Here is a 56861-nt window from a genome sequence, read left to right as displayed (position 1 = left end):
CCGTCACCCGGCACGACGGAGACACCAAGGCGGCCGAGCAGGACCTCGCCCGGCGCGTCGAACGCCACGGGGATCTGCACACCGAGCCGCTGGATCCCGCCAGGCGCGAACGCTTCCAGACCCGCTGGGCGGCCGCGCAGGAGAGGTTCGTCGACGCGCCGCGTGAGGCCCTGTCCGAGGCGGACCATCTGCTCGGCGAGGCCGCCGAGGCACGGGGCTTCCCGGACACCGGGCACTACGACGACCAGCTCTCCGCCCTGTCCGTGCACCACGCCCGGCATGTGGAGGGCTACCGGCACGTGCACCGGCTCGCGCACGCCCATGACGAGCCCGGATCGTCCGGCAACGGCGCGGCCACCGAGGAGATGCGCACGGCCATGATCGAGGCGCGCGAGCTGTTCCAGGACCTCGTGGGAGCGGGCGCCGGGGAATCGGAGACGAAGGGGAGTCGAGTCATATGACCGAGGTGACAGGACGTACCGGCGGTACCACCACCGCTCCGCTGCTCGCGCACGACGAGTGCGACCGGCTCGAACAGCGGCTGCGGCACGCCGTCGCCGAGTTCGTGGACGAACCCAGGCACGCCGTCGAAGAGGCCGACCGGACCGTGGAGGAGATCGCCACCCGCTTCACCGACGCGGTCGCCCGGCGCCGCCGCAGCCTGCGGATGGCCTGGCAGCCCAGCGAAACCCCCACGGGCTCGGCCGACGACACCGAACTGCTCCGCCTGGCCCTGCGCGACTACCGCGAGCTGGCGCAACTCCTGTTGCACGAAGGCGGCCACGACGGCGCTCACGAAGGCGCTCACGACGGCAACGGAGCCGGCACGTCCACCGGCACCCGCACGCACCCGGCCTCCGCCGGCACGGCACCGGCCGGGCCCACGGGGCGCGGCTCCGAGGAGTGGCCCTCGGACGCCACGGGGCACAGGCACAGCGGCCCCGGCGCTCCCACGGCCGCGGACATCGGCGGCCACGACGACGCTTCCGCTCCGCCTCCCGCCTCCGACGCGCAGCGTGAGGCCCGGGCGAAGCCGCAGGACGACTCGCCGATCATCACGCCGACGCCGCCGTCGGGCTGACGCCGCGGGCCTCCGGGGTCACGCCGCGGGCCTCCGGGACGCCGGGTGGCACGGGCCGGCCGGGCCACCCGGCCTCGTCCGAAGGGTGGGCCCGCGTCGGCCGGTCCGTGTCGGTGAGTTCGGGTGCGAGTTCGGGTGCGGGTTCGTCGTGGCTTGTCGCGCAGTTCCCCGCGCCCCCTTGAAGGGTCCTGGTTGTTTCTCCGGTGCGGGTTTGTTGTGGCTGGTCGCGCAGTTCCCCGCGCCCCTTGAGGGCCCGCGCCCCTTGAGGGCCCGCGCCCCTTGAGGGCCCGCGCCCCTTGAGGGCCCGCGCCGCCTGAGAGCGGTGTGCCCCCGGGTGGTCTGAGGGTCCGCGTCGGTCAGGTGTCGGTCAGTCCGTCTCGTCCGAGGCCGTCTCCCGGGCCGCCCGCCAGTGTCGTACGACCTCCTCCACGTCGTACGGCTTCAGGCCCAGGGGCGGGCCCGGCGGCGGGCGGAACATCATCTCGCGGATCCTGGGATTGACGGCCTCGATGATGCGGCGGACGCTCCGCTCGGAAGGGGCCCGCAGCGCGGCGGCGAGGGCGTCCTCGGCCTCCTTGCGCAGGGCCAGGGTGGGCGGCAGGACCGCGAGACCCTCGCGGGCCATCTTGCGCTTGATCCACCACAGTTCGTCATAGGGCTGCTCGACCTCGCTCGGCAGAGGCTTGCCCACGCCCGGCAGCCGGGCGAACTCGCCCCGCGCCTCGGCGTCACGTATCTGCCTGTCGGTCCAGGACTCGAAGCTGACGCCCGGTGGCTTTCGCTCGGTCATGAACCCATTGTGCCGGACGGGATACCGCCGGGCGTTTTAGTATGCGGCGGCGGCGCCCCAACCGGGCCGCTGTCCAAGGACCTTCCAATGGGGAGCGCACGTGCTCGAACTGACCATGGCCACCGTCTCCGGGGCGGAGGCGGGCGCCACGGCCGGCATGCTCATGGCCGATGCACCCACCGAGCCCGGTGCCGTGCTGCGGGTGGGCCGCGACAAGTCCCTGTGCCGGCTGGTGACGCCGGAGGACTGGCTGTTCGTCTCCCGGGCGCATCTGGAGTTCCTCTGCGGCCCCGACGGGGTGTGGCAGGTGACGTGGCTGCGCGGCTCGCAGGCGGAGCCGTCCTCGGAGGTCCGGCTCGCGGTCGGCGAGTACGCCCAGACCATCCCCTACGGCGGCAGCGTCCGGCTGCCGCGCGGCGCCAGCGGCGAGATCGTCGTCCAGGACCGCACCGCGCCGCGCAGCGTCAACGTCGGCTTCTACCACGAGGCCTGAGACCCGGGGGAAGCCGTGTCACCGGTCTACGCGAGCACGCGGGCCAGTGCGAAGCCGTCCCAGCCCTTCGTGCCCACGGTCTGGATCGCCGTGCCGTCCAGCCGTGGGTGCGAGGCGATGAGGTCGAGGGCGGCCCGGGTGCCCTGGACGTCGGGGGCGCCGCTGTCGGCGTCGAGAACGCGCCCACCGCGTACGACGTTGTCGAGGACGATCACGCTGCCCGCGCGGGTGAGCTTCAGCGCCCACTCCACGTAGTGCGGGTTGTTGGCCTTGTCGGCGTCGATGAAGACCAGGTCGAAGGGCGGCGGGTTCTCGTCGGCGAGCCGGGGCAGGGACTCCAGGGCCGGGCCGACCCGGACCTCGGCGACCTTGTCCAGGCCCACGCGGGCGAGGTTGCGGGTGGCGACCTCCGCGCGCTGGGGGTCGTACTCCAGGGAGACCAGCCTGCCGTCCTCGGGCAGCGCGCGGGCCAGCCAGATGGTGCTGTAGCCACCGAGGGTGCCGATCTCCAGGACCGTGCGGGCGCCCTGGATGCGGGCGAGGAGGTGGAGCAGTTTGCCCTGGGGCGCGGAGACGGCGATCTCCGGGAGACCGGCGGCCTCACTGTCGCGCAGGGCCGCCCGGAGCCCCTCGTCGTCGGGCGCGAGCTGAGCGGCGAAGTAGGCGTCCACGGCTTCCCACTGCTCTGACTGGCTCATGCACCTGTGCCTTTCATATTTTCGTTAGAGTCGCTAACTACTCGTGTCTGCGAATCTAGTCGGAGGACGCTTCCCGCACCGCCGATTTCACGTCGTTGGCGTTTCCGCCGCGCCGGGCGTGCGCGCGGACGCCCGCCGCCTTCCCGGCCTCAGGAGAAGTACGGCGCCCGCGGCCGACAGCACCAGCACCCCGCCGACCGTCAACAGCCACGCCGGGACGCCCGCGACGGTGCGCAGCCGGTCCTCGTGGATCACCTGGCGGAACGTGCCGTCCGTCGCAGCCCGCGAGCCCCCCGCCCCGGCGGCCGTCCGGGCACGCACCCGCGAGCCCCCGCCTCCGGACGCACGCACCCGCGAGCCCCCGCCCGCAGGCGCAGGCACACGCGCGCGTGCCCGCGGCGTCACCCGCACGCACGCGCGTGCCCACTCGAACAGGAAATCGAAGCGGAAATCGGCCATCCCCCAGCCCTCCGTGCAGCCGCCGTCTACCCCCATGTGCGACGGCCCCGCCCAAGATCCGGTTCCCGCTGGGAGGGCACTTCTCGGCGATCGGGACGCTCTCCGCGGAGGCGGTCGAATCCCCGCCCGACTATCGTCATCCGGACAAAACGAGACGGACGTCAGGCGAAGCGGGGGTAGCCTGCGTCTCTCCCGGGGGTGGTGCGCACCCCTTGGGTTCGCGGAGGACACCTCACCCACGAGACACGTGGGGCGTACGGGGCGGGAGGCCGACGAGGCGTGGCGAATGCGGAGCACAGCGGGCGACCGGCGGAAGCCTTCGGAGCGACAGCCGTCGGCCCGGCCGGGGCCCGCCTGCGCGCGGCCCGGCTCGGCCTGTGGATGGTCGCCCTCGTCCTCGCCGTACGGCAGATGGCCGTGGTCGTCGGCTCGCCCCGCGGGGAGCGGCTGACGGACCTGGAGACCTGGGTGGGCCCTGAGGGCGTCCTGCACGTCCAGGGCTCGCTCTACGACTCCACCCGCTTCACCGGCACACCCTTCGGCGGCCTGGTCCTCAAGCCGCTCACCCGTTCGGCGGAAGAGGCCCTCGGCTGGGGCTGGACGTTCGGCACCCTGCTGCTGGTCGTCGCGCTCGGCCTGGTCGCCGCCCGTGCGCTGCCCCAGCCCGCGGGCCGCCGGACCTCGCTGTTCGCCGCGCCCGTGGCGATCTGCCTGCTCATGCTGTCCCTGCCGGTACGCAACACCCTCTGGCTCGGCCAGACCAGCATCATCCCGGTCCTGCTCGTCCTGCTCGGCTGCTTCGCCATACGCGGTGAGCGGGCGGGCGGTGTCCTGATCGGCCTCGCGGCCGCCCTCCAGCCGACCCTGCTGCTGTTCGCGCCGCTGTTGTGGTTCACCGAGCGCCGCCGGGCCGCCGCCACGGCCGGTGTCACCTTCGCCGGGGTCACCGCGCTCGCCTGGGCGGCCATGCCGCACGACTCCTACACCTACTGGGTGCACCACATGGCGGGCGTGGGCCTCGGCGGCAAGGCCGACGCGCTCGCCAACCAGTCCCTGCACGGCGCCCTGCTGCGGCTCGGCCTGTCCGGGCCGCTGGAGATCGCGCTGTTCCTGGCGCTGGGCGCCGCCGTCGCCGTCCTCGGCCTGCGCCGGGCCGTGCGTTACGCCCGCGACGGACAGCTCCTGCTCGCCGTGGCGATCACGGGCTGTACGGCGATCGTGGTCGCGCCGACGGCCTGGCAGCACCAGCTGCTGTGGGTGCTGCTCACCGTGGTCGGACGGGTCGGCAAGCGGGCCTCGGACCGCTATGTCTGGCCGGTGGCCGTCGTGCTGGTGATGACGCTCCCGGCGAGGATGATGCTGCCGAACATGGCCTCTCTGTACCCGCTGCGGGACAACATGGTCCTGTTCGCGGCCCTGGCCGCGGCGGCCCTCCTCCCCTTCCTCTCCCGGACCTCGCCGTACTACCAGGAGCCGGTCCGGACCCGGTACGCCCCCCAGGTCCCGGCCCGCTTCCGCAACGTCCCGCTGCTGCCCTTCCTGCGCCGCGTGCTGACCCGGCCCAACCTCCTGCTGGAGCTGCTGCTCATCCGCGTCACCTACGCCGCCTACCAAAAGGTGCGGCTCGCGGCGACCGGCGGCACCAACGAGGCGGGGCGGGCGCGGGCCGAGCACCACGGCGAGCAGATCCTGTCGCTGGAGCGGTTCCTGCACCTCGACATCGAGCGCGCCGTGAACCACGCGGTGGTCAAGGCCGGCTGGCTGCGGGAGTTCTTCGACTTCTACTACACGTCGTTCCACTTCGTGGTGCCGCTGACCGTGCTCGGTGTCCTGTACTGGCGCCGCCCGGTCGACTACCGCTGGGGCCGCTCCACCCTCGGCCTGATCACACTGCTCGCCCTGGTCGGCTTCTGGCTCTACCCGCTCGCCCCGCCCCGGCTGATGCCGGAGCTCGGCGTCATCGACACCGTGCACGGCGTCCAGGACTTCTCCCAGCCGGACTACGGCACCCTGACCGCCCTCACCAACCAGTACGCGGCGATGCCCTCCCTGCACTTCGGCTGGTCCCTGTGGTGCGGCCTGGTCATCGCGATCGTCGCGCCCCGGGCCTGGATGAAGGCGCTGGGCCTGCTCCATCCGCTGTTCACGGTCTCCGCGATCGTCGCGACCGGCAACCACTGGGTGCTGGACGCGGCAGGCGGCGCGGCCGTCGTGGGCGCGGGCTTCGCACTGGCCTACGTCTTCCAGGGACCGCGGGCGCGGGTGGCCGCGCCGGCGCCCGTCGACGAGCGGGAGCTGGTCAAGGACGGGGCGCCGGGCTGAGCACGGGTTTTACCTCACGCTCCCGACTGTGATCAGCTACGGGCTGTCATGTACAGAGGGCCCTTGGGGAGGGCCTGGGAAGAGGGGGGTACGCGCGTGCGTGCCGTCGATGAGGGAGCGCTTCAGGCGTGTCCCGAGTGCAGAGCCGAGATCGTGGTCGACGGACGGTTCACCGTCTGGTGCGCCGCCTGCGACTGGAACGTCGATCCGGGGCAGAAGGACGAACCCGTCGGCCGCCTTGAGCGGGTCCGGCGGGAGATGGCCGCCCGGCACGGGGAGCGGCTGCTCGACGACGTCAGCGGGCAGGGCGGCGAGAGCCGGGGGCTCGACGTCTTCGGAGTGCTCTCCTACGGCCTCGCCCTCGCCGTCCACGCCGTCACCCTCGCCCTCGCCGCCTACGGCCTGTGGCTGCTCGTCACCGGGCTCGGCGGCTTCGGGATGGTCGGCGGAGCCCTGCTGCTCCTCATCGCCTGGAGCCTGCGGCCCCGGCTCGGGCGGCTGCCCAAGGACGGGATCGTGCTGCGGCGCCCCGACGCCCCCGAGCTGTTCGGGCTGATCGACCAGGTCGGGCAGGTCGTCGGCACACGCGGCGTGGACGCCGTCGTCGTCGACGCCGACATCAACGCCTCCGTCAACGGCCTCGGCCCGCGCCGCCGCATGCTCACCCTCGGACTGCCACTGTGGTCCGCCCTCACCCCGCAGCAGCGCATCGCCCTGCTCGGCCATGAACTCGGCCACTTCGTCGGCGGCGACACCCGGCACGGCCTCGTCGTCGGCTCGGCCTACCGCTCGCTCGCCCTCTGGCACCACTACTTCGCCCCGGTCGAGGCCACCGGCTGGCTCCAGATGCTCACGAACATCGCGGTCATCCCGTTCCGGCTCCTCGTGGGCGGCCTTCTCGCCGTCCTCGACCTGCTCGCCGTACGGGCCACCCAGCGCGGCGAGTACCTCGCCGACTCCGTCGCCGCGAAGGCCGCCTCCAGCGAGGCGGCCGCCGGGCTGATGGACCGGCTCCTCGTCTCCGAGTCGGTCGAGATCAACCTCCGCCGCGAGGTCAACGCCCGGCGCATGGGCGGGCCCGCCCGCCGACGGGCCCAGGACGCCGGGCAGGGCCTGTGGGAGGAACTCGCCGCGCGCGTCGGCGAGATCCCCGAGTCCGAGTACGAGCGTCGCCGCCGGGTCGGTGAACGCCGGGGCCACAGCGTCGACTCCACTCACCCGCCGACCCATCTGCGCCGCCGCCGTCTCCTCCAGGGCACACCCCTGCCCGCGACCGTCACCGCGGACCCGGAGCGCGAGGCCCGCATCGCCGCCGAACTCGCCGACGCCCGCGCCCGCGTGGCCCGTGAGCTGGTACGCGACGGGCTCGACGGCCACTGACCCCCGTCCGGACGGCGAGGGCGCCCGTCACACCGGCGCGCCCTCGTCGTCCGCTTCCGGCCGGACCTCGCACTGGAACCACACCGTCTTGCCCTCGCCCGGCGCCGGACACACGCCCCACTTGTCCGTCACCGCCCCGACGAGGTGCAGACCGCGCCCCGACTCGCTGTCCAGCGGGAACCGCGGCCGCTGTTCGGGCAGTTCGGTGCTCCCGTCCGTCACCTCCACCCGTACGCCATCCGGCCGCCGCAGGATCAGCAGCGTGCAGCGACGGTCCGGGACATGCCGTACGACGTTCGCGACCAGCTCCGTCAGGGCCAGTTCGGTCGCGTCCGTCAGCGCCGCCATGCCCCACTCCATAAGCAGCGAGCGGGCGATACGGCGGATCGGGCCCGCGGAGTGCTCACCCACCATGAGGCTCATGCGGTAGTGGGGGCTGTACGGGGCCAGGAGGGTGGGGGGAATGTATTCGTTCACGGGACGAGGCTGGCCTGCGGTGACTACGCTGGGCTACCGAACGGATACAACGGGGCTCGCGGTGAGCGCTGTTGTACATGAGGGGAGCTGCGCGTGACGCACATCAACGTCCTGGACCCGGGCGCCTCGCCGCTCGACTACTACGGCTTCGAGCTGCGCAGACACCGCGAGGCGGCCGGGCTCACGCAACGGCAGCTCGGCGAGATCGTCAGCTACACGGGGTCGCTCATCGGCCAGATCGAGACCGCCCGGAAGGTGCCTACGCCGGAGTTCAGCGAGCGGGTGGATGTGGCCCTCGGGACGGGTGGTTTGCTGTCACGGCTCGTCGATCTGGTGTTGCGGTCTCAACTACCCGTGTGGTTTCAGCAGGTTGCGGAGCTGGAGCGGCGGGCGGTTGAGATCTGTACGTTCCACACGCATTTGGTGCACGGTCTACTTCAGACGGAGGCCTACGCTCGCGCAGTGCTCGGTGCGCTGGATCAGACGCTCCTCGATGACCGCACCGCCGCGCGGCTGTCGCGCCAGCGAATCTTCGAGAAGGAGGCGCCTCCGGTCTTCTGGGCCGTCATCAATGAGGGGGCACTGCTTCCTAGGCTGGGAGGGTCGAAGGTCATGCGTGATCAACTCGCTGGCCTGTTGAGCTTCGAGGAGAACCCTCTGATCAACGTCCAGATCCTGCCGCACGAGGCCGGTGTTCACGCGGGGTTGCAAGGCTCTTTCGACCTCTTCCGCTTCGTCAGCGACCCAGCCATCGTCTACACAGAGGGCTACGGCAGCGGCCACCCGACCGCAAATCCAGACACCGTCAAGGACTGTTCACTCCGTTACGATCATCTCCGGGCCGCCGCCCTCTCCCTGAAGGATTCGGCGGAGCTGATCCGGCGAGTGATGGAGGAACGCTATGCGGAACCAAGCGATTCAGTGGCGTAAGTCCAGCTACAGCGGTGATCAGGGCGGCAACTGCGTCGAATGCGCTCCGATCGGCGCCCTGGCCTGGCGCAAGTCCTCGTACAGCGGCGACCAGGGCGGCAGTTGCCTCGAAGTCGCCGAATGCCCCTCCGCTGTCGCCGTCCGCGACTCCAAGAACCCCGCGGGCCCGACTCTCACCCTCAGGCCCGCGGTGTTCACGGCGTTCACCAAGTGGGCGGCTACAGCGGCTGGATGATCGTGCCGGTCGCCAGCGCGCCGCCCGCGCACATGGTGATCAGCGCGAACTCCTTGTCCGTGCGCTCCAGTTCGTGCGGGCGGTGGTGATCAGTCGCGCTCCGGTCGCCCCCACCGGGTGACCCAGCGCGATCCCACCGCCGTTCACGTTGACCCGGCGTGAACACCCCCGGAAAACGCGGAAGCGGCGGCCCCGGGGATCGGGGGCCGCCGCCGTCACGTGAGCGGTGGGGAGGGTGCGCAGATCTGGGTGCTGCTGCCGCTCGTGATGCTGGTGGTGCTTGTGCCGCTGACGCAGCCGGCACGGTCGGCTCAGTACCAGCCGTTGGCCTGCCAGAAGTTCCAGGCGCCGACGGGGGAGCCGTAGCGGGAGTTCATGTAGTCCAGACCCCACTCGATCTGGGTGGCGGCGTTGGTCTTCCAGTCGGAGCCGGCCGCGGCCATCTTGGAGCCGGGCAGGGCCTGGACCAGGCCGTAGGCGCCGGAGGAGGGGTTGGTGGCGTCCACGTCCCAGCCGCTCTCGTGCTCGACGATCTTCGCGAACGCGTTGTACTGCGCGGCGTTCGGGATCATCTTCTTCGCGATCGCCTGAGCCTGGTTAGGCGAGACCGTGGTGGCGGCCTGGGCGGGGGCCGCGGTCAGCGCGATGCCCGCGGCGGTGCCGACGGCGGCGGCGGTCGCGAGGGCCTTCTTGGGGGACAGGGCGCGGCGGATGGTGGCGAGAGACAAAACAGGACCTTTTCTTCGGGGGCATGTCCGTCGCGGCACTCCCGTGTATGTCCGGGACATGCGTCGGCGCCGAGGCCCGTGGGCTTGTCGGCGCCGTGCGACGTCATCCAGAGAAACAGGCTCGGCGGACGTCCGCAATGACCCCATTTACTAGTTGTGGTCGCATCCGCGGTGAGGGTCCCCCGTGTGACGTGGCTCTCAATGCGCAGCGCAGGGCAGGTTATGACATGCTCATGATGACCTAGTTTGTCTACTATGGGACCTCGTTGGTGATGTGAGTCATGTGGGCTGCTTCACCAGCTGTGTGACACCCGGTGCGCGGACCTTCACCCAGCGGGGCCGTCGAATGTGACCGGGGCCTCGAAAGCGGCCCTGCGGGTGGCCCGGCGGAGGGCCTTGAGGAGGGTGGGCCCGAGGGCGAGCGTGAGAACGAGGGTGCACAGGGCCCGGCCCAGGTCCCAGCCGAGTGAGGTGGCCAGGCAGTAGGCGAGGAAACGGACGAAGTTCGCGGCGGGGCCCGCGTCGGCGTCCATGGCGATGGTCGTCGTCCGCGGGCTCATGAAGGTCCAGCCCGCCATGTTCATGAGCGTGCCGTAGCCGAAGGCGGCCACGAAGCCGTACGCCGTCAGCATCAGGATCTCGGCCCGGCCGCGCAGCCGGTCCGCGCCCGGCAGGAAGCCCGAGCCCATCGTGAACCAGCCCATCGTGAGCATCTGGTACGGCAGCCAGGGCCCCACCCCGCCCGTCAGCAGGGCCGAGGCGAACATCGTCACGCAGCCCAGGACGAAGCCGAAGCCCGGACCGAGGACCCTGCCGCTGAGGACCAGCAGGAAGAACATCGGCTCGATACCGGCCGTACCCGCGCCGATCGGCCGCAGGGCCGCGCCCGTGGCCGCCAGCATGCCGAGCATCGCGACGGCCTTGGGGCCGAGGCCGGACTCCGCGATCGTCGCCGCGACCACCGGGACCAGCAGTGCGAGGACGCCCGCGAACAGCCAGGGGGCGTCCTGGGCGTGGGCCACCGCCGCGGACTTCGGCGGGGCGAAGAAGGGCCAGGTCAGCGCGGCCACGCCGATGGCGCTCACCAGGGCGAGGGACGCCTTCGAGCGAGGGCCGAGGCGGACGGCGCGGGCCTGGGGGGAGGCACGGGGGGTCGTCCGGGGCCGGATCGTCCGTGCGATGGTCATCCGAGGGCCCTTCTCACCTGGGCCACGGTCAGCCACTTCTGCGGGGCGAGGATCTTCGCCACCTGGGGAGCGTAGGAAGGGGAGGAGGTCACCACCTCCTGGGCCGGGCCGTCCGCGATCACCTCGCCGTCCGCCAGCAGCACCACCCGGTGGGCCAGCTCCGCCGCCAGCTCCACATCGTGGGTGGCCAGCACGATCGCGTGGCCCTCGGCCGCGAGGCCGCGCAGCAGGGTGATCAGTCGGGCCTTGGCCGCGTAGTCCAGGCCCCGGGTCGGCTCGTCCAGCAGGAGCAGGGGCGGGCGTGCCGTGAGGACCACTGCCAGTGCCAGGGAGAGACGCTGGCCCTCCGAGAGGTCGCGCGGGTGGGCGTCGTCCGGGACACCCGGCAGCAGCTCCGACACCAGGGCGCGGCAGGTGCCCGGCCCGGCCCCGGCGTCCCGGTCCGCCTGCGCGCACTCGCCCGCGACGGTGTCGGCGTAGAGCAGGTCCCGCGGCTCCTGGGGGACCAGGCCGACCCGGCGGACCAGTTCGCGCGGGGGTGTGCGGTGCGGGGTGGCCCCGCCGGTGCGGACGGTGCCCGACTCGGGCTCGACCAGACCGACCAGCGCGCAGAGCAGCGTCGACTTCCCGGCTCCGTTGCGGCCCATCAGGGCGACGGTCTCGCCGGGGGTGACGGTGAGGTCGACCTTGCGCAGGGCGCGGACGCGGCCACGGCGTACGGCGAGGGCGCGGGCCTCGGCGACGGGGGAGGCGGGGCCGGGGGCGGTGCCGGTCGTTTTCGCGGCGGTCCGGGCGGCGGCCCCGCGTCCGGCGAAGAGGCGGAGAAGGGTGCGGGGGGCCGGGGCCGGGGCGGCGAGTGCCGGCGCGTCGAGGGCGGCGGGGACTGTCCCGGTTCCGGGGTCGCGGGCCCGCTGTTGCCCGACCGGGTGCTCGCGGGCCGGTCCCGGCTCCTGGCCGCGCAGCCGTTCGCGCAGCTCGGCCGCCCTGCGCCGGGCGTCCCGGACCGTCAGCGGCAACGGCGACCAGCCCGCCGTACGGCCCAGGCCGACGACCGGAGGGAAGACGGGGGACACGGCCATGACCTCCGCCGGGGTGCCGAGGACCGGCGCGGCACCCGGGGACGGGAGCAGCAGGATGCGGTCGGCGTGGTGGACGACCCGTTCCAGGCGGTGCTCGGCCATCAGGATCGTCGTGCCCAGGTCGTGCACCAGGCGCTGGAGGACGGCGAGGACCTCCTCGGCCGCCGCCGGGTCCAGTGCCGAGGTCGGCTCGTCCAGGACGAGGACGCTCGGGTGGGCCGTGAGCACCGAGCCGATGGCGACCCGCTGCTGCTGCCCGCCGGACAGCGTGGCCATGGGACGGTCGCGCAGCGGGGCCAGGCCCAGCAGGTCCAGGGTCTCCTCCACGCGGCGGCGCATCACGTCCGGGGCGAGGCCCAACGACTCCATGCCGTAGGCGAGTTCCTCCTCCACCGTGTCCGTCACGAAGTGGGACAGCGGGTCCTGGCCGACCGTGCCGACCACGTCCGCGAGGTCGCGCGGCTTGTGCGTACGGGTGTCGCGGCCCGCGACCGTGACCCGGCCGCGCAGGGTGCCGCCGGTGAAGTGCGGGACCAGGCCGCCCACCGCGCCGAGGACCGTGGACTTGCCCACGCCCGACGGGCCCACCAGCAGGACGAGTTCGCCCTCCGGAACCTCGAAGTCGACGCCGCGCACCGAGGGTCCGGCCGCGCCCTCGTACGTGATGGAGACATCCTCGAAGCGGATCACGACGGCTCCTCGGGGGACTTCGGCGAGTACGGGGGCGGAGTGACGAACGCGGGCAGCAGGCCCAGCAGACAGGCCGCCGCGGGCCAGACGGGCAGTTCGGGGGCGACCAGCGGGATCACCCCGGGGTGCAGGGTGTCGGGGAGGCGGGTGGCCGCCACGGACAGCAGCGCGGCCACCGCCGCGCCCGAGCCCGCGACCAGCCAGGCCCGTACGTCCCAGCGGTCGGGGCGGTAGCGCGTGCGCGGGGTGCGGCGGCCGCCCAGCCGGAGTCCGGCGACCGCGGCCCCGAGCCCGGCGAGCAGCACGGGTACGCCGTAGCCGCCCGCCGCGGTCAGCAGGCCGTACATCCCCGCGCACACGCCCAGCAGCCCGGCGACCGTCAGCGCCGCCGTCGTACGGCGGACCGCCGCGGGGACGCGGACCGTACGGCCGTAGCCGCGCGAGTCCATCGCGGCGGCGAGGGCGACCGAACGCTCCAACGCGCCCTCCAGCACCGGCAGTCCGACGTGCAGCAGTCCGCGGACGCCCCGGTCCGGGCGGCCGCGCAGCCGGCGGGCGGCGCGCAGCCGCTGGACGTCGGCGATCAGGTTCGGGGCGAAGGTCAGGGCGACGACGACGGCGACACCGGTCTCGTACAGCGCGCCCGGCAGGGACTTCAGCAGCCGGGCCGGGTTGGCCAGGGCGTTCGCGGCGCCGACGCAGATGAGCAGCGCGGCCAGCCGCAGGGCGTCGTACAGGGCGAAGACCAGGCCCTCGGCGGTCACCTTGCCGCCCAGGCGGATGCCCTGCGCCCAGTCGGGCAGGGGCACTTCGGGGAGCCTGATGAGGACCTGAGTGCCCGGGACGGGGGAGCCGAGGAACACCGCGAACAGCAGCCGGACGCCGATCACGGCGAGCGCGAGCTTGGCGAAGGCACCGTAGGAACGCGCCCAGGGGGCGTCGGGGCGGCGGGCCGCCACGACATAGCCGGAGACGGCGACGAGCAGGGCGAGCAGCAGGGGGTTGGTGGTGCGGGTGGCCGCGGTGCCCAGTCCCAGGGCCCACAGCCACCACGCACCGGGGTGCAGCGGGCCGGCCGTCCGGTCAGGCACGGCGGCGGGCCCGCCAGAGCGCGGCCGCGCCGAGCAGCACGACCACGCCGACACCGGCGACGAGACCGAGGGACGGTCCGTCGTCCTCGGCCTTCCCGGCGCCGGTCCGCTTCCCGTCCGTCGTCCCGGCCGCGGGCCGCTCCCGCGCCGACACCTGCTCGCCGCAGCCCTGTCGCGGGTATCCGGCGATGGCGCAGAGCAGGGCGTTGGTGTCGTAGCGCAGGGGCTTGGCCACGGCGGCCAGGGCCTCGGCGGTCGTCGCGTCCGGGTCGACGCTCGCGCACGCCGTGCGGGCGGGCGGCGGCCTCTCGCCGGAAGGGGCGTCGGCCGGTGTGCCGAAGTCGAGGACCAGCGCGACGCGCTTCCTGCCGTCCCGCGCGGGGGTGTCCGCGCAGATCGTCGCGAAGTCGGCCTCGCCGCGCGGCTGGTCGGCGTCCTGGGAGTCCTCGCTGACCGCGAACCGGAAGCCCTGCAGGTCGCCGTCCGAGGGGCGGGCGGTGGCCGGGCCCTGGGTGGCGTAGACCCAGCGGGCGCCGTCGCGGTCCCAGAAGGACCAGTAGCGGTATCCGGTGGCGTGCGCGGACTGGGCCGCGACGGTGAGGGTGAGCAGGAGCGCGGCCAGGAAGGCCGGGAGGAACCAGGCCTTCCTGGACGGCTGAACGGCCCCGAGGGTCACGGCTGGGGCTTCCGGCGGGCGCTGATCAGGAAGCCGATGCCGATGCCGCCGACGAGGCCCACGCCGACGATCCACCAGACGCTGACGCCGTCGTCCGTGTCGTCCTTGTCCTTCCGCGTCTCGGAGGGCGTCGCGCTCGGGCTCTCGGCCGCCTCCGCGGGAGCGGGGCCGGTGGCGTTCAGCAGGGAGACCAGGTCCTTGCCGCCGAAAGCGCGAGGGTCGATGCCGCCGGCCTGGGCGGCCAGGACGAGCTGCGCGTAGGCGGCGGGGCCGCTCTGCTCGGCCCACGGCAGGGCGTTGGACTCCAGCCAGTGGGCGGAGGCGGCGGCCTGCTCGCCGAAGCCGGCGGCGGCCAGGGCGACGACCGCGTCGGCGGTGTTGCCGAAGTCGGGCTGGTCCTCGGCGCCGGGCATCGAGGACATCAGGTGCTTGTCCTTGGCCAGGGCACCGGCGAGGTAGGAGGCGCCGTTGCGGGCGGCCTGCTCGCGGTCGCCGGGCTTCGCGCAGGACGGCGAGGCCTTGTCGTCACCGGCGTTCGTCCCGGCCAGGGCCTCGCCCAGGGAGCCCATGACGGCCGCGGCGGTCGCGTCGGCGTTGGCGAACAGCTTGCCGCTCTTGTCGGGCTGGTAGGCGAAGGCGCCGGCGTCCTTGCCCGCGCAGGGCAGGGCGAGCGTGAGCAGGGCGTCGTAGGGGGACTTGCCGCCCTTGACCACCTTGTCGGGCTGCTCGCCCGCGGCGACCAGGGCACCGACGACGACGGAGGTGGAGTTGGCGTCGCTGGCGCCGCCGGGGTTGTAGCCCCAGCCGCCGTCCTTGTTCTGGACCGACTTCAGCCAGGTGACGGCCTTGCCCGCGGCCTCCTCGTGGCCGCCGGTGGCGCCGAGGGCCTGGACGGCGACGGCCGTGGCGTTGGTGTCGAGCACGGTCTTGGCGTCGCACGCCTTCGCCGGGTCGGGGCGGTAGGAGGCGAACGCGCCGTTCGCGCACTGCTGCCCGGTCAGCCAGTCGACGGCCTTGTCGGCGGGGACCACGTTCTGCTCGGTCTGCGCGAGCAGGGTCAGCGACTGCCGCCAGACACCGTCGTAGGTCGGGTCGCCGGTGCCGTACAGGCCGTCGGGGAGCTGCGCCGACGGCGACGGCGAGGGGGCGGCTGCGGCGGGCACGGCGGCACCGAGTACGGCGACGGCGGCGGCCAGGGCCGCTGTGCTGCGGCGGACGATCATGATCGGAGGGTGCCTCTCCCCTAGGGGAGCCGGGCAGCACGGGACGACCCCGGGCGGCTCGGCTCCGTATACCTCGACGGTGCCGTGCGGCGACGGGCTGCCGACGCACGCGAGCCGGTCACGAATCCGTCGCGGGGCAGTCCGGCTCGCGGGCTTCGCTGCTCACGGTGGGGGTACCTCCCAGGCCCTTGAGGCACTGGGGGAGGGTCAGTGCCGGATGTGCACCGGCTTCCCCCCGTACGGGTGTGATGACGACGCCGCTACCTTACCGGCCCGTACGGAAGCGGCCATGGGGCGCCTGTCACACGTGCGCGTCACACGGCGAGGTAGGCCACCGGTTCGCTCCCCGCGACCGGCTCCGCGCGCCCCTGCTTCACCAGGTGGCGCACATGGGCCTCGGCCTCCGAGACGGCGATGGTGCGCGAGCCGTGGGGGATCCGCGGCAGCGTGTGGACGGCGGACACCGAGCGGGGCATCGAGGTCGCTCGCCGCGTCCGCACCGGCACCTACTCCGTCAACACCTTCAGTCTCGACATGCTCGGGCCCTTCGGCGGCTACAAGAACAGCGGCCTGGGACGCGAGTTCGACGCGGACGAGGGGGTGCCGGCGGCCGTGGAGAACTGTCCTGTGGAGGCGATCGCGCTCACGCTGGCGGGGAACGGGGAGGTGGTGTTCCCGCCGGAGGAGTAGTGGTGTCCCGCCGGAGGAGCGACGGAGGAGTAGTAGAGGAGTGCCGGAGCGGTAGTGGAGGAGTGCCGGAGCAGTAGTGGGGGAGCGGCCGCCGCCCGTGCGGCCGGAAAAAATCTTCACTTCGGGAGGGTCTGTCCGGCCCTGGGCGTTCTATCCTGTTATTGGCCTACGAGGCGAGTGAGGGAGCCCGAACCGGAGTAGCCGACTCGGCGGAAAGCAGCGTCACACGCTTACGCCGCTGCCGACGTCGACGGTCCGGGCTGAGAGGCCGGAAGGCAGCAGTCGGGCCGGACGGCGACCCCCAGCACCTGATCCGGACCATACCGGCGAAGGGAACCCGTCTCGTAGGTTCTTCCGTGCGCCGGTCCGGCTGTGCGCTCGGTCCCTGCCGGCCCGCTCGTGCGCTCGGTCCTCGTGGGTTCCGCCGTGCGCTCAGTCCTCGTTCTCCGGCGCCGTCACGTCGATCAGGCGGCACGCCGTCTCGATGTCGATCCTCACCTGGGCGATGGAGGCGCGGCCGGAGAGCCAGGTGATGAGGGCCGAGTGCCAGGTGTGCTCGATGACGCGGACGGCGGAGAGCTGGGCGGGGGTCGGGGAGTCCAGGCCCATGGCGTCGAGGATGATCGCCGTCGTCTGGCGGGAGACCTGGTCGACCTCGGCGGAGACGCTGCGGTCGGCGAAGGTGAGGGCACGGACCATCGCGTCGGCGAGGTGGGGCTCGCGCTGGAGGGCACGGAAGGCCCGCATCAGCGTCTCCGCCACCCGCTCGGCGGCGGTCGCACCCGTCGGCGGCTTCTTCTTCAGCGTGCCGTGCATGTGCTCCAGCTGGTCCTGCATCGTGGCGACCAGCAGATGCACCTTGGAGGGGAAATAGCGGTAGAGGGTGCCCAGGGCGACCTGGGAGGACTCCGCCACCTCGCGCATCTGCACCGCGTCGAAACCGCCCCGGCCGGCCAGCTGCGCACTCGCGTGCAGGATGCGCCGCCGCCGCGCCCGCTGCCGCTCGGTCAACGGCGCGGACGGCTGGCGCGCGTCACCGGCTTCCACCTTGGCCGGCTTGGTTTCCGCAGGCATGGATCCCGTTCCGTGACAGTCGGTGAGGAGGGGTGGGAGAAGGAGTGATCGGAGGCAGCATGCCAGGCTTCGGCCGTGGCGTGAATCACCTGATCCACTTCTCACAGCAGGGCTACCTGCCGGTAGATTCGGATCCTCTTGAACGATCAAGTCTGTAACTTGTTCTAGATTAGCGTCCCGCGTAATCTCGCGGGACAGTGCAGGCAGAAGGGGACCCAGAGTGACCGCTGAGGCCAGTCAGGCGGGCCCCTCGGCGGGGCTTGCCGCCGGTGGGGGTCCCTCCCGTTCGAGCGAAGCCGGGAACGGGGAAGAGCGACCGCTCCGGATCGCACTCCTCACGTACAAGGGAAACCCGTTCTGCGGCGGCCAGGGCGTCTACACCCGCCACCTCTCGCGTGAACTCGCCCGTCTCGGTCACAGCGTCGAGGTCATCGGCGCCCAGCCCTACCCCGTCCTCGACGAGGGCGTGCCGCTCACCGAGCTGCCCAGCCTCGACCTGTACCGCCAGCCCGACCCCTTTCGCACCCCGGGGCGCGACGAGTACCGCGACTGGATCGACGCCCTGGAAGTCGGGACCATGTGGACCGGCGGCTTCCCGGAGCCGCTGACGTTCTCCCTGCGCGCCCGCCGCCATCTGCGCGCCCGCCGCGGGGAGTTCGACGTCGTGCACGACAACCAGACCCTGGGCTACGGCCTGCTGGGCGACGTCGGCGCGCCGCTCGTCACCACGATCCACCACCCCATCACCGTCGACCGGCAGTTGGAGCTGGACGCGGCTGACGGCTGGAAGCGGCGCTACTCGGTGCGGCGTTGGTACGCCTTCACCCGTATGCAGAAGCGCGTCGCCCGGCGGCTGCCCTCCGTGCTCACCGTCTCCGGCACCTCGCGCCAGGAGATCGTCGACCACCTCGGCGTCCGTCAGGACCGCATCCATGTCGTCCACATCGGCGCCGACACCGACCTGTTCTCGCCCGATCCCTCCGTGCCGCGCGTGCCCGGCCGGATCGTCACCACCTCCAGCGCGGACGTCCCGCTCAAGGGCCTGGTGTACCTCGTCGAGGCCCTCGCGAAGGTCCGTACGGAACACCCGGGCGCCCATCTCGTCGTCGTCGGCAAGCGGCCCACGGGAGGGCCCGTCGCGACGGCGATCGAGCGCTACGGCCTCGAAGGCGCCGTCGAGTTCGTCAAGGGCATCTCCGACGCGGAACTCGTCGACCTCGTCCGCTCCGCGGAGGCGGCCTGCGTGCCGTCGCTCTACGAGGGCTTCTCCCTTCCCGCCGCCGAGGCCATGGCCACGGCGACGCCGCTGGTGGCGACGACCGGCGGGGCCATCCCGGAGGTCGCGGGCAAGGACGGCGAGACATGCCTCGCCGTACCGCCCGGCGACGCGGGGGCCCTGGCCGCCGCCCTCGTACGGCTGCTGAACGAACCGGAGTTGAGGACCCGGCTGGGCGCGGCCGGCCGCGAGCGCGTGCTGTCGAAGTTCACCTGGGCCCGCGCCGCGGAAGGCACGGCCGCCCGGTACCGCGAGGCCATCGCCCTCTCCCGCGCCGGGGTCCGCTCCGCGGCCCCACAAGCAGAAGCAGTCTCGACCCCCGAAAGCAGGGCCACGTGCTGACCGTCGACTTCTCCCGGTTCCCGCTCGCCCCGGGCGACCGCGTTCTGGACCTCGGCTGCGGTGCCGGCCGGCACGCGTTCGAGTGCTACCGGCGCGGCGCCCAGGTCGTGGCGCTGGACCAGAACGGTGAGGAGATCCGCGAGGTCGCCAAGTGGTTCGCGGCGATGAAGGAGGCCGGGGAGGCGCCCGAGGGGGCCACCGCCACCGCGATGGAGGGCGACGCCCTCGCCCTGCCCTTCCCCGACGAGTCCTTCGACGTCGTGATCATCTCCGAGGTCATGGAGCACATCCCCGACGACAAGGGCGTCCTCGCGGAGATGGTCCGTGTGCTCAGGCCGGGCGGCCGTATCGCCGTCACCGTGCCGCGCTACGGCCCCGAGAAGATCTGCTGGACCCTCTCCGACGCGTACCACGAGGTCGAGGGCGGTCACATCCGCATCTACAAGGCGGACGAACTGCTCACGAAGATCCGCGAGGCCGGCCTCAAGCCGTACGGCACCCACCATGCGCACGCGCTGCACTCGCCGTACTGGTGGCTGAAGTGCGCGTTCGGCGTGGACAACGACAAGGCGCTGCCGGTGCGGGCGTACCACAAGCTGCTGGTCTGGGACATCATGAAGAAGCCGCTGGCCACGCGGGTCGCCGAGCAGGCGCTGAACCCGCTGATCGGCAAGAGCTTCGTGGCGTACGCGACCAAGCCGCACCTGCCGCGCGTCACCGAGGGCACCGACGGCACCGAGGCGGCCGGCGAGTGACCACTCCCCGGACGGAACACCTCGTCCTGCCCGGGGTCCTCACCGCCGAGCAGGCCGCCGCGACCGTCGCCGGCATCCTCGCCGTGCAGCGCGAGGACGGGGCGATCCCGTGGTTCCGCGGCCACCACCTCGACCCGTGGGACCACACCGAGGCCGCGATGGCCCTGGACGCGGCCGGCGAGCACGAGGCGGCGGAACGGGCCTACGACTGGCTCGCCCGGCACCAGAACGAGGACGGGTCCTGGTACGCGGCCTACGCGGACGGGGCGTTCGACGACGTCACCGACCGCGGGCGCGAGACCAACTTCGTCGCCTACATAGCCGTCGGTGTGTGGCACCACTATCTGTCCACCGGGGACGATGTCTTCCTGGACCGCATGTGGCCGACCGTCTACGCGGCGGTCGAGTTCGTGCTGCGCCTTCAGCAGCCGGGCGGACAGATCGGCTGGCGTCGCGACGACGACGGAACGCCGACGGCCGACGCGCTGCTCACCGGGTCCTCCTCCGTCCACCAGGCCCTGCGGTGTGCGCTCGCCATCGCCGATCAGCGCGAAGAGGCCCAACCGGACTGGGAGTTGGCTGTCGGCGCGCTGCGGCATGCCATCCGGCGGCATCCGGAGCGGTTCCTGGACAAGGACCGCTACTCGATGGACTGGTACTACCCCGTGCTGGGTGGTGCGTTGACCGGGGCGGAAGCCAAGGCGCGGGTGGAGGAGGGTTGGGACCGGTTCGTGGTGCCCGGACTGGGCGTGCGGTGTGTGGTCCCCAACCCCTGGGTCACCGGGGGCGAGTCCTGTGAGCTGGCGCTGACGCTGTGGGCGACGGGGGAGTCTGACCGGGCGCTTGAGGTGCTGAAGTCCATTCAGCATCTCCGGGATGCGGAGAGCGGGCTGTACTGGACCGGGTACGTCTTCGAGGACGACGCGATCTGGCCTCGTGAGCTGACGAGTTGGACCGCGGGGTCGTTGTTGCTGGCCGTCGCGGCGCTCGGGGGGCACGAGGCGACGTGTGCGGTGTTCTCCGGGGAGCGGTTGCCCGCGGGGCTCGACCCCGACTGTTGTGGCTGACGGCCGGGTCGCTGCCGGGGTCTCGTGGGCGCGGGTTGTGGGGGGCTTTTCGCGCAGTTCCCTGCGCCCCTGAGAGCTCGGTCGTTCCTGTGGGTTGGTGGGTGCGGGGTGTTGGGGTTCTTCGCGCGGTTCCCCGCGCCCCTGAGAGCTCGGTCGTTCCTGTGGGTTCGTGGGTGCGGGGTGGTTGGGGCTTTTCGCGCGGTTCCCCGCGACCCTGGGGAGGCGGTTGTCTCCGTGGGTTGGTGGGTGCGGGGTGGTTGGGGTTCTTCGCGCGGTTCCCCGCGCGCCCGAGAGGCGGCGTTTCAGTGGCGGTGGACCCTGTTCGCGATGGCGTGGCCCACGAAGAGGTAGACGACTGCCGCCAGGCCGTAGCCTGCGACGACTCGGGCCCAGGCCTCGTCGAAGGTGAACAGGTCATGGGACCAGCCGGCCAGCCAGTGCGCGGTGTCGTGGATGAACTGGACGAAACTGTTGGACGGGTTGGCGTCCAGCAGGTACATCAGGATCCACAGGCCGAGGATGAAGGCCATGACGTCGGCCACGATCGCGATGACCCGGCCGGCTTGATTGGCGCTGCCATATCGAGGGGACATACCCTCCGGGTTGCCTCACCCGGCCGTTCGAAACCCGTTGGCCCTTCGCCGTGCGTTCCCCTGGAGTTGGCCCTTCCGCCCTTGCGTTCGGGGCGGTCGCTGATGATCCTCACCCCTTGAGTGGCAGGAGGGCCGTTGTCCGAGGCCGGAGCAAGTCCCTTTGAGGAGCCCAGACTTACCACGCGTCAGATACGCAGGCGCCGGGTGCCCCGGCATGTCCGCCTCGCGCTGCCGCTGGCGCTGGGCGGGCTGATCTCCCTGTTCGTCTCGGGCAACATGGCACGGCCCTTCGAACGGATCACGACCGTCGAGGCGAGGATGGCGTCGAAGTCGGACTTCTTCCGTGATCCGCAGGTGCAGCGGCTGTTACTCAGGCACGGCATCCGCGTGGACATCCACCGGCTCGGCTCCCGAGGGATCGCCACCCAGTCCCTGGACGGGATGGACGTCGTCTTTCCGTCCGGACAGCCCGCCGCCAAGCTGATCCTGGAGCGGCAGAACCGCTCGGTGCGCTCCGTCCGGCCCTTCGTCACCCCGCTGGTGCTCGGCACCTTCCGCGCCTACGCCGACACGCTCGTGAAGGCCGGCGTCGCCACAGGGCTGCGACTGTACGACAGCGGCCCCCCGCCCGGAAGGGCGAGGGGCCGAGACCGTGGGACGCGCGTCAGCCGCGCTGGATGCCGCTGGTGTCCTGAAGGACACCGCGACGGCCGTCCTGCGTCTGCGCGACCAGGGTCCCGCCGCGCTGCTCGACGGCCAGGTACCAGGTACCCGGGGCGAGTTCGGCGATCGGCGTCTGCGAGCCGTCCTCGGCGAACAGCGGACGCGGCACCGGAACCGCGAACCAGAACGGGGAGAAGTCCCCGCCCGCGGGCTGCGGAGCCGCCTGCGGCTGGCCGCCGAAGGGCTGCTGGGGCTGCTGCGGCTGACCGCCGTACGGCGCCTGCTGCGGCTGACCGGCACCGGGGTAGCCGTAGCCACCGGAGGGCTGGCCGCCGCCGTAGGGCTGGGGGGCGGCGGGGCGGGGGGCTCCGACGAGGGCGGCCTTCAGGGCCGGGACCTGCGGGGCGGCCACGGCCGCGGCGGCCATCAGCAAGGTGGCGATCAGGGCGATGATCAGGCCCGTGCCCGCGCTCGTGCCGTCGCCGCCGCCACCGAAGTTGTCGGCGCCGCCGGCCGGGTCGAAGACGTTGCCCAGCGCGCTCCACGCGGCGAACACCGTCAGCGCGACACCGAACTGGCCGAGGTCGAGGCCGGCGACCTTCGGGACCTGCGGAAGCCCCCGGGAGACGACGACGAGCGCCGCGCCGGCGAGGCCGGCGAGGATCACACTCATCAGGACCGGCCCGCTGCTCCACAGGCTGGGGATGTCCAGGCTGTCGGGAGCGCCATCGATCGAGTACAGGTCGAGGAACGACGCGATGAACAGCAACACCGCTGCTCCGATCACCACGCCGTCGCCCCGAGTGAGGGAGCGGATATTCACTACTTGTCCTTCGTCAGTCGTCGTCTCGTCATCGGCAGCGATGACACTATCGTCCGAACGATCAGGGCGTCCGCCCGGATCACGGCCGCTGTCATCACCCCCGCAGGAAACTCACGATTCCCTCGGAGATCCCCCGCGCGGCCTTCTGCCGCCACGCGCCGCTGGTGAGCAGCGCCGCGTCCTTGCTATCGCGCATGTTGCCGCACTCGATGAACACCTTGGGAACTGTTGAGAGATTGAGACCGCCCAGGTCCTCACGTGTGACGAGACCGGTGCCGTCGCCCACGTAGTTGGAGGGCGCGCTGCCGGTCGCGCGGACGAAGTTGCCCGCGACGCGCTCGCCGAGATCGCGCGAGGAGTCGACGATCGGGCGGGTGTCGGCGGCGCCCGCGTGGACGGCCTTCGGCAGGATCACATGGAAGCCACGGTTGCCGGTCCCCGAGCCGTCCGCGTGGATCGACACCACGGCATCCGCCTTCGCCTGGTTGCCGATCCGGGCGCGCTCGTCGATGCAGGGGCCGTACGGCCGGTCCCCGTCGTGCGTGAGCTTCACGGTCGCGCCCTGCTGCTGCAGGAGCGTGCGCAGCCGGTGGGCCACGTCGAGGGTGAACGTGGCCTCCGTGTAACCGGAGTCGGTGGAGGTGCCGGTGGTGTCGCACTCCTTGCGCGCCGTGCCGATGTCGACCTTGCGGCTGATCTCGGTGGTGTGCCGGAAGTTGCCCGCGTTGTGGCCGGGGTCGATCACCACGACCTTGCCCGCCAGGGGGCCCGAGGGATTCGCCGCGGTCGCCGAGGGGCTCGGTGTCGCGTCGTCGGGGCCGGACGCTTCGTCGCCGGGGGCCGGGGACGCGGCGCGTGTTTTGGCGCCCGGGGTCGCGGCGGGGCTGGACGAGGCCGCCGCGCGCTGCGGGTCGCCGCCGTCCGAGGCCGTCGTCTCGTACACCAGCCAGCCCAGCAGCGCGCCCGGCACCAGCGCCGCGAGGGCGACGGTCAAGGGGCGGTGCCGACGGCGCGGCGGGGTCGGTTCGAATCCGGGACCTGTGTACGACACGCCTGCCACCCTAACCGCCGCTCAATCCAGGTGCCGGTAGCGGCCGACCGGCGGTGACCCGCAGCGTCGGCGGAGTAAATGGGAGGCGGGGCCCGGCCGCGGCGTACTACGGTGGCGGCGTCCAGGTGCGAAGGCCGCGGCTACTTCCTCTTCCTATGGCAAAGTTCGCCGCCGCCATCCCTGAACTCTGGACGCCTCAGATCCCCGCGCCCGTGCGGCGCAGCACCCTCAGCGAGCCCGTCGCCGAGACCTCCGTGAACGCGCCGGAGGCGAGCGCGCGCAGGTGGACGCGGTAGGGGGCCTGGCCGGTGAACTCGTCCACCGGGTCCGGGAACACGTCGTGGATGACCAGCAGACCGCCCTCGGCGACATGCGGGGCCCAGCCCTCGTAGTCGCCGCTCGCGTGCTCGTCGGTGTGACCGCCGTCGACGAAGACGAAGCCGAGCGGGGAGTTCCAGAAGGCAGCGATCTGCGGCGAACGCCCGACCAGCGCCACCACGTGCTCCTCCAGGCCCGCGCGATGCAGCGTGCGCCGGAACGTCGGCAGCGTGTCCATCAGGCCGATCTCCGGGTCGACCGTCTCCGGGTCGTGATAGTCCCAGCCCGGCTGCTGCTCCTCGCTGCCGCGGTGGTGGTCGACCGTGAGCGCGCTCACCCCGGCCGCGCGTGCCGCGTCGGCGAGCAGGATCGTGGAGCGCCCGCAGTACGTGCCGACCTCCAGCAGCGGCAGACCCAGCGCCCCCGCCTCGACCGCGGCCGCGTACAGCGCGAGCCCCTCGTCGACGGGCATGAACCCCTTCGCGGCCTCGAAGGCGGCGAGGATCTCGGGCTGGGGGGCCGCGGCCATGCCGGTCCCTTTCGGTCGTACGTACAGGTCAGGCGGCTTATGCTGCCGCACCCCCTGCCGTGGGGACGACAGGGGGTGCGTGTGACGCGGCTTACGCGACGGCGGAACCCGTCCGCCCGGTTCTACGCTGTGACCGACTCATCGGCCTTGACGGCCAGGCGCGCCCGCTCCGGGCCCGCGTCCTCCTCGCTGCTCGCGCGCAGCCGGTGGTCCCCCGCGGCGCGCTGCTTCGGCAGGCACAGGGCGAACAGCAGGCCCACGGCGACGGCGGCGGTCGCGATCAGGAACGAGACCCGGAAGCCGTGCATCGTGGGGACCGCCACACCCCCCACCGTGTTCGCGGTGTTGGCCAGCACCATGCCGACGACCGCGCTGGACACGGACGTACCGATGGAACGCATCAGGGTGTTCAGGCCGTTCGCCGCGCCCGTCTCCGAGGCCGGGACCGCGCCGACGATCAGGGCGGGCAGCGAGGAGTAGGCCAGGCCGATGCCCGCGCCGAGGACGACCGCGATCACCAGGGCCTGCCAGGCGGCGCTCATCAGGCCGAGGCCGGCGCTGTAGCCGACCGCGATGATCAGCAGACCGATGATCAGGGTGACCTTGGGGCCGTAGCGCGCGGACAGCCGGGAGTAGACGGGCGCGGTGAACATCATCGTCAGGCCGAGCGGCGCCACCAGCAGACCCGCGACGACCATCGACTGACCCAGGCCGTAGCCGGTGGACTCGGGCAGCTGGAGCAGCTGGGGCAGGACGAGCGAGACGACGTAGAAGGCGACGCCGACCATGATCGAGGCGAGGTTGGTGAACAGCACCGCCGGGCGGGCCGTCGTCCGCAGGTCCACCAGCGGTGCCTTGGCGCGCAGCTCGTACACGCCCCACAGCAGCAGCACCACGACCGACGCGGCGAACAGGCCGAGCGTGGTCGTGGACGACCAGCCCCAGTCGCTGCCCTTGGTGACCGGCAGCAGGAGCAGCACCAGACCGAGCGAGAGGCCGAGCGCGCCGGGCAGGTCGAAGGAGCCCTTCGCCCGCGTCGGGGACTCCGGTACGACGGTCAGGGTGAGGGCGATGGCCAGCGCGCCCAGTCCCGCGGCGCCGTAGAAGAGGACGTGCCAGTCGGTGTGCTGCGCGACCAGGGCCGCGGCGGGCAGGGCGAGGCCGCCGCCGACGCCGATGGAGGAGCTCATCAGGGCCATCGCCGAGCCGAGCCGCTCGCGCGGCAGCATGTCGCGCATCAGGCCGATGCCGAGGGGGATCGCGCCCATGGCGAAGCCCTGGAGCGTACGGCCGGCGATCATCGGGATCAGGGTGCTGGTGGCCGCGCTGACCAGGGCGCCCACGACCATGACGGCGAGGCTGGCGACCAGCATGCGGCGCTTGCCGTAGAGGTCGCCGAGCCGGCCCATGATCGGGGTGGCGACCGCGCCGGAGAGCAGGGTCGAGGTCAGGACCCAGGTGGCGTCGCTGGGCGCGGTGTCCAGCAGTTGCGGCAGATCCTTGATGACCGGGACGAGCAGGGTCTGCATCACCGCGACCACGATGCCCGCGAAGGCGAGCACGGGGACGAGGGCGCGGGGAGTGCCCGGGGTGCCGGGAGCTCTGCCGTCGGGCCGCTCGGTCGTCGTGTGGGACATGGGGTGGGGCCTCCAGGCCGACGGGCGGGTCAGGGGATCGCTTCGGAGTTGCGTGCATGGAGAACCCGGTGCGCTTGGGCAACTATTCCGTTGTTTCGAGTACCTAACGAATCCTTGACCTTCTCTTGGTCGAGTGGGGGTGGGTGAGGGTGGGTGGGGGTGCTGATTTGAGGTGAATGGGGTGATATACGCGGAGTGTTCGGACTGGGAGGTGGGCGACGCGGGCAAGCCGCCGACCGAGAGAATCGAGGCTCCGGGCCGGCCCGGAACGCACGCGTGGGCGCCGACCGCTCGCGGCCGGTGCCGTTCTTCGTGGCCAAGCCGGACGAGAGCCTCGTGTCCTGGCTCGACCGGGGACTCCTCCCCGCGGGCGGCCGTGCCCTGGACCTCGGCTGCGGGCCGGGGCGCAACGCGCTGTACCTCGCCTCGCGCGGCTCCACCGTGGACGCCGTCGACATCTCCCCGGCCGCCATCGCCTGGGCCGAGGAGCGGTCGGGGGAGGCGGGCGTCGGGGTGGGGTCCGGGGAAGCGGGCGTCGAGGGGCGGGCCGGAGAAGCGGAAGCGGGCGTCGGGGTGGGTCCGGGGAGGAGGGCGTCGAGGGGCGGGCGCGGGAGGCGGGCGCTCGGGTGCGGTTCCACCGCCGCGACGCGTTCGGCCTCACCGTCACGGAACTGACCGGACCGTACGACCTGATCCACGACTCGGGCATGTTCCACCACCTGCCCCCGCAGCGCCGGATCGGCTATCTCGCCCTGCTGGAGCGGCTGCTGGCCCCCGGTGGCCACTTCACCCTGACCTGCTTCGCCGCCGGAGGCATGGGTTCGGAGGTCTCCGACGCCGACCTCTACCGCCAGGGCGCCCTCCACGGTGGACTGGCCTACACCGACGGCCAGTTGCGCGCGGTCTTCGCCGACCTCGCCGAGGTGGAGCTGCGCCGGATGCGGGCCGAGCCGGAGGACTCGCCCAGCTTCGGGGAGGACTTCCTGTGGACGGGGCTGTTCCGGCGGGGCGGGGTGGCGTAGGGCGCCCCTCGGCCCGGGGTCGCGTCCTGGCGAGGTCCGGGATCCACCCCCTGCCGGCGCGCCGTCCGTGGTGCCCTGAGGTGCCGTGGGCTGTTGGGCGCGTTCCTCAGAGCCAGCCCTGCCGACGGGCCTCGCGCAGGGCCTCCGCGCGGTCGCGCGTGGCCGTCTTGCCGATCGCGGAGGACAGATGGCCGTGGACGGCGGACTCGGGCAGGTGGAGTGCCGTGGCGATGTCGGCGACCGTGGCGCCGTCGGCCGAGGCTCTCAGGACGTCGCGTTCGCGGGCCGTCAGCGCGTCGGGGCCGGTGTCGTGGGCCGCGGCGGCCAGGGCCGGGTCGATGACCGTCTCCCCGGTCAGGACCCGGCGGATCGCCGCCGTCAGGTCCTCCACGGGACCGTCCTTCACCAGGAAGCCGGCCGCGCCCGCCTCCATGGCCCGGCGCAGCCGGCCGGGTCCGGCGAAGGTGGTGAGGATCAGCACCCGGCAGTCGGGGACCTCGTCGCGCAGGGCGGCCGCGGCGTCCAGCCCGCTCATACCGGGCAGTTCGATGTCCAGCAGGGCCACGTCGGGACGGTGCACGAGCGCCGCGTCCACGATCGAGTCCCCCGCCGCCACCTCGGCGACGACGTCCAAGTCCGGTTCCATGCCCAGCAGCACCGCCAGCGCCCCGCGCAGCATGCCGTGCTCCTCGGCGAGCAGCACCCGGACGGACTTGACCGGGCGGTACTCTCGGGGCATTTCGTTCACGGTTCAAGAGTAGGTCGGCGGGGCTCGTCCGAGGCCTTTCGGCGGCGGGCGGTCCGGCCGCGAGCGGGAAGCCGTCACCGGGCCCTGTCGGACTCGCCGGCCGCTCGCCCATGACCCGGTCGCCCCCAACCCGGACCTGACATGCCGTCAGGAGCCTTCACAAGTGCACGCCCCTGGGCTATACAAAGGTCGCCGGACTGGAACGCGTTCTAGTGTCCCGGCAGGTGACGCTTGCGCGACGGGGCGAACGTTGCCTGTCGGGGCACGAGGTTCGCCCGTGACGACCTCGGTGCGGCCGACGGTGCGGACGTCCGCACCGAGGTCTCAGACCCTCAGGAGCCCCATGCCCATCGACGCCGCCAAGGCGCTCGCCGCCGAACCCCGCTCCGGTGCGATCGCCTGGACCCCGAAGGACGTCCTGCTCTATCACCTCGGCATCGGCGCGGGCCTGCCCGCCACCGACCCCGACGAGCTGCGCTACACCCTGGAGAGCCGGCTGCACGTCCTGCCGAGCTTCGCCACGGTCGCCGGTTCCGGTGCGCCCGGTGTGATCAGCGGACTGTCCCTGCCCGGCATCGAGGTCGAGCTCGCCCGGGTGCTGCACGGCGGCCAGGTGCTCACCGTGCACCGCCCCATCCCGGCCACGGGAGAGGCAACCACCACGTCCTCTCTGGCCGCCGTGTACGACAAGGGCAAGGCCGCGATCCTGGTGCTGCGCACGGACGTGGCCGACGTCGACGGGCCGTTGTGGACCAATGACGCCCAGATCTATGTGCGCGGCGAAGGCGGCTGGGGCGGCGACCGCGGCCCCGACACCCGGATGGCGCCGCCGAGCGGACAGCCCGACCGGGTCCTGGAGCGGACCGTCCGCGAGGACCAGGCCCTCCTCTACCGCCTCTCCGGCGACTGGAACCCCCTGCACGCCGACCCCGACTTCGCCAGGGCCGCCGGGTTCGACCGCCCGATCCTGCACGGGCTGTGCACGTACGGCATGACCCTGAAGGCGGCCGTCGACACGCTGCTCGGCGGCGAGGTGACGCGCGTGCGCTCCTACGCCACCCGCTTCGCGGGGGTCGTCTTCCCGGGCGAGACCCTGCGCATCCGTCTGTGGCGGCAGGACGGCGGTGTCGTCCGGGCCGAGGTCACCGCCGTCGAGCGGGGCGACGCCCCGGTCCTCACGGACACGGTCGTGCACCACACGTGAGCCGGACGATCGTGAAGGTGCGCCACACCTGAGTCGGACGGCGGCCGTGGCGGCGTACCGCATCTGGGCCGGACGGCGATCGTGGCGGCGTACCGCACCTGAGTCGGACGGCGGCCGTGGCGGCGTACCGCACCTGAGTCGGACGGCGGCCGTGGCGGCGTACCGCACCTGAGTCGGACGGCGATCGTGGCGGCGTACCGCACCTGAGTCGGACGGCGGCCGTGGCGGCGTACCGCACCTGGGCCGGACGGCGGCCGTGGCGGCGTACCGCACCTGGGCCGGACGGCGATCGTGGCGGCGTACCACACCCGGAGCGGACGACCTTGACGGCGCACCACACCCGAGTCGGAGGACCGCGCACCACACCTGAGCCCGAACGAGCCCTTGAGCGGGCTCGACCCGAGGGGAGCCGCACCATGCGCGCAGCCGTACTGCACGAAGACAGGCCAGGAGAAGCTGGAAGTCCTCGACGACGTCGAGGCGGTGGGCTTCGGCCCCGGCAGGGTCAGGATCCGGATGCGGGCCACCGGCCTGTGCCACTCGGACCTGTCCGCGATGAACGGCGTGCTGCCGCAGCCCGCCCCCTTCGTCCCCGGCCACGAAGGCGCGGGCGAGGTCGTGGAGGTGGGCGAGGGCGTCACCCGGGCCGAGCCCGGCGACCGGGTCGTGGTGTGCTGGCTGCCCGCCTGCGGCGCCTGCCCCGCCTGCCGGCGCGGGCAGACCGAGCTGTGCCTGGCCGGGTTCATGAACGCGGGCACCCCCAACTTCAAGCGCCCCACCGGTGACGTCTTCGGCTTCGCCGGGACCGGCACCTTCGCCGAGGAGGTGGTCGTCGACGAGGGCTGCGCGGTGCCGATACCCGACGACGTGCCGTCCGACTCGTGCCGACCTGAGGCCGACTCGCGCGGGTCTGAGGCCGACTCATGCGAGCCGGAAACCGACTCGTGCCGACCTGAGGACGTCTCATGCGCCCCTGCGGCCGACTCATGCGGGCCTGAGGCCGTCCTCCGGGCGACCGCTGTCCACGAAAGAGTGGGAACGGCCGCGGCCCCGCACGCCGTATGACGTGCGGGGCCGCGGACTCGTACCGCTCGACCGGTCGTCGGCCGTCAGGCCGCCGCCTCGGCCGGCTGCTCCACCGGCTTGCGGTGGCGGCCGCGCGGGGCTGACTCGGTGTCCTGTGCCGAGACCGGACCCCGGTGTCTGCCGTGGCCGGCCGCGTCATGAACGTCGGCGGACAGCCGCTTGGACGTACTGGCGTCGCTCATCGAAGAATTCACCCCGTTAAACATGATCTTCTTACAGCCGGGGGAGTCTAACCGGCACACCTCGGGTCGAATCCAGGCGGCCACGCCAACCGCCGCTACTTCGTTACAAGACGCCCGAGAGGCGCCTCCCGCAGGGGCACGGGACGGGGTGCGGCGGGCGCCGGGGGGGCCGGTTCCGACGGCTCGCCCGGCGCGTCCCCCGAGTCCGGGGACACCCCCGAGTGCAAGGACAACTCCGGGGCGCCCGTGCCGTCCCGGACCGGATCCAGCGGTCCCGTCGCCCCCGCGGCCCTCGTGCTCCCCGTCGTTCCCCCGCTCTCCAACCACGACGCGGGCCACTCGGCCACACCGCAGGGGGCGTCCTCGGTGGCGTACGGCAGTCGCAGCACGCCCTCGACGGTCCACAGCCCCGACCCGGTCAACCAGCCCAGCGGCGGGGCGAGATGACGCACCCGGCGCTCGGCGGGCCGCCACACCCCGACCCAGCTGCCCACCGGCCCGTCCACCCGCAGGGCCACCGCGCAGCTCTCCGGCGTCAGCACCTGCCCCGGCTGGATCGCGAACGGCGTCACCGCGCACCCCTCCCCGCGCAGGCACTCCGGGAAGCGCACCGGCAGCATGCTGCCCAGCACCCCCCAGCCCAGCCGCTCCACGCCCGGCGAGGGCGCGTCGGAGCCGATCAGCAGCAGCCCGCTGTCCGGGTCGGCGCACAACAGCCGGTCGTCGCTGTGGGTGGCGATCTGGAGCAGCGGCGACACCTCCCCGCCGCGCGCCAGGTCGACGACGACCGTCTTGGTCAGCCCCGCCACCTCCCGGTCCAGCGCGAGCAGACGGCCCGCCCGGTCCAGCCAGATCCCGCCCGAGCAGCGCCCGGGGATCTCGGCGACCAGCTCCGGGCCGAAGGCCCCGCCCGCCACCAGCCACACCTCGCTGGAGCCCGGCCCGACCAAGAGGGCGTAGGCGCGGTCGCCGCCCGGCGCCGGGGGCAGCAGCCGCGGCCTGCCCTCCACCGTCCCCAGCAGCAGCTCGCCCGTGCCCGGTCCCGTCGGATACAGCAGGGAGAACATCTGCCGTCCGTCGGTGTGGCGGCTGATCAGGACCCGTCCGTCGGCCAGCGGCTGCACCTCGGTGCCGGGCTCCTCCGGCTGGTTGCCGGGCAGCGGCACCGCGTACGGCTCCGGGCCGTCCAGCGTCCAGCGCTCCGGGAACCAGGAGTCACCGCTGCGGGCGAGGCGGGCGGCGTACGCGCCGTCCGCCGTGATGACGCACCCCGCCTCCGGTCCGCGGTCCTCCGCGTCCGCCGCGGCGGGTTCGATCGCACAGGAAGTCATCGTTCGGTCACCTCCGGCGACGAAGCTAGTTTTCGCACGCACAGACGTGGAACCGCCGGGCGGCCGCTTCACACATAAGGGTGGCCGCCCGCCGATTCGCCTGAGGAAACGGGGACGCGTGTGCTGTCCGGGATGTCCGGCATGGCCGGGACGGTCGGGACGGCCGCACCCGTACCGCCGTGGGGCGCCTTGCCGGTACATCGCCGCGAAAGGGCCAGGTAGCCTTTCCCCGTGCCCCGTCTGTCTGAAGTCATCGCCGCGCTGGACAACCTGTGGCCCGCCGAGCGGGCCGAGCCCTGGGACGCGGTCGGCACGGTCGTGGGCGACCCCGACCAGGAGGTCACCCGGGTCCTGTTCGCCGTCGACCCCGTCCAGGAGATCGTCGACGAGGCGTTGAAACTGGGCGCCGACCTGGTGGTCACCCACCATCCGCTCTACCTCCGCGGTACGACGACGGTCGCGGCCTCGCACTTCAAGGGCCGGGTCGTGCACACGCTGATCAAGAACGACATCGCGCTGCACGTAGCCCACACCAACGCCGACACCGCCGACCCCGGCGTGTCCGACGCGCTGGCCGGCGCCCTGGACCTGCGGGTCGTACGGCCCCTGGTGCCGGACCCGACCGACCCGGACGGGCGGCGCGGCCTCGGCCGGGTCTGCGAGCTGGACCACCCGCTGCCCCTGCGTGAGTTCGCCGCGAGGGCCGCCGAGCGGCTGCCCGCCACCGCGCAGGGCATCCGGGTGGCCGGCGACCCCAAGCGCGTCGTCCGCACGGTCGCCGTCAGCGGCGGCTCCGGCGACAGCCTCTTCGACCAGGTCCGGGCGGCCGGCGTCGACGCCTTCCTCACCGCCGACCTGCGCCACCACCCCGTCTCCGAGGCCCGCGCACACAGTCCCCTCGCGCTGCTCGACGCGGCGCACTGGGCCACCGAGTGGCCCTGGTGCGAGCTGGCCGCCGCCCAGCTCGACGAGATCTCCGACCGCCATGGTTGGGACCTGCGCGTCCACGTCTCTAAGACGGTCACCGACCCCTGGACCATCCACTCCCCTTCCCTTGGAGCCCCCAACTGAACGCCGCGCCCGCCGACCAGATCCGCCTCCTCGACGTCCAGGCCCTCGACGTACGCCTCCAGCAGCTCGCCCACAAGCGCCGGTCGCTGCCCGAGCACGCCGAGATCGAGTCGCTGACCAAGGACCTCACCCAGCTGCGTGACCTGCTCGTCGCCGCGCAGACGGAGGAGAGCGACACCGCCCGCGAGCAGACCAAGGCCGAGCAGGACGTCGACCAGGTCCGCCAGCGCGCCGCCCGCGACCAGCAGCGCCTGGACTCCGGCGCGGTCACCTCCCCCAAGGATCTGGAGAACCTCCAGCGCGAGATCGTCTCCCTCGCCAAGCGGCAGGGCGACCTGGAGGACATCGTCCTGGAGGTCATGGAGCGCCGCGAGTCCGCGCAGGAGCGGGTCACCGAGCTGACCGAGCGGGTCTCCTCCGTCCAGTCGAAGATCGACGACGCGACCGCCCGCCGGGACGCGGCCTTCGAGGAGATCGACGGCGAGGCCGCCACGGTGACCAAGGAGCGCGAGGTCGTCTCCGGTTCGGTCCCCGCGGACCTGCTCAAGCTCTACGACAAGCTGCGCGAGCAGCAGGGCGGCATCGGCGCGGCCAAGCTGTACGCGCGCACCTGCCAGGGCTGCCGCCAGGAGCTCGCCATCACCGAGCTGAACGAGATCCGCCAGGCCGCGCCCGACACGGTGGTGCGCTGCGAGAACTGCCGCCGCATCCTGGTGCGTACGTCCGAGTCGGGGCTGTAAGGAGCCTGTGTCGTGCGGGAGTTCGTCGTCGAGGCCGACGGCGGGTCGCGGGGCAACCCCGGCCCGGCCGGATACGGCGCGGTGGTCAGCGACGCGGTGACGGGGGAGACCCTGGCGGAGGAGTCGGAGTTCCTCGGCGTCGCCACCAACAACGTCGCCGAGTACCGGGGCCTGCTGGCCGGTCTGCGCGCGGCCCGTGCGCTGGACCCGGAGGCCGTCGTGCACGTCCGGATGGACTCCAAGCTCGTCGTGGAGCAGATGTCGGGGCGGTGGAAGATCAAACACCCCGCCATGAAGCCGCTCGCCCTGGAGGCGGGACGGGTGTTCCCCGCGGACCGGGTGACCTACGAGTGGATTCCCCGCGAGCGCAACAAGCACGCCGACCGGCTGGCGAACGAGGCGATGGACGCGGGCGCGGCCGGGCAGAGCCCGGCGACCGCCTCCCGCACGGGGCAGGGGGAGTCGGTGGTTTCTTCGGGTGCAGGGCGGCAGGGGGAGTCGGTGGTTTCTTCGGGTGCAGGGCGGCAGGGGGAGTCGGTGGTTTCTTCGGGTGCAGGGCAGCAGGGGGAGTCGGTGGCTTCTTCGGGTGCAGGGCAGCAGGAGGATCCGGGGGTTCCTTCGGGTGCAGGGCAGCAGGAGGACCCGGGGGCTTCTTCGGGCGCGGGCCAAGAGGGCTCGGTCGTCAAGGCCGGGGCCGATGCGCGGGCCGCGAAGAGCGTGGCCGCCCCGGGGTGGGCGCCCGCCGACATGGGCGCGCCCGCCACCTTCGTGCTGCTGCGGCACGGCGAGACCCCGCTGACGCCCGAGAAGCGGTTCTCCGGCAGCGGCGGCACCGACCCGTCCCTCTCCGCGGTGGGCCGGGAACAGGCCGAGCGCGTGGCCGCAGCCCTCGCCAGGCGCGGGACGATCCAGGACATCGTCGCCTCGCCGCTGGCCCGGACCCGGGAGACCGCCGGGATCGTCGCCGCCCGGCTCGGACTGGAGGTCACCGTCGACGACGCGCTGCGGGAGACCGGCTTCGGGGCGTGGGAAGGGCTGACCTTCGGGGAGGTCCGGGAGAAGTACCCCGAGGACCTGAACGTCTGGCTGGCCGACCCCGAGGCCCGGCCCACCGGCGGCGGAGAGAGCTTCACCGAGACAGCCGAGCGCATCGCCGCCGCCCGCGACCGGCTGGTCGCCGCGTACGCCGGCCGCACCGTCCTGCTGGTCACGCACGTCACGCCGATCAAGACGTTCGTACGGCTGGCTCTCGGCGCCCCGCCCGAGTCGCTGTTCCGGATGGAGCTGTCGGCCGCCTCGCTGTCCGCGATCGCCTACTACGCCGACGGCAACGCCAGCGTGCGCCTGGTCAACGACACCTCGCACCTGCGCTGAGCCCCGCCGCCCGCGCCCGCCTCGGACGATCCCCCGCCCGCCTCAGTCGAGCGCCGAGGAGGCCGAGGGCCGCGCCTGCTCCAGCCGCAGGATGTAGTCCGCCGACACCTCCGCCAGGACGGCGAGTTCCTCACGCCGCAGGCCACAGGTGCGCCGGCCGGTACCCGTCGGCAGTCCCACCCCGCCCGGGGCGTCAGCCGTTCTTCCCGCCACGCCCGCGGCACGGCCGCCAGCCCTACCCGACGCAGTCATGCGTCGACCGTCGCAGCATCGAGAGGGGGCAGCCTGGTACTGCCGCCGGCCTCAGTGGATCTCGTCCACCAACACATCCAGCGACCACGCCGACCCCGCCCTGGCCGGAGGCTGTGCCTCCACGACGTGTCCCAGCTCCCGCAGCGCCTCCACCAGCTCCGCCGGGTCGCGCGGTACGGCCCCCGCCTGGAGCAGGCCGCGTACGATCCGCCCCTTCGTGGCCTTGTTGAAGTGGCTGACCACCTTCCGCGTCGGCGCGTGCAGCACCCGCACGGATGCCGTGCGCCCGGCGACCTCGCCCTTCGGCTTCCAGGCGGCCGCGTACGCCGCCGACCTCAGGTCCAGCACCAGCCCCGTCCCGGCCACCGTCGGCAGCACCTCGGCCATCGCCGCCCGCCAGTGCCCGGCCAGCGCGCCGAGCCCCGGCAGCTTCACACCCATCGAGCAGCGGTACGAGGGGATCCGGTCGGTGACCCGCACCGCCCCCCACAGCCCGGAGAACACCAGCAGCGAGCGCGCCGCGCGCTGCTTGGCGGCGGTGTCCAGCGTGGCCAGGCCCAGGGCGTCGTACAGCACTCCCGTGTAGATCTCCCCGGCCGGGCGGGTGCCCGCGGTGCGCAGCTCCGTGTTCTTCGCGACCTCGCCCCGCAGCCCCTCGCTCAGCCCGAGCACGTCACGGGCCTTGTCCTCGTCCGCCACGCACAGCTCGACCAGTTCCGCCAGTACGGCCGCCCGCGCCTCGGCCAGCCCCGGCAGCGACAACGACTCCGGCTTCAGCGGGGCCCCACGGCCGGACGCGGCCTTGCCTTCGGAGGGCGGAAGCAGGACGAGCACGGGTGTTTCTCCTTCGGGTCGGCTCGGGACAGCGTACGGCGTGCCACCCCGCGGCCCCCGCCCTACGCTCGCTGTATGCCCCGCCGTCCGATCCGCGTGACCGGTGCCCCGCAAGCCCCCCTGCGGGCCGCGCTCGCCGCGCTCCGCGCCGAGCTGGGCGCCCCCGCCGAATTCCCGCCCGAGGTCCTCGCCGAGGCGGAACACGCCGCGCGCGGCCCCGCGCTCCCGGCGCGGGACGCGACCGACATCCCCTTCGTCACCGTCGACCCGCCGGCCGCCACCGACCTGGACCAGGCCTTCCACCTGTCCCGGCAGGGCACCGGCTACCGCGTCCGCTACGCCATCGCCGACGTGGCCGCGTTCGTCGCCCCCGGGGGCGCCCTGGACGCCGAGGCCCACCGGCGGGTCATGACCCTGTACTTCCCCGACGCGAAGACCCCGCTGCACCCGCCCGTCCTCAGCGAGGGCGCCGCCGGCCTGCTGCCCGGACAGACCCGCCCGGCCGCACTGTGGACGATCGACCTCGACGCCGACGGCAACCCCCTCGCCGTCGACCTGCACCGCGCCCTCGTGCGCAGCCGGGCCAAGCTCGACTACGCGGGCGTGCAGCGACAACTCGACTCCGGCACCGCCGAGGAACCCCTGCCCTGCTGCGGACCGTCGGCCTGCTGCGCGAGCAGCTGGAGGCCGACCGCGGCGGCATCTCGCTGAACGTGCCCGAGCAGGAGATCACCGAGCACGACCACACCTACGACCTCGCCTACCGCGCCCCGCTGCCCGCCGAGGGCTTCAACGCCCAGCTCTCCCTGCTCACCGGCATGGCCGCCGCCGAGCTGATGCTGTCGTACGGCACCGGCGTCCTGCGCACCCTCCCGGCCGCCCCCGACGGCGCGGTGGGCCGGCTGCGCCTGAGCGCCAAGGCCCTGCGCATCGACTGGCCGCACCACGTCTCGTACGCCGGGCTGGTGCGCTCCCTCGACCCGCGCGAGCCCCGGCACGCGGCCTTCCTCCAGGAGTGCACGGCCCTGCTGCGCGGCGCGGGCCACACGGTCTTCCGCGACTTCGCGCTCCCGGAGATCACCACCCACTCCGCCGTCGCCGCCCCCTACACCCACTGCACGGCCCCGCTGCGCCGCCTGGCCGACCGCTACACCACGGAGATCTGTCTCGCCGCGACCGCCGGGCGGCCCGTGCCCGAGTGGGTGCTCGCCGCCCTCGACGCGCTGCCCGAGGAGATGGCCGAAGGCGGCCGCCGGGCCGCCCAGGTCGAGCGCGGCTGTGTCGACATCGTCGAGGCGGCCCTGCTCAAGGACCGTGTCGGCGAGGTCTTCGACGCGTGCGTGATCGACGTGGCGGACGGGAAGCCGACGACCGGCACGGTCCACCTGGAGTCCCCGGCGATCGTCGGCCGCGTCGACGGCGACGGTCTCCCGCTGGGCGAACGACTGCGGGTACGGCTCACCCAGGCCGACCCGGGCACGGCGAAAGTGCGGTTCGTGCCTGCTTGAGGGCCTCTGCCGGGGCGTTGTGTGCCACGATCGAGGGAACGGTTCCCGATCTCTTGGACAGGTGATCAGCCGATGTCCCAGTCTGGCGAGCGACCGAAGGAGGGGCGTGACTTGACTGCTGTCGCCCATGAGTCGCTCAAGCAGGAAGAGGTCCTGCTGGAGGGCTTTCTCGCCCTGGACACCCCGGAGGGATTCCGGGCGGAGCTGATCGACGGGGAGATCGTCGTGACACCGCCGCCGGACGGGGACCACGAGGACCACATCGGGCTGATCGTCGAGCAGGTCCTCATGAATTCCGCGACGCGTATGCAGTTCGCCGGGAACAAGGGCCTCAAGCTGGAAGGCAGCCCGAAGGATCACGTCATCCCGGACGGCACGTTCGCCCTCAGAGAGCGGCGGCTCTACCGGGGAGCCGAGCCCTGGATGCCCTGCGAGGGTGTGACCATGGTGCTCGAAGTCACCGCTTCCGAACCCACCGCCGACCGTGAGGTCGAGCGCCGCTGCTACGCCCGCGGCGGCATCCCCCTCCACCTGCTGGTCGACCGTGACGCCTCCTCCCTCACGCTCTTCAGCGACCCGGCGGGACACGACTACCGCGAACACCTCACCCTCCCCTTCGGCAAACCCCTCCCCCTCCCCGCCCCCTTCTCCTTCGACCTGGAGACCGCGGACTTTCTCTGACCCTCCTGGCGTTGCACCCTGAGGACCGGAAAAGGGGTGCGCGGTGGCGGAGCAGGCGCGGTGGACGAGGGCACGGCTGGGGCGGTGCGGCCCGGCGCTCGACCTGCTCACGGCACGCTTCCAGCGGCATGTGTACGCCCCGCACGCGCACGAGGAGTTCACGATCGGGGTGTGTGTCGGCGGGGTCGAGGTCATCGACTACCGAGGCGGACACATACGGACCGGGCCGGGCTCGATCGTGGTGCTGGAGCCGGGGGAGATGCACACCGGAGGGCCCGCGACCGGAAGCGACGGCTACGCCTACCGCGCCCTGTACGCCGAGCCCTCGCTGCTCCAGGAAGGCACCGTCGGGATGCCGCACTTCCGCGAGCCGCTGCTGGACGACCCCGAACTGACCGCCGCGCTGCGGGTGACGCACGCCGAGCTGGCCGCCTGCCCGGACCCGCTGGAGGCCGAGTCGCGGCTGCCGTGGCTGTTCACCGCCCTCACCCGGCGCCACTCCACCGCCCGCGCCACCGTCGACCTGGTCCCCGGCGCCGACCGCATCGCCCTCGCGGTGCGCGACCGGCTCGCCGACGAACTGCTCGCCCCGCCCTCCCTCGCCGACCTGGCCGCCGATCTGGGCCTGTCCCGCTACCAACTGCTGCGCGCCTTCCGGACGACCGTGGGGGTGCCGCCGTACGCGTGGCTGGCGCAGTACCGGGTGACGCGGGCCCGCGCACTGCTGGAGTCAGGACTGCGCCCGGCGGAGGTGGCGGGGCTCGTCGGCTTCGCCGACCAGGCGCATCTGACGCGCTGGTTCCGCCGGGTGCTGGGCGTGACCCCGGCGGCGTACCGCAACAGCGTTCAAGACGCCAGGCGCTGATCCGGCCGAGACTCGGGGCATGACCGCACGTGGCTGGTTCCTGTTCGCCCTGATGGGAGTCGTCTGGGGCGTCCCCTACCTGATGATCAAGGTCGCGGTGGACGAACTGTCCCCGTCGATGGTGGTCTTCTCGCGCTGTCTGATCGGCGCCGCGCTCCTGCTCCCCTTCGCGATCCGCCAGCGCGGCCTCATGGACACCGTCCGCGCCCACTGGCGCCCCATGCTGGCCTTCGCGTGCATCGAGATCGTCGGACCCTGGTGGACCCTCACCGACGCCGAACGCCATCTGTCCAGCTCCACGGCGGGCCTGCTGATCGCGGGCGTGCCCATCGTGGGCGTGGCCCTGGCCCGCTTCTTCGGCGCCTCGGAGCACCTGGGCACCCGGCGGCTGACGGGACTGGCCGTCGGGCTCGGGGGCGTGGCGGTGCTGACCATCCCCCATCTGACCGGCGGGGACGCCCGCTCGCTTGCCGAGGTCCTGCTGACGGTCGTCGGCTACGCGACGGCTCCGCTGATCGCCGCCCGCTGGCTGAAGAACGTCCCCACGCTGCATCTGATCACCCCCTGCCTGGCCTTCGCCGCGGTCGTCTACGCCCCCGCGGCGGCGGTGACCTGGCCGTCCACGACGCCCTCCGCGCAGGCCCTGGCGGCGCTGGCGGGCCTGGGCGTGATCTGCACGGCGCTCGCCTTCGTGGCGTTCCTGGAGCTGATCAAGGAGGCGGGTCCGACCCGGGCGACCGTCATCACCTACGTCAACCCGGCCGTGGCGGTCGCCGCCGGCGCCCTGTTCCTCGACGAGGAGCTGACCGTGTCGATCGGCGTCGCCTTCGCCCTGATCCTGGCCGGCTCGGTGCTGGCCACGGCCGCTCCTCGCAGGCCGGTAACATGGTCGCCACGGCAGACGAGCCGGGCGGGCGGCCGCGTGAAGTCCCTCAAGGGGCTTCCCGAGGAACGTCCGGGCTCCACAGGGCAGGGTGATGGCTAACGGCCACCCGGGGTGACCCGCGGGACAGTGCCACAGAAAACAGACCGCCCGGCGCTTCGGCACCGGGTAAGGGTGAAACGGTGGTGTAAGAGACCACCAGTGCCCAGGGCGACCTGGGCAGCTAGGTAAACCCCACCCGGAGCAAGGTCAAAAGGAGCGCTGTAAAAGGCGCTCTGCGCGGACGTTCGAGGGCTGCCCGCCCGAGTCCGCGGGTAGACCGCACGAGACCGGCGGCAACGCCGGTCCTAGATGGATGGCCGTCGCCCGGGACTCCGCGAGGAGCCCCGGGAACAGAACCCGGCGTACAGCCCGACTCGTCTGCCGCTGGGGCTGCCGGATGTCTGGCGGCAGCTCGTACTCACCAACGTGGTCGACGAAGGACCCGGCGTGCACCGCGACGACCTGCCGCGGGAGGCCGCTCGCTTCGGGTGGGCGCTGCTCGGAGCCGATATCCGGGACGCGCTGACCGACATCGACGCGCTGATCGCCGAAGGGGACTTGACCGAGTCGGGGCTGGTCTGATGCCCGCCGAGGGTTCTTGATCCGTTGCGTGGGCGCTCCTCATATCGCCTGGAGGGCCCGCTGAGCCGCCCAGTCCGATGTCCAGCTCGGGCGGTGCAGGGCGACGACGGGGTCCTGGCCGCCGTTGCGTCGGCCAGGCTTCCTCGCGGTCTGTAGGCCCCGACACCGACCGCAGTCGCTGGCACGACTGTCAGTACCGCCAGGTACCCTCGAACACATCGTCAACGCGGCCCGACGGGCTTCCGCTCCACCCCGGTGGAGTCTCGAAGGACACGCCCCCACCCGCACGAGTCTCTTCGTGCTGCCTGGGGGAAGTCCTTGCTGTTCCGCGCGTCCGCGAAAACGGTCGCCGTCATGGCACTCGACGGTTCGCTGTTCCTGCACCTCACCGACAAGTTCGTCCACATGCACGGCTATCGGCCCGGCGCCTCGGAGGTGCGTTCCTGGGAGCGCAGCATCCCCGTCCTGGCCGCCGCACTCAACGACGCCGGCCTGGGCGACGTGGAGGTCATGCTGGAGTACGCGCTCCCGCTGAACAGCAAGCGGGCGGACGTCGTCCTCGCTGGTGTGCACCCGGTCACGGGAGAACCGTCCTACGTGGTGGTGGAGCTGAAGCAGTGGAGCCAGGCACTGCCTCACGAGGACGATCCCACCCTGTGCCATGTCGATGCGTATGCCCATCCGGTGCTAAACCCCATCGAGCAGGTCCGCCGATACTGCGAATACCTCGTCAACTTCAATGGCGTGGTGGCTGAACACGGGCATCGGATGGCCGGAGTGGCCTATCTGCACAATGCCACCGAGTTCGGAGTGACCGGGCTGCGGGAGATCGAACGTGACGGCCACGGACTGCTGTTCACCGAGGAACGCCGCGGCGCTTTCCTCGCCCACCTTCGTACGAGGCTCAGCGACAAGCACTTGGGGGCACAGGCAGCGGACGAACTCCGCGCGGGCGCCACGGTGCCGTCTAAGCAGCTCATGTCCGTCGCCGCCGAGGAGGTGCGCGAGCGCACCCAGTTCGTCCTCCTCGACGAGCAGCAGGTCGCGTACCGCATGGTGCTCAACGCAGTGGAGAAGGCGAAGCACGCCGACCGCAAGGAAGTCGTCATCGTCACGGGCGGCCCCGGCACCGGCAAGAGCGTGATCGCTCTGCAACTGCTCGGCGAGCTCTACCGGCGTGGGGTTCCGGCACTGCACGCCACAGGCTCGCAGTCGTTCACGACGACGATGAGGAAGATCGCCGGAGCCCGAAAGCGGGAAGTCCAGGACCTGTTCAAGTACTTCAACAGCTTCATGACGGCCGAGAAGAACAGCCTGGGTGCCCTGATCTGCGACGAGGCACACCGCATCCGGGAGACCTCGGCCAACCGCTACACGCGCGCCGAGAACCGGACTGGCAGGGCCCAGATCGACGAACTCATCGACGTCGCCTACGTCCCCGTCTTCTTCCTCGACGAGCATCAGGTGGTGCGCCCCGGCGAGATGGGCACAGTGGCTGACATCGAGGAGGCGGCGGCGAAGCGGGACATCCCGTGTCACGTCGTCCCTCTGGACAGCCAGTTCCGCTGCGGTGGCAGTGACGCGTACCTGCGCTGGGTGGTACGGCTCCTCGGCTTGGAGGCCGGGGGCCCGGTCACCTGGGAATCCGACGGCCGCATGCAGCTCCTGGTCGCCGACAGCCCTCAGGAAATGGAGGGGTTCTTGGAGGCCCGACGAGCCGAGGGCTACGGCGCGCGCATGTCCGCCGGCTACAGCTGGCGCTGGTCCCCGGAGCCCAAACCTGGCGCTCCGCTGCCGCCCGACGTCGTGATCGGCGACTGGGCCCGCCCGTGGAACCTGCGCGGTGACCGATCCGTGTCCGGTGCTCCCCCGGCCGCCCTGTGGGCCACCGACCCGGCAGGCTTCGGCCAGGTCGGCTGCGTCTACACGGCACAGGGCTTCGAGTACGACTGGTCCGGCGTCATCATCGGCCCCGACCTGGTCTGGCGCGAGGATCGTTGGGTGACCGACCGGGCAGCGTCGAAGGACCCCGTCTTCAAGCGGTCCACCTCCGACGCCGAGGTGGACCGCTTGATCCGCAACACTTACAAGGTGCTTCTGACCCGGGGCATGGTGGGCACGGTCGTGTACGCGACGGATCCCGAGACGCGGGAGAAGCTGCGGGAGTTGGCGGGTGGAGCGACACGACAGGCCGTGTCGGTCTGACGCGTGCCCGATCCTGCTGGGCTCGGCGCATGGAGTGGCTCACCTCTGATGCGCATCGAGGGTGCAGAGCGGCACGGTCGTGTGACCTGCTCAGCTCCGCGTGATCCTGCTGAGTTCGCAGAGAGCCCGGTGGTAGTCCAGGTGTGCTTCGTCTATGGGATGACCGTTGTGCTGACGAAGCCGTCCCACTGATTCATCCCCGTGCGTGTGCCTCACGACGCCGACGACATCGACATAGATTTCGAGCCCGTCGAAGAGGACGTGGTGATTGGGGCACAGGCAGAGCAGGTTCGGCAGCTCGTCCGGACCGTCGTGAGGCGTTCCGAGACCACGTATGTGAGCGGCTTCGCTGTACGGTCTGCGCTTGTACTGCAGGCGTGTCTCGCAGATCTGGCAGGCGTGGCCGTGCAGCTCCTTGACCCGCGTGGCGATCGCGGCGTCGCGAACAAGCTGTGAGGAGGTGCGCGTCCGTCGTGCGGCTGGACCGGTCGCACGCTCGGTCGCAGCGGCACCCGCTTGGCCGTCAGCGTCCTCGTCGACCAGGCCATCAGCCGTGGCGTAACCGGCGAGGCCTACCCGATTGAGCAATTCACGTTGGTCGACACCGTCGAAGTACGTGCTGCACAGCTTGATCACGGCCTTCAGGCGGATAAGGGGGTCCCTCAGCAGCTCAGCGCTTGTGTGGGTCAGGCCGGCGACGGGCTGGTGCGTGTCGAGGGCGCCTGTTCCAGGGGCAGTACCGGCGTCACGCTCCATCCCGTGCACCTCCCAGAGGTCGCTGCCACGCAGGTGCCAGAAGGGGGACTCGGGGGTAACTTCGGAGCCGGGGAGTCCGAACTCGGCGAGGAGCGGACTCACCTCCGTCCGGAAGACGGCCCACGGTGTCAGGCGTGGCCTGTCCGCGGAAATCCGGGATATCGCCCACAGCAGGGCCAATGGCTGGTGGCGGCTGGGCGTTTCGCTTCCTGGTTGGCGATGAGTGCGGAGGGAGCCGAGCCGCTCCAGCAGACCCTCCGCGGTGAGCTGGTCAGCTGTGGCTGTGGCTGAAGGCGGCGTCAGCGGTGACGGAACCACCGGCCGGCTCTTCGCCGGTAGGAGTGGGAGAACGCTGCGGTAGCTCTCGGGGGACCGCAGGGTAAGGCTCCACAGAGGTGCCGGAACGTTCATCTGGCGCAGCACGGGCGCTGCGAGGACAGGAGTGGGAAATTCCTCGACGTCACCCAGCGCCATGATGTGTTCCCAAGTGGCGTTGTCACTGTCGGCTCCCCAGACCCTCCGTGCCACAGGCGAGCTGGTGAACAGGTGGAGAATGCGTGCGCGAGCGAAGAAATGGTTCGCCGTGTAGAAATACACATCGTCACCGACACGACGATCTCGCAGGGCTCGTGCTTTTTCGTTGTTGGCTTGCGCGGTGGGAGTGGCACCCCACAATCGAGCGATTCCGTCTGGATACAGGGCATTCAGTGTGGTCGCCTGGTCACCGAGCACATCCTGGATGTCCGAGATCCGGATGCCCTGGTGTACCGACTTGGCGAAGTTCTGTGCCCCTCGAAGCCGAGCCCCGCCGCGAGGCTGGAGGAGTATCTGCGGCTCTGCCTGCTGCGGGCGGTCCGCAGCGGTGCTTCCGTCCTCCACGGTGAAGCCGAGTTCTCGCAGACGGTGTGCCACTGTGCGTGCACCTCCGCTGAAGTCGTCGGCCGACAGCAGAGCCCCGACTGAGTACAGATGAGCTACGCCGGCTATGGCCTTCGAGTCGTAGCTGTCTCCGTCTACGACCAAGACGTACGTCAATGCCCTGCCGAAGCCGTATCGGCGGCGAAACGTTTCGCGTCCCAAGCCCTGACACTCCGCCACTGCAGCCAGCACGCCTGCGCGCGTGATATCCCCAAGTCCCATGTCGAGGACATTAGTAGGTAGGTATGACAAGTGCTGCCGCGTGCCTGCCTGTTGCCTCGTTACCGGCCGCCTGCGCCCTCACTCCTGTTGTGCATGGGGGTGCAAGCGCAAGGATCTGCCGCGACTGGCGCGGCAAAGGGGTGTGGTGGAGGGAGTGTCGGCACGAGTGCCCTCAGCGACCCGCGGAGTGCCTGAAGCAGCAAGGGTGCCTCGGCTCGCAGTGCCTCTGAATACCTGGGTGGAGTCCATTGCTTGCCCAGCAAACTTCCATTCCTGGGCAAGAGGGATAAATCGGCTCAGAGTATTTCGCTATGTGAGGTGAATGTCCTGTAGTCCCGCCCTTCACGACCTCTTCTCATGCCACGGGCACCCACTAGGATCTGCGTCAGGGGTCTGACCGTGGGGAACGGTGGCCCTGGATGGCACGAGGAGCGGGGAACAGGCATGCGGGAAGGCCGGTGGGTCACGGTCACCGAGTCCGAGTTCGATCACGAACGCCGTGGCCTGGAGGCGATCCGGGAGAAGCTGCCGGACTCCGACCCCTGGCGTGCCTGGTCGAACTTCACCTTCACCGCGAACACCGGTCACGTCCGAGAAGTCGACCTCTTGGTCGTCGCTCCCGGTGGCGTCTGCATGATCGAGCTGAAGGACTGGCACGGCTCGGTCACGTCCGAGAACGGCACCTGGGTGCAGACCACTCCGGGTGGCCGCCGCCGCACGCACGGCAACCCGCTGCATCTGGTCAACCGCAAGGCCAAGGAACTGGCCGGCCTGATCGCGCTGCCCGGCAACAAGCGGGTCTGGGTCGCCGAGGCCGTCTGCTTCACGGACAACAGCCTCCGCGTACGGCTGCCCGCGCACGACCAGAACGGTGTGTACACCGTCCACCAGCTGGTCGAGATGCTCAAGCAGCCCCCGCGTGACGAGCGGCGCCGTATCACCGCGATCGGCTCGCGCGAGATCGAGGCGGCCCTCAAGCACATCGGCATCCGCAAGAGCGACGCGCAGTACAAGGTCGGCCCGTACGAACTGGAGCAGAAGTCCTTCGACTCCGGGCCCACCTGGGCGGACTACCTCGCCCGCCACAGCGACCTGCCCGAGGCCGCCCGCGTCCGCATCTACCTCAGCGAGCGAGGCTCGGACGCCTCACTGCGCCAGTCCGTCGAGAACGCGGCCCGGCGCGAGGCCGCGGTGCTGGGCCGTTTCAAGCACCCGGGCGTGGTCGAACTCAAGCAGTACTTCCCCTCCGGGCACGCGGCCGGCCCCGCGCTGATCTTCGACTACCACCCGGACACCCTGAAGCTGGACGAGTACCTGGTCCAGTACGGCGAGAAGCTGGACATCCTCGGCCGGATGGCGCTGGTCCGCCAGCTCGCCGAGACCATGCGCTCCGCGCACTCCAGCCGCATCCACCACCGTGCGCTCGCCGCCCGCTCCGTGCTCGTCGTCCCCCGGCCGCGCGGCAGGAAGGGCCGGGCCGTGGGGGAGGAGGCCGCCTGGCTCACCCCGCAGCTCCAGATCTCCGACTGGCAGATCGCCACCCAGCGCGGCGGCGACTCCTCGCAGGGCCAGGGCATGACCCGCTTCGCGCCGACCGCGCTGTCCGCCCAGCACGTGGCCGACGACGCCGACGCCTACCTCGCGCCCGAACTCACCGCCCTCAACCCCGACCCGGTCCACCTCGACGTGTACGGCCTCGGCGTCCTCACCTACCTGCTGGTCACCGGCAAGGCCCCGGCCGCCAGCCAGGCCGAGCTGCTGGCCCGACTGGAGGCGGGGGAGGGCCTGCGCCCCAGCTCCCTGGTGGACGGGCTGTCGGAGGACGTGGACGAGCTGGTGCAGGCGGCAACCGCCTACCGGCCGGGCCAACGCCTGTCCAGCGTGGACGAGTTCCTGGAGCTGCTGGAGGTCGTCGAGGACTCCCTCACCGCCCCGGCCCAGGTGGCCACCGCCACGGAGGTGCCGGGCGACGAGGACGACGACACCGCCGCCGACAAGGACCCGCTGGAGGCCGTCGCCGGCGACGTGCTCGCCGACAGGTGGGAGATCCGCCGTCGCCTCGGCACCGGCTCCACCAGCCGCGCCTTCCTCGTCCGAGACCTTCAGGCCGAGGCTCGCAGGACCCGCCCGCTGGCCGTGCTGAAGGTCGCCCTCTCCGACAGCCGCAGCGAGATCCTCGCCCGCGAGGCCGAGGCCATGGGACGCCTGCGCCCCCACTCCGGCATCATCCGCCTCGTCGAACCCGAGCCGCTGCACATCGGCGGCCGTACCGTCCTGGCACTGGAGTACGTCGGCGACGAGCGTGACGACAACAGTCAGGGGACCGAGGGCGGCGGACGTCCGCGCCGCCGCGAGGAGACCGTCGCCCGCCAGCTCCGCGAGAACGGCCGCCTCCAGGTAGACCAGCTGGAGGCGTACGGCGACTACCTCTTCGGAGCCGTCGACTTCCTGGAAGGCGAGGGCGTCTGGCACCGCGACATCAAGCCCGACAACATCGCCATCCGTATCCGCCCCAACCGCACCCGCGAACTCGTCCTCATCGACTTCTCCCTCGCCGGCTACCCGGCGAAGAGCACCAACGCGGGCACCGACGGCTATCTCGACCCCTTCGTCGACGTCATCACCCGCGGCTCGTACGACTCGCACGCCGAGCGGTACGCCGTCGCCGTCACCCTGCACCAGATGGCCTCCGGCGAACTGCCCAAGTGGGGGGACGGCAGCGTCCTGCCCCGCATGACCGACGGCAAGGAGTGGCCGTACCCGACCATCGCGGCCGAGGCCTTCGACCCGGCCGTACGGGACGGTCTCGTCGCCTTCTTCCAGAAGGCCCTGCACCGCGACGCCGGCCGGCGGTTCCCCGAGCTGAAGCCGATGCGCGACGCCTGGCGCAAGGTCTTCCTCGACGCCTCCCAGACCGTCCCGTCCAGCCACCGTTCCCGCCACCCGGCCGCCGCGACCACGGGGGAGGGGACACCAGCCGAGCGCGCCGCCGCGGCGGCGATCGCGGACGCCGAGCCGGAGACCGCCGAGCAGCAGCGCGACCGCCTCGCCGCCGAGGTCACCCGCGACACCCCGCTGACCGTCTCCGGCCTCACGCCCGCCGCCCAGTCCTTCCTCTACGGCCTGGGCATCACGACGGTCGGTGAACTGCTCGACTACAGCCGCCGCAAGCTTGTCAACGCACCGGGCCTCGGCGCCAAGACCCGCAACGAGGTCCAGCAGCGGCAGCGCGAGTGGGGAGAGCGGCTGAGTGAGATCCCCGTCTCGCCGCTGACGCCGAAGGGCCGGGCGGAGGCCAAGGAGGAGCTGGAGCAGCTCACCGCCGCAGAGTCGGCCCTCGTCGGCGAACTCGCCACGGGCGAGTCGGCGGGCGCCCTGTCCCCCCGTACCCTGCGCTCCGTCAGCCTCGACACCCTCGCCACCGTCTTCGTGCCCGCCGTCAACAACAACGGCTCCAACCGCAACAAGGCAGAGATGGTGCGGCTGTTGCTGCGCCTGCCCGACGAGCACGGGGTCCTGCCGGACATCGGCGTCTGGCCGAAGCAGAAGGACGTCGCGGAGAGCCTCGGGCTGAGCCACGGCCGTATCCCGCAGATGCTCAAGGACGAGCGCAAGCGCTGGAAGGTGGAACCCGCCGTCCAGGCACTGCGTGAGGAGATCATCGACCTGCTGGTGAGCATGGGCCGGGTCGCTTCGGCCGTGGAGATCGCGGATGCCCTGGCGGTCCGGCGCGGCACGCACCTCGCGGGGCGCGAGCAGCGGCGCGCGATGGCGCTGGCGGCCGTACGGGCCGTGGTCGAGGTCGAGCAACTGCTGCCGCAGGAAGCCGAGTTCCAGCACCAGCCGAACCGCAAGGCGACGGACGAGTCCCTCGGCGCCGGCCTGCTCGCGCTCGACGTACGGGAGAACGACGGCCCGGACACCCCGACCGCGCCGGGCCTGCTGGAGTACGCGACCCGCCTCGGCAAGACGGCCGACCGGCTGGCCAAGCTGGACACCCTACCGACGGCGGCGACCGTGCTCGCCGAGCTGGGCGCGCTGACGGTGCCGCCGGGTGCTGTCGACTGGGACGAGCGGCGCATGGTGGAGCTGGCAGCGGCGGCATCGGTGAACGCCGCCGCCACGCCGCGCCTGGAGATCTACCCGCGTGACCTGTCGCTGGTCCGGGCGCTGCGCCTCACGCAGGCGGGCCTCGTCCGCTGGATTCCGGGTATGCCCGAGGGACAGCAGCCGGGCCTGACCGGCGAGGCTGTGCACGAACGGGTCCGTGCTCGCTTCCCGGAGATGGTCGTTCCCGACGGGCGTGGTGGCACGCACCACGACCTGCCGACGGGCGGCCCGCTCACCAAGGCGTTGCGCGACGCCGGTTTCGAGCTGTCGCTCAGCATGCATGAGCGCGAGGGCGTGCTGCGCTACCTGCCGACGAAGGTGGACGACGCGTCGAGCTACCTGACGACGGGTGCGTGGCGGCAGTCGACGCGTACGGGTGCGGTGACGCGGTACGCCGACGACCCGCAACTCGCGGGCGCGGTCCGGGCGGAGGAACGGCTCCTCGCCTCGGCCCAACGGGACGGGTACCGGGTGCTGACCGTACGGCAGCAGTTGGTGGAGGCTGCCGTACGGGAGCTGCGTGCCGAGCGGCTGGGCACGCATGCCGTGTCGGTGACCGAGCTGTTCCTCGAGGCCCTGCACGCGCAGGTCACGCCGGGCACCAAGCCCACCTGGGAGACCCTGCTCAAGGCGGACGCCGCCGAGCCGGGCTCGAAGGGGGCGGTGCGGTTCGCGGAGTACGCGCGGACGGCGTGGGGCGCGGTGGAGCCCCGGATCGCGGAGTTGCTGGGTAACGGCGGTGGCGAGGCCGGGCCTGTTCTGCTGACAGAGGCCGGGGTGTTCGCGCGGTACGACGCGATGGGCGTCCTGCACCGGCTGGCGTCGGTGGCCCGGCGGGGCGGGCGAGGGCTGTGGCTCCTGGTCCCACAGGCCGACCCCTCCCGCGAGCCCCGGCTCGGGCAGGTGGCCGTGCCGTACCAGGCCGGCCTGGGGGAGTGGATTCAGCTTCCGGACACGTGGGTGGGCAACGCCCATCGCGGGTCCGGCGAGGGTGTGGCTAGTGCCAGTGGTGTCGAGGGAGACGTCAAGTGATCGACCGCAAGGCTCTGTTGAACGACCTGAAGCAGCAGGTCAAGGCGGTCGAGACCGACCTGGGGCGCCAGGTGAAGGCGCTGGGGGATGTCGGTGCGCGGCTGAGGGCCGAGTACGACCAGGCGCGCAAGCTGGGGCGTACGGCGGCGACGTGGACCTCGTGGCTGGACGAGCGGGTCACTCAGGTCGCGGTGGCGTGGGTGCTGGGGACTGTGTTCGTACGGTTCTGCGAGGACAACCGGCTGATCCCGGAGCCGTACCTGACGGGGCCGGACGGTGACCGGCGGGAGCTGGCGGAGTCCCGGTACGACGCGTATGTGGAGTCGGACGAGGACCCGACGTACCGGGGGTGGCTGGAGAAGGCGTTCGAGGAACTGGGGCAGGGGCAGGCGGGACGGCTGCTTTTCGACCAGCGGCACAACCCGCTGTACCAGGTTCCGGTTTCGCATGACGGGGCGCGGGAGTTGGTCGAGTTCTGGCGGGGGAGGGATGAGGCGGGCGTCCTCGTCCACGACTTCACCGACCCGCTGAACGAGGACGGCACGGAGGGCTGGGACACGCGGTTCCTCGGAGATCTGTACCAGGACCTGAGCGAGGCGGCGCGGAAGACGTATGCGCTGCTTCAGACGCCGGAGTTCGTGGAGGAGTTCATCCTTGACCGGACGATGAATCCTGCGGTTCGCGAGTTCGGGTACGAGGAACTGAAGATGATCGACCCTACTTGTGGGTCGGGGCACTTTGTGCTGGGGGCGTTTCGGCGGTTGGTGCGGTTGTGGGCTGAGGGGCAGCCCGGGCGGGATGTGCACGAGCGGGTGCGGGCTGCGCTGGACTCGGTACACGGGGTGGACATCAATCCGTTTGCGGTGGCTATTGCGCGGTTTCGGCTGTTGGTTGCGGCTATGGCGGCGAGTAGTATGCGGACGCTGGCGGAGGTCGCGAGGTACGAGTGGCCGATCCACCTGGCGGTGGGCGACTCGCTCATCAAAGCCCGGCAGTTGGAGCTGACGCTCGGCGGGGATGAGGACTGCCTTGATGACCCGCTGGCCTCGTTCGCATACGCTACGGAGGACGTGCACGAGCACCCGGGGATTCTGCAGCAGGGGCGCTATCACGTGGTGGTGGGGAATCCACCCTATATCACCGTGAAGGATAAGAAGCTGGGTGCTCTATATCGAGAACTTTATGACGCTTGTTTTCGTGAGTATGCACTTTCAGTTCCTTTCGCCCAGCGATTCTTCGAACTGTCAAGGCGTGGTGATGCTGCAGGCCATGGCTATGGAATGGTTGGGCAGATCACTGCCAACTCCTTCATGAAGCGCGAGTTCGGCAAGAAGCTTATCGAGAGCTACTTCAGGAATGAGGTAGAGCTTGTGGAGGTCATTGATACTGCTGGCGCGTATATTCCGGGACACGGAACGCCAACCGTCATCATGATTGGTCGACGGCGCTCCGGGGTGGGGCGTTCATCGGTGCTGAGAACAGTTCGCGGAATTCAAGGCGAGCCTGAAAGGCCGAAGGATCCGAGTCAAGGTCTCGTCTGGCGCGCGATCTGCGAGCAGATTGATAGAAGTGATTCAGAAAGCGAGTGGGTCAGCGTCGTAGATGCTGCTCGCGACAGCATGTCAACTCATCCATGGAGCCTTACTGGCGGTGCAGCTGTCCACGTCATGCAACGTATCGGCCAACACGCACGTAAGTTGAGCGATGTTGTTGATGGAATCGGACTGTCCATCGTTACAGGTGAGGACTCCGCATACGCGGTCTCTCTCACGAAAGCCATGGAATACCGAGGGATTTCCATCGCGTCGGTCGTCGACGGGCAAGAAATTCGGGACTGGAACCTTCAAGAGGGAAGCTGGCTGGTTAATCCATATCGAGATGATTACACACTTGGTGCCGGATCGGCGTCTGGTCTTTTCAGATTCATGTGGCCAGTGCGTCGCATCCTGCAATTGAGGAAAAAGTTTAGCGTAACGCTACTGGATCGCGGAATTCCGTGGATTGAGTGGCGTGAACTCTACCGATCCAAACTCTCCGCACCTGCCCTGATCGCCTTTCCCCTCGTTGCCACGCACAATCACTTCTACGTGCAGCGCAAAGTGATTCCTTCAAAGCACTCGACGACGGTAATTAAGTTGCCCGACGAGGCTACGCCGGTGGAGCACCTGCGGTTGCTCGGGGTACTCAACAGCTCCACAGTTGGTTTCTGGCTCAAGATGGTGAGCCATGGCAAGGGGAATGGCGGTGTTAACGAAGGGTACAGAGGGGCGGCGTGGGAGGAATTCTTTGAGTTCACAGGTACCAAGCTTCAGGAGCTTCCCCTCCCCGCCGCATACCCGACTGCATTGGCTACCGCCCTCGACAGCCTGGCTCAGCACCTAACGGCCGCTAGTCCTGCCGCCGTGGCTGCTGAGAACACGCCCACAGTTGGCGCCCTCCGCGAAGCCAAGGCCCGCTGGGAGTTCACCCGCGCCCGCATGATCGCTCTCCAAGAAGAGCTGGACTGGCAGGTATACTCTCTTTACAGCCTCCACTCCGAAGACTTCCGCGTCTCCGAGAATCCCGACGACCCGAACATCCCGGAACTCGCCCTCGGCGAGCGTGCCTTCGAGATCGTCCTCGCTCGCCGCGTAGCCGCAGGCGAGGCCAGTGGTGAGTGGTTCAAGCGGCACAACTCCACCCCCATCACGGAGATCCCTGCCCACTGGCCCGCCCCTTACCGGGAGATCGTCCAGAAGCGCATCGACGCCATCGAGTCGAACCGCGCGATCGGCATGGTCGAGCGTCCCGAGTACAAGCGCCGCTGGGCCACCGAGGGTTGGGACGCGCTCCAGGAGAAGGCCCTCCGCTCCTGGCTGCTCGATCGGATGGAAGCCCGCGACCACTGGTTCGACGAGAACGGGCAGCCCACCATCCTCACCCTGGCCCGCCTTACAGACGCCCTCTCACGCGATGAGGACTTCGTCTCCGTCGCCAAGCTCTACGCGCCCCGCAAGGAACTTGCCAAGGTCGTCGCTGAGTTGATCACCGACGAGCACGTGCCGTTCCTCTCTTCCCTGCGCTACAAGCCCTCCGGGCTGAAGAAGCGCGCCGACTGGGAAGAGGTGTGGGACCTCCAGCGCAAGGAGGATGCCGCACCCGACGAGCCCGCCAAGCGGAAGATCCGGGACTCCATTCCCGTGCCGCCCAAGTACACCTCGGCTGACTTCCTCCGCCCCTCTTACTGGAGGGCGCGCGGCAAGCTCGACGTGCCCAAGGAGCGGTTCGTCTCCTACGGGCAGACCCACGCCGCCACCCCCGAGCTGTACGGGTGGGCCGGCTGGGACCACCGGGAGCAGGCGCAGGCCCTCGCCACGTACTTCACCAACACCACACTGTCCACCGAGGAGATCACCCCGTTCCTCGCCGGCCTGCTGGAACTCCAGCCGTGGCTGTCCCAGTGGCACAACGAGTTCGACATGCTCTACAGCGGCTCCCCGGCGGACTTCTTCGCCGGTTACCGCCAGCAGAAGCAGGGCGAGCACGGACTCACCGACGACGACCTCCGTGGCTGGCGTCCCCCTGTGGCGACCCGAGGTCGTCGCGCAGCAGCGAAGCAGTAGCCAGGAGCAGATCGACGTCCGTCGGTTCAAGGGCCTCGCGGTGCGTGTACGGGTGGCATTGGGTCCGCACGCGCAGTTCCGCCCACACGGTCTTGCCTGGGGCGGCCCGACGAGGGGTGACGCCCCAGTCGTCCGCGAGGGCGGCGACGAGAAGCAGGCCCCGGCCGGACTCGGATACCAAGTCGGTCGCCGGGGGATCGGCCGGAGGCTGCTTCTCGGCGAGCGTGTCGGTCACCTCGACGCGCGCGATGTCCTGGGCCAGGGTGAGTCGGACGTGGAAGTCCCGGCCGGGGACGTGGCCATGGCGTACCGCGTTGGCGGTGAGTTCCGCCGTGATGAGGGTTAGCGACTCGTTGACCGGGGTGGCGTAGGGGTGCCCCCAGTCGTTCAGGCGATGCGAGACGAGCCGGCGGGCCAGGCGGGCGCCGCGTGGGCTTGAGGTGAACCGCATGGTGAACTCGTGTTCGGGCGCGAGGGGCTGTGGCATATGCCCGTTCGGGGGAGTTGCTGACTTCATGGGGTCAACGGTCGCGGACTCTGCGTAGCGTTGACCAGGAGCGATGCGCTGACGGGTACGGGCTGTACACGCGGGCGGTGCGCTTGTACGCGGTGTTGGGCGTGACCGGTTCCCGGGCCCCGAGTTGGCTGACTGGGCGGTTGTACGAGAGGAGCTGCGGCGTGGACGACGAGGTTCAGCAGCCGGAGTACGAGGTCGGGACGGGCATGCTGTCTGTGTTCGGGCGGCAGTTGAAGCTGTTCCGAGAGCGGGCGGGAATGGACCGCGCGACGCTCGGGTCGCTGACCGGGTACTCGGCCTCGACGATCGCGTCGTTCGAGCAGGCGAGACGTATCCCGCCGCCGAAGTTCATCGACCGGGCCGATGAAGTGATGGATACGGGTGGGGTGTTGAGTGCGAGCAAGGAGGAGGTGGCTCGGGCTCAGTATCCGGCGTTCTTCCGGGACGCGGCCAAGTTGGAGGCCGAGGCCGTCGAGCTCTACGTGTACGACACCCACGTGGTCAACGGCCTGTTGCAGACAGAGGAGTACACGCGGGCTCTGCTGGGGATGCGGCGTCCACTGCTGGACGAGGCGACCATCGAGCAGCGCGTTGCAGCGCGGCTCGCACGACAGGGGATCTTCGACAGGTGGCCCGCCCCGTTGTTGAGCTTCGTCATGGAGGAGCCGGTTGTGCGACGGCCGCTCGGCGGTGAGCACGTATGGCACGGACAGCTTGAGCAGATGCTTTTGCTCGGCCAGAAGCGGAATGTCGAGCTTCAGGTGATGCCGCTCGACCGCGAGGACAATGCGGGTGTCGATGGCGCGTTCACCTTGCTGTCGCCAAGGCAGGCGCAACAGGTCGGTTACATGGAGGCTCAAGGTCGGAGCACGCTGGTCACGGAGCGGGACGCGGTCCATGCGCTGTCCGCGCGCTATGGAATCATCCGAGCGCAGGCCCTCACCCCGAGTGAGTCCCTGGCCTTCATCGAGAAGCTGTTGGGAGAGAGATGAACGCTGAAGCAAAACGCGGTCCCGTGCCTGCGCTTGTCTGGGTCAAGAGCAGCTACAGCGGCGCTGAGGGTGGTCAGTGCGTCGAGGTCGCCACCCGCCCAGCCAGGGTCCACGTCCGCGACTCGAAGGACGCAACCCGTGCCGCACTGACCGTGGCCCCCACGGCGTGGACCGCGTTCGTCCAGTTCGCTGCGCTCTGATACCTGTGCAGGGTCTTCAGCAGACGAGTGCCTGCCGAGGACCCTGCTCCGTTCCTCCTGCGTACGGTGGGTGACGATCAGCCCAGTGCGCGCCAAGTCGGTTGCACAGACGGCTCGTTGTAACCGATCCCCTTGCTTGTCCTCTGCCTGGCGGGAACGACCGAACCGAGTTGAGTGCACCCGGTCATTGAGGAGCGGAGCTACTGTAGGTTCCTGCCATGAAGCAGGGTAAAGGGGTCGAGAACCCCGAGTCGCGGTTCTTCACGTTGCTGCTGGCGGCGGCGAAGCTTCCGGGTGTGCGTATCCACAGGGAGGCGTACCTCCGCAGTGCGCTGGCTCGCCGCTGCTCCGAGGACGAGATCCGGAGGGCGATAGAAGAGACCCCTGCTGCGGCGGGCATCTCTGTCGAGATTCTCGACAAGGTGGCCAACGACTCCGTCCGCTATGAGACCGCCAAGGTCAGCGCTCTCTCGGCCGCCGCCGGTATACCCGGAATCATCGCGCTCCCCGCCACGGTGCCCGCCGACACCGCCCAGTACGTCGGCCACATGCTGCGCATCTCGCAGAAGCTCGCTTACCTCTACAGCTGGCCCGACCTGTTCTCGGACCAGGGCGATGACGTCGATGACGCGACCAAGGGTGTGCTCACGCTCTTCTTCGGCGTGATGTTCGGCACCAAGTCGGCGAACGTCGCGGTGGGGAAGGTCGCGGGGATGATGGCGGAGACGGTCGCCAAGAAACTGCCCCAGAAGGCACTCACCCACGGGGTCGTCTACCCCATGGTGAAGAAGGTCGCGGGCTACCTCGGTGTCAAGATGACCACGCAGTCCTTCGCGACGACCGTATCGAAGGCGATCCCCCTCGTCGGGGCCGTTGTCTCCGGCGGGCTCACTCTCGCGACCTACCTTCCGATGGCCAAGAGGCTCAAGAACCACCTCGCCGGCTTGCCGCTGGCGGAGCCGTCGCACCGAGTGATGGACGGGGACGCCGTGGACGGCGAAGTCGTCGAGGACCACGGGCCCTTCGCCCAAGCCACCCCCGAACAGCGCAGCGCAGACGCCACCACACTCAAGCAGGAGGAACCTCAGTCCTGACGCCGCGAATGCCCGACCCTGCGGCGGGCGTTCCTGCAGTCAGTCGGTGGGGCGGTGGTCCTTCGCAGGCGTCCGCCCGCCCTCCGCCTCGCTGATCACTGTGAGCCGCGTGAACCCCTGGGCCGGGCCGGTCACCTGGGGCGGGCCAGCGGGGCGATCTCCCGGTCGAAGAATTCGTGGAACTCCTCGCCGCGTTCGTACAGCGCATCGAATCCGGCATTCGTTTCCCGGATCAATGAGCTGTCGGTGTAGCGGTTGGCTCCGTCCGCGTTTCCGTCGTCGTCGTACACGACCTCGTACATCACCGCATCACCCAGAATGACCACTTCCGGAACTGGTCGCGTCCGCTCGATGTGCGCAATAGCGCGAGCGTCGAGAACCTTGATCTCGTCCCCCACCTCCACACGCACCCGCAGGACATGCAGTTCCCACTGCACATACGGCGTCACCG

General features: G+C 71.2%; 45 protein-coding genes, 1 other RNA gene, 9 pseudogenes and 1 riboswitch (2 of these 56 cut by a window edge). Of the genes and pseudogenes, 29 read left to right on the top strand and 26 right to left on the bottom strand.

The window, feature by feature from the left end; translation table 11 throughout:
- Both ABZZ79_RS13885 and ABZZ79_RS13880 read left to right on the top strand, forming a co-directional pair.
- On the top strand, positions 1–461 hold the 3' portion of the coding sequence (locus ABZZ79_RS13885) for a hypothetical protein (RefSeq protein WP_356689142.1). It extends 142 nt beyond the left edge of the window; only the last 461 of its 603 coding nucleotides appear in the window; its start codon lies off the left edge, out of view; it ends in the stop codon at positions 459–461.
- Positions 462–496: 35 nt separating this feature from the next.
- Positions 497–772, top strand: a pseudogene (locus ABZZ79_RS13880) (hypothetical protein); the annotation flags it as partial.
- Positions 773–1448: 676 nt separating this feature from the next.
- Here ABZZ79_RS13880 and ABZZ79_RS13875 read toward each other — a convergent pair.
- Positions 1449–1871 (bottom strand): DUF1992 domain-containing protein, encoded by a 423-nt coding sequence (locus ABZZ79_RS13875; protein WP_356689141.1) that lies wholly within the window; start codon positions 1869–1871, stop codon positions 1449–1451.
- A 100-nt stretch (positions 1872–1971) separates the two neighbouring features.
- Between ABZZ79_RS13875 and ABZZ79_RS13870 the strand changes: the two genes are divergently transcribed.
- The gene (locus tag ABZZ79_RS13870) at positions 1972–2364 is read left to right on the top strand and encodes a hypothetical protein (protein WP_356689140.1); all 393 of its coding nucleotides are present in this window, start codon (positions 1972–1974) and stop codon (positions 2362–2364) included.
- A 26-nt stretch (positions 2365–2390) separates the two neighbouring features.
- Here the strand turns inward: ABZZ79_RS13870 and ABZZ79_RS13865 are convergent, their stop codons facing one another.
- Together ABZZ79_RS13865 and ABZZ79_RS13860 are read right to left on the bottom strand one after the other, a co-directional pair.
- Positions 2391–3062 (bottom strand): O-methyltransferase, encoded by a 672-nt coding sequence (locus ABZZ79_RS13865; RefSeq protein WP_356689139.1) that lies wholly within the window; start codon positions 3060–3062, stop codon positions 2391–2393.
- An 87-nt stretch (positions 3063–3149) separates the two neighbouring features.
- Entirely contained in the window at positions 3150–3317 is a 168-nt protein-coding gene (locus ABZZ79_RS13860; protein ID WP_356689138.1) for a hypothetical protein, read from the bottom strand.
- Positions 3318–3800: 483 nt separating this feature from the next.
- Here ABZZ79_RS13860 and ABZZ79_RS13855 point away from each other — a divergent pair, with 483 nt between their 5' ends.
- A complete protein-coding gene (locus ABZZ79_RS13855; RefSeq protein ID WP_356689137.1) occupies positions 3801–5843 on the top strand; it encodes a bifunctional glycosyltransferase 87/phosphatase PAP2 family protein in 2043 nt (680 codons plus the stop codon).
- Between the two features lie 96 nt (positions 5844–5939).
- Positions 5940–7223: a M48 family metallopeptidase gene (locus ABZZ79_RS13850; RefSeq protein ID WP_356689136.1), complete on the top strand. Its 1284-nt coding sequence runs from the start codon at positions 5940–5942 to the stop codon at positions 7221–7223.
- A gap of 27 nt (positions 7224–7250) precedes the next feature.
- On the opposite strand, the gene ABZZ79_RS13845 is transcribed toward ABZZ79_RS13850, so the two are convergent.
- Positions 7251–7646: an ATP-binding protein gene (locus ABZZ79_RS13845; protein WP_356689166.1), complete on the bottom strand. Its 396-nt coding sequence runs from the start codon at positions 7644–7646 to the stop codon at positions 7251–7253.
- A 147-nt stretch (positions 7647–7793) separates the two neighbouring features.
- On the opposite strand from ABZZ79_RS13845, the gene ABZZ79_RS13840 reads away from it, so the two are divergent.
- Positions 7794–8630, top strand: a complete 837-nt coding sequence (locus tag ABZZ79_RS13840; RefSeq protein ID WP_356689135.1) for a helix-turn-helix transcriptional regulator — start codon at positions 7794–7796, stop codon at positions 8628–8630.
- Positions 8602–8865 carry a DUF397 domain-containing protein gene (locus tag ABZZ79_RS13835; RefSeq protein WP_356689134.1) on the top strand — a complete coding sequence of 88 codons (264 nt, stop codon included), beginning with the start codon at positions 8602–8604 and terminating at the stop codon, positions 8863–8865. The genes ABZZ79_RS13840 and ABZZ79_RS13835 overlap by 29 nt, the downstream gene beginning before the upstream one ends.
- On the opposite strand, the pseudogene ABZZ79_RS13830 reads toward ABZZ79_RS13835, so the two are convergent.
- The 8 genes and pseudogenes from ABZZ79_RS13830 to ABZZ79_RS13795 form a co-directional block, all read right to left on the bottom strand.
- Positions 8849–9021, bottom strand: a pseudogene (locus ABZZ79_RS13830) (steroid 3-ketoacyl-CoA thiolase); the annotation flags it as partial. The gene ABZZ79_RS13835 and the pseudogene ABZZ79_RS13830 sit on opposite strands and share 17 nt — an antisense overlap.
- A gap of 155 nt (positions 9022–9176) precedes the next feature.
- A complete protein-coding gene (locus tag ABZZ79_RS13825; RefSeq protein ID WP_356689133.1) occupies positions 9177–9593 on the bottom strand; it encodes a transglycosylase SLT domain-containing protein in 417 nt (138 codons plus the stop codon).
- A gap of 326 nt (positions 9594–9919) precedes the next feature.
- A complete protein-coding gene (locus ABZZ79_RS13820) occupies positions 9920–10780 on the bottom strand; it encodes an ECF transporter S component (RefSeq protein WP_356689132.1) in 861 nt (286 codons plus the stop codon).
- Positions 10777–12549 (bottom strand): ATP-binding cassette domain-containing protein, encoded by a 1773-nt coding sequence (locus tag ABZZ79_RS13815; RefSeq protein ID WP_356689131.1) that lies wholly within the window; start codon positions 12547–12549, stop codon positions 10777–10779. The genes ABZZ79_RS13820 and ABZZ79_RS13815 overlap by 4 nt, the downstream gene beginning before the upstream one ends.
- Positions 12546–13640 (bottom strand): energy-coupling factor transporter transmembrane component T, encoded by a 1095-nt coding sequence (locus ABZZ79_RS13810; RefSeq protein ID WP_356689130.1) that lies wholly within the window; start codon positions 13638–13640, stop codon positions 12546–12548. Before ABZZ79_RS13810 ends, ABZZ79_RS13815 begins: the two co-directional genes overlap by 4 nt.
- Entirely contained in the window at positions 13633–14316 is a 684-nt protein-coding gene (locus ABZZ79_RS13805) for an SCO2322 family protein (protein ID WP_356689129.1), read from the bottom strand. The genes ABZZ79_RS13810 and ABZZ79_RS13805 overlap by 8 nt, the downstream gene beginning before the upstream one ends.
- Complete coding sequence (locus ABZZ79_RS13800) at positions 14313–15539, bottom strand: prenyltransferase/squalene oxidase repeat-containing protein (protein WP_356689128.1); 1227 nt, start codon at positions 15537–15539, stop codon at positions 14313–14315. Before ABZZ79_RS13800 ends, ABZZ79_RS13805 begins: the two co-directional genes overlap by 4 nt.
- Positions 15540–15853: 314 nt before the next feature.
- Positions 15854–15976 (bottom strand): annotated as a pseudogene (locus tag ABZZ79_RS13795) (MBL fold metallo-hydrolase); the annotation flags it as partial.
- On the opposite strand from ABZZ79_RS13795, the pseudogene ABZZ79_RS13790 reads away from it, so the two are divergent.
- Positions 15966–16229: pseudogene (locus ABZZ79_RS13790) on the top strand (aldehyde dehydrogenase family protein); the annotation flags it as partial. The pseudogenes ABZZ79_RS13795 and ABZZ79_RS13790 sit on opposite strands and share 11 nt — an antisense overlap.
- Positions 16230–16398: 169 nt before the next feature.
- A riboswitch (TPP riboswitch) is annotated at positions 16399–16581 on the top strand.
- 80 nt (positions 16582–16661) lie between these two features.
- Here the strand turns inward: ABZZ79_RS13790 and ABZZ79_RS13785 are convergent.
- Positions 16662–17303 (bottom strand): TetR family transcriptional regulator, encoded by a 642-nt coding sequence (locus ABZZ79_RS13785; protein WP_356689127.1) that lies wholly within the window; start codon positions 17301–17303, stop codon positions 16662–16664.
- A 220-nt stretch (positions 17304–17523) separates the two neighbouring features.
- Here ABZZ79_RS13785 and ABZZ79_RS13780 point away from each other — a divergent pair, with 220 nt between their 5' ends.
- Genes ABZZ79_RS13780 through ABZZ79_RS13770 form a run of 3 tightly spaced genes read left to right on the top strand, consistent with a single transcriptional unit; the run spans position 17524 to position 20743 of the window.
- Positions 17524–18921 (top strand): glycosyltransferase family 4 protein, encoded by a 1398-nt coding sequence (locus tag ABZZ79_RS13780; RefSeq protein ID WP_356689126.1) that lies wholly within the window; start codon positions 17524–17526, stop codon positions 18919–18921.
- Positions 18915–19676: a class I SAM-dependent methyltransferase gene (locus ABZZ79_RS13775; protein ID WP_356689125.1), complete on the top strand. Its 762-nt coding sequence runs from the start codon at positions 18915–18917 to the stop codon at positions 19674–19676. Before ABZZ79_RS13780 ends, ABZZ79_RS13775 begins: the two co-directional genes overlap by 7 nt.
- A complete protein-coding gene (locus ABZZ79_RS13770; RefSeq protein ID WP_356689124.1) occupies positions 19673–20743 on the top strand; it encodes a prenyltransferase/squalene oxidase repeat-containing protein in 1071 nt (356 codons plus the stop codon). The genes ABZZ79_RS13775 and ABZZ79_RS13770 overlap by 4 nt, the downstream gene beginning before the upstream one ends.
- Positions 20744–21045: 302 nt before the next feature.
- Here the strand turns inward: ABZZ79_RS13770 and ABZZ79_RS13765 are convergent, their stop codons facing one another.
- From ABZZ79_RS13765 to ABZZ79_RS13745, 5 genes are all read right to left on the bottom strand, one after another.
- Complete coding sequence (locus ABZZ79_RS13765) at positions 21046–21336, bottom strand: hypothetical protein (RefSeq protein ID WP_356689123.1); 291 nt, start codon at positions 21334–21336, stop codon at positions 21046–21048.
- Between the two features lie 664 nt (positions 21337–22000).
- Entirely contained in the window at positions 22001–22822 is an 822-nt protein-coding gene (locus tag ABZZ79_RS13760; RefSeq protein ID WP_356689122.1) for a hypothetical protein, read from the bottom strand.
- Positions 22823–22916: 94 nt separating this feature from the next.
- Positions 22917–23873: an N-acetylmuramoyl-L-alanine amidase gene (locus ABZZ79_RS13755; RefSeq protein ID WP_356689121.1), complete on the bottom strand. Its 957-nt coding sequence runs from the start codon at positions 23871–23873 to the stop codon at positions 22917–22919.
- Positions 23874–24069: 196 nt separating this feature from the next.
- Entirely contained in the window at positions 24070–24720 is a 651-nt protein-coding gene (locus tag ABZZ79_RS13750) for a class I SAM-dependent methyltransferase (RefSeq protein WP_356689120.1), read from the bottom strand.
- 122 nt (positions 24721–24842) lie between these two features.
- Positions 24843–26357, bottom strand: a complete 1515-nt coding sequence (locus ABZZ79_RS13745) for an MFS transporter (protein WP_356689119.1) — start codon at positions 26355–26357, stop codon at positions 24843–24845.
- A gap of 276 nt (positions 26358–26633) precedes the next feature.
- Between ABZZ79_RS13745 and ABZZ79_RS13740 the strand changes: the two are divergent.
- Positions 26634–27379: pseudogene (locus ABZZ79_RS13740) on the top strand (class I SAM-dependent methyltransferase).
- A gap of 106 nt (positions 27380–27485) precedes the next feature.
- Here ABZZ79_RS13740 and ABZZ79_RS13735 read toward each other — a convergent pair.
- Positions 27486–28118: a response regulator transcription factor gene (locus tag ABZZ79_RS13735; protein WP_356689165.1), complete on the bottom strand. Its 633-nt coding sequence runs from the start codon at positions 28116–28118 to the stop codon at positions 27486–27488.
- A 352-nt stretch (positions 28119–28470) separates the two neighbouring features.
- Between ABZZ79_RS13735 and ABZZ79_RS13730 the strand changes: the two genes are divergently transcribed.
- Positions 28471–29331, top strand: a complete 861-nt coding sequence (locus tag ABZZ79_RS13730) for a MaoC/PaaZ C-terminal domain-containing protein (RefSeq protein ID WP_356689118.1) — start codon at positions 28471–28473, stop codon at positions 29329–29331.
- A gap of 416 nt (positions 29332–29747) precedes the next feature.
- Positions 29748–30204: pseudogene (locus ABZZ79_RS13725) on the top strand (alcohol dehydrogenase catalytic domain-containing protein); the annotation flags it as partial.
- 236 nt (positions 30205–30440) lie between these two features.
- On the opposite strand, the gene ABZZ79_RS13720 reads toward ABZZ79_RS13725, so the two are convergent.
- Both ABZZ79_RS13720 and ABZZ79_RS13715 read right to left on the bottom strand, forming a co-directional pair.
- On the bottom strand, positions 30441–30599 hold the full coding sequence (locus ABZZ79_RS13720; RefSeq protein ID WP_356689117.1) for a hypothetical protein: 159 nt from the start codon (positions 30597–30599) through the stop codon (positions 30441–30443).
- A gap of 95 nt (positions 30600–30694) precedes the next feature.
- On the bottom strand, positions 30695–31930 hold the full coding sequence (locus tag ABZZ79_RS13715) for a hypothetical protein (protein ID WP_356689116.1): 1236 nt from the start codon (positions 31928–31930) through the stop codon (positions 30695–30697).
- A gap of 231 nt (positions 31931–32161) precedes the next feature.
- On the opposite strand from ABZZ79_RS13715, the gene ABZZ79_RS13710 reads away from it, so the two are divergent.
- Genes ABZZ79_RS13710 through ABZZ79_RS13700 form a run of 3 tightly spaced genes read left to right on the top strand, consistent with a single transcriptional unit; the run spans position 32162 to position 35115 of the window.
- Positions 32162–33001, top strand: coding sequence for a Nif3-like dinuclear metal center hexameric protein (locus tag ABZZ79_RS13710; protein WP_356689115.1), 840 nt, complete (start codon positions 32162–32164; stop codon positions 32999–33001).
- Positions 32998–33741, top strand: coding sequence for a C4-type zinc ribbon domain-containing protein (locus ABZZ79_RS13705; protein ID WP_356689164.1), 744 nt, complete (start codon positions 32998–33000; stop codon positions 33739–33741). The genes ABZZ79_RS13710 and ABZZ79_RS13705 overlap by 4 nt, the downstream gene beginning before the upstream one ends.
- 12 nt (positions 33742–33753) lie before the next feature.
- Positions 33754–35115, top strand: coding sequence for a bifunctional RNase H/acid phosphatase (locus ABZZ79_RS13700; RefSeq protein WP_356689114.1), 1362 nt, complete (start codon positions 33754–33756; stop codon positions 35113–35115).
- A 51-nt stretch (positions 35116–35166) separates the two neighbouring features.
- Here the strand turns inward: ABZZ79_RS13700 and ABZZ79_RS13695 are convergent.
- Both ABZZ79_RS13695 and yaaA read right to left on the bottom strand, forming a co-directional pair.
- Positions 35167–35312 (bottom strand): annotated as a pseudogene (locus ABZZ79_RS13695) (transcriptional regulator); the annotation flags it as partial.
- Positions 35313–35418: 106 nt separating this feature from the next.
- A complete protein-coding gene (gene yaaA, locus ABZZ79_RS13690) occupies positions 35419–36201 on the bottom strand; it encodes a peroxide stress protein YaaA (protein ID WP_356689113.1) in 783 nt (260 codons plus the stop codon).
- A gap of 75 nt (positions 36202–36276) precedes the next feature.
- On the opposite strand from yaaA, the pseudogene ABZZ79_RS13685 reads away from it, so the two are divergent.
- The 7 genes and pseudogenes from ABZZ79_RS13685 to ABZZ79_RS13655 all read left to right on the top strand — a co-directional run bounded on the left by ABZZ79_RS13685 (position 36277) and on the right by ABZZ79_RS13655 (position 42967).
- A pseudogene (locus ABZZ79_RS13685) lies at positions 36277–37709 on the top strand (RNB domain-containing ribonuclease).
- Between the two features lie 111 nt (positions 37710–37820).
- Entirely contained in the window at positions 37821–38390 is a 570-nt protein-coding gene (locus ABZZ79_RS13680; RefSeq protein ID WP_356689112.1) for a Uma2 family endonuclease, read from the top strand.
- Positions 38391–38433: 43 nt separating this feature from the next.
- Entirely contained in the window at positions 38434–39255 is an 822-nt protein-coding gene (locus tag ABZZ79_RS13675; protein WP_356689111.1) for an AraC family transcriptional regulator, read from the top strand.
- A gap of 19 nt (positions 39256–39274) precedes the next feature.
- A pseudogene (locus tag ABZZ79_RS13670) lies at positions 39275–40054 on the top strand (DMT family transporter); the annotation flags it as partial.
- Positions 40055–40157: 103 nt separating this feature from the next.
- An RNA gene (gene rnpB / locus ABZZ79_RS13665) (RNase P RNA component class A) lies at positions 40158–40561 on the top strand.
- Between the two features lie 45 nt (positions 40562–40606).
- Positions 40607–40762: a hypothetical protein gene (locus ABZZ79_RS13660; RefSeq protein ID WP_356689110.1), complete on the top strand. Its 156-nt coding sequence runs from the start codon at positions 40607–40609 to the stop codon at positions 40760–40762.
- Positions 40763–41080: 318 nt separating this feature from the next.
- On the top strand, positions 41081–42967 hold the full coding sequence (locus ABZZ79_RS13655) for a DUF2075 domain-containing protein (RefSeq protein ID WP_356689109.1): 1887 nt from the start codon (positions 41081–41083) through the stop codon (positions 42965–42967).
- A 90-nt stretch (positions 42968–43057) separates the two neighbouring features.
- Here the strand turns inward: ABZZ79_RS13655 and ABZZ79_RS13650 are convergent, their stop codons facing one another.
- On the bottom strand, positions 43058–44635 hold the full coding sequence (locus tag ABZZ79_RS13650; RefSeq protein ID WP_356689108.1) for an HNH endonuclease: 1578 nt from the start codon (positions 44633–44635) through the stop codon (positions 43058–43060).
- Positions 44636–45307: 672 nt separating this feature from the next.
- Here ABZZ79_RS13650 and pglW point away from each other — a divergent pair.
- Together pglW and pglX are read left to right on the top strand one after the other, a co-directional pair.
- On the top strand, positions 45308–50005 hold the full coding sequence (gene pglW / locus ABZZ79_RS13645; RefSeq protein WP_356689107.1) for a BREX system serine/threonine kinase PglW: 4698 nt from the start codon (positions 45308–45310) through the stop codon (positions 50003–50005).
- Complete coding sequence (gene pglX, locus ABZZ79_RS13640) at positions 50002–53607, top strand: BREX-2 system adenine-specific DNA-methyltransferase PglX (RefSeq protein ID WP_356689106.1); 3606 nt, start codon at positions 50002–50004, stop codon at positions 53605–53607. Before pglW ends, pglX begins: the two co-directional genes overlap by 4 nt.
- Here pglX and ABZZ79_RS13635 read toward each other — a convergent pair.
- Positions 53534–54124, bottom strand: a complete 591-nt coding sequence (locus tag ABZZ79_RS13635; protein ID WP_356689105.1) for an ATP-binding protein — start codon at positions 54122–54124, stop codon at positions 53534–53536. The genes pglX and ABZZ79_RS13635 overlap by 74 nt on opposite strands.
- Before the next feature lie 161 nt (positions 54125–54285).
- On the opposite strand from ABZZ79_RS13635, the gene ABZZ79_RS13630 reads away from it, so the two are divergent.
- The 3 genes from ABZZ79_RS13630 (at position 54286) to ABZZ79_RS13620 (ending at position 56410) form a co-directional block, all read left to right on the top strand.
- Positions 54286–55116, top strand: a complete 831-nt coding sequence (locus ABZZ79_RS13630) for a helix-turn-helix transcriptional regulator (RefSeq protein ID WP_356689104.1) — start codon at positions 54286–54288, stop codon at positions 55114–55116.
- Positions 55113–55316, top strand: a complete 204-nt coding sequence (locus ABZZ79_RS13625; protein ID WP_356689103.1) for a DUF397 domain-containing protein — start codon at positions 55113–55115, stop codon at positions 55314–55316. Before ABZZ79_RS13630 ends, ABZZ79_RS13625 begins: the two co-directional genes overlap by 4 nt.
- 218 nt (positions 55317–55534) lie before the next feature.
- Positions 55535–56410 (top strand): hypothetical protein, encoded by an 876-nt coding sequence (locus ABZZ79_RS13620; RefSeq protein ID WP_356689102.1) that lies wholly within the window; start codon positions 55535–55537, stop codon positions 56408–56410.
- 131 nt (positions 56411–56541) lie between these two features.
- Here ABZZ79_RS13620 and ABZZ79_RS13615 read toward each other — a convergent pair whose 3' ends face one another.
- On the bottom strand, positions 56542–56861 hold the 3' portion of the coding sequence (locus ABZZ79_RS13615) for a DUF6879 family protein (RefSeq protein ID WP_356689101.1). It continues 283 nt past the right edge of the window; the window shows 320 of its 603 coding nt (coding positions 284–603); the start codon falls outside the window, past its right edge — the gene reads right to left on this strand; the stop codon is at positions 56542–56544.

The sequence above is a fragment of the Streptomyces sp. NPDC006458 genome (genome assembly GCF_040612135.1).
Taxonomy (GTDB): Bacteria; Actinomycetota; Actinomycetes; order Streptomycetales; family Streptomycetaceae; genus Streptomyces.
Note: the sequence above shows the minus strand (reverse complement) of the source record. Positions and strands in the feature narration are given on the sequence as shown.

Bases quoted from the DNA above. Each gene is read 5' to 3' on its own strand.
- ABZZ79_RS13875 (WP_356689141.1), bottom strand. From the start codon at position 1,871: ATGACCGAGCGAAAGCCACCGGGCGTCAGCTTCGAGTCCTGGACCGAC.
- ABZZ79_RS13865 (WP_356689139.1), bottom strand. From the start codon at position 3,062: ATGAGCCAGTCAGAGCAGTGGGAAGCCGTGGACGCCTACTTCGCCGCT.
- ABZZ79_RS13845 (WP_356689166.1), bottom strand. From the start codon at position 7,646: ATGAGCCTCATGGTGGGTGAGCACTCCGCGGGCCCGATCCGCCGTATC.
- ABZZ79_RS13835 (WP_356689134.1), top strand. From the start codon at position 8,602: ATGCGGAACCAAGCGATTCAGTGGCGTAAGTCCAGCTACAGCGGTGAT.
- ABZZ79_RS13820 (WP_356689132.1), bottom strand. From the start codon at position 10,780: ATGACCATCGCACGGACGATCCGGCCCCGGACGACCCCCCGTGCCTCC.
- ABZZ79_RS13800 (WP_356689128.1), bottom strand. From the start codon at position 15,539: ATGATCGTCCGCCGCAGCACAGCGGCCCTGGCCGCCGCCGTCGCCGTA.
- ABZZ79_RS13785 (WP_356689127.1), bottom strand. From the start codon at position 17,303: ATGCCTGCGGAAACCAAGCCGGCCAAGGTGGAAGCCGGTGACGCGCGC.
- ABZZ79_RS13765 (WP_356689123.1), bottom strand. From the start codon at position 21,336: ATGTCCCCTCGATATGGCAGCGCCAATCAAGCCGGCCGGGTCATCGCG.
- ABZZ79_RS13750 (WP_356689120.1), bottom strand. From the start codon at position 24,720: ATGGCCGCGGCCCCCCAGCCCGAGATCCTCGCCGCCTTCGAGGCCGCG.
- ABZZ79_RS13745 (WP_356689119.1), bottom strand. From the start codon at position 26,357: ATGTCCCACACGACGACCGAGCGGCCCGACGGCAGAGCTCCCGGCACC.
- ABZZ79_RS13735 (WP_356689165.1), bottom strand. From the start codon at position 28,118: ATGCCCCGAGAGTACCGCCCGGTCAAGTCCGTCCGGGTGCTGCTCGCC.
- ABZZ79_RS13730 (WP_356689118.1), top strand. From the start codon at position 28,471: ATGCCCATCGACGCCGCCAAGGCGCTCGCCGCCGAACCCCGCTCCGGT.
- ABZZ79_RS13720 (WP_356689117.1), bottom strand. From the start codon at position 30,599: ATGAGCGACGCCAGTACGTCCAAGCGGCTGTCCGCCGACGTTCATGAC.
- ABZZ79_RS13715 (WP_356689116.1), bottom strand. From the start codon at position 31,930: ATGACTTCCTGTGCGATCGAACCCGCCGCGGCGGACGCGGAGGACCGC.
- pglW (WP_356689107.1), top strand. From the start codon at position 45,308: ATGCGGGAAGGCCGGTGGGTCACGGTCACCGAGTCCGAGTTCGATCAC.
- ABZZ79_RS13635 (WP_356689105.1), bottom strand. From the start codon at position 54,124: ATGAAGTCAGCAACTCCCCCGAACGGGCATATGCCACAGCCCCTCGCG.
- ABZZ79_RS13625 (WP_356689103.1), top strand. From the start codon at position 55,113: ATGAACGCTGAAGCAAAACGCGGTCCCGTGCCTGCGCTTGTCTGGGTC.
- ABZZ79_RS13620 (WP_356689102.1), top strand. From the start codon at position 55,535: ATGAAGCAGGGTAAAGGGGTCGAGAACCCCGAGTCGCGGTTCTTCACG.